The organism is Bifidobacterium pseudolongum subsp. globosum, from assembly GCF_000741295.1.
Classification (GTDB): Bacteria; Actinomycetota; Actinomycetes; order Actinomycetales; family Bifidobacteriaceae; genus Bifidobacterium; species Bifidobacterium globosum.
The window spans coordinates 516,743-574,214 of the sequence record NZ_JGZG01000005.1 but is presented as its reverse complement, the minus strand read 5'-3'; the positions used below and the strand labels follow the sequence as shown (position 1 = coordinate 574,214).

Sequence of the window (57,472 nt, the reverse complement as noted above, 5' to 3'; positions counted from 1 at the left end):
CGACACGGTGAGCGGGGAGGAGGCCGAGCGTGACCTGGGGCGCCTCGCATACAACGGGCAGCTCGTCACGATCGTCGATGTGCCGCCGGTGTCTGCCGCCCAGATGTTCGGTGGTGCGATGAGCATCGACGTCGTCAATCTCGGCGGCGCGCACGCCTCAGGAAACCCGATGGAGCAGCACAATCTGGGCACGATGGCCTCTGACGTCCTGTCGATGGTCTCGCAAGGCCAGCTCGACCCGCTCATCACCGGCGTGCTGCCGTTCTCGAATCTCGTCGAAGGGCTGCGTTCGCTCGCCGAGCACAAGGTCACCGGCAAGCTCGTCGTCGACTTTGACGCCTGAAACGGCTGACTGACTGCGTACACGTGGTCCCCGGCGCCTCAGCGGTGCCGGGGACCACATGCATAGTGTGGGCGGTGTGCTGCTCCCGTCAGTCGATGTCGGTTCCTTCGTCGCGGTCCGGTTCCTTCGACGGGTCGAATCCGGAGACGATGAAGACCACACGGCGCGCGGCGGAGACGGCATGGTCGCCGAGGCGCTCCATGAAGCGGCCGATCAGCACCACGTTGATGAGCTGCTGGTTCGTGCCCGGGAAGTCTTCGGACTGGGCGAACTCGAGCGTCTTCTTGTGCAGGTCGTCGAGCACGTCGTCGTCATGGATGATCTGGTCGGCCACCTTCGTGTCGCGGTCGGCGAGCATCGTGACGAGGCGGTCGGCGGTCACATCGAGGAACTGCTGCATCTGTGCGAAGGTGTCCACAATCTCCTGCGGCAACGGCGAATCGGGGTAGGTGCGGCGCGCGGATTCGGCGATGTGGCGTGCCAGGTCGCCCATGCGTTCAAACGTGATCGCCAAGCGCATTGTGGAGACCACGACGCGCAGGTCGGTGGCCACCGGGTTCTGGCGTGCGAGCAGTTCCACGCACTGGTTGACGATGCTCGTCGAAAGCTCGTCGGTTTCGGCATCGTTGTCGATCACCGTCTGCGCGGCGTCGAGATCGGCGTTGAGCAGCGCCTGCCCCGCGCCGTGGATGGCGTCGCGCACATTGCGTGCCATGTGGTCAAGGTCGTCGGCTACGGCTTTGAGGCCTTCGTTGAAAATTACGCGCATTTGATTCCCTTCCATTGGGTCCATCGGACGTGGCGGTTGGCGGTCCATGCCGCGCATTCTTGTCCCAGTGTAGAGGAAGCGCGCCGTCATGCCAATCGCCTACGGTTCACGTGTTGTTCACTTTGCGCGCGTGTTGAGGCGTTCGCCGCCGCGTACATCGCTCATCTATGCCACAATGGGCGGTATGCCGCACATCACCACCACGACCATCATCGCCGTCGCGTTCGTGCTGTTGGCCTTGGGCGCCGTGATCGGCGTCGGCCTGCTCATCGCAGACATGGTCATGCCGCTCGTGCAGTCCGCCACGCACGGCGAATCGCTGCGCGACCGCTTCTCGGAGCGGTTCGCGCGTCTGCGCAAACACCATGACGACGATGACGATGACGACGAGGACGCCGACGACCTGGAGGAATCCACGGCCGCGCTGCTGTCGATGCTGCCCGGCGCGCCGATTGTCGTCGACGAATCCGACGAAGTGGTGCGCGCGAACCCGGACGCCTACCGGCTCGGCGTCGTCGACGACGACGTCATCGTGGAGCCGCGCATTGCGCAGGCGGTGCGCACCGTGCGCGAGCAGGGCGGCAAAACCACGTTCGAACTGACCACGATGACCCCGCAGCGATTCCTGCACATGGCAGGCGCAGAGGAGACCGACGACCGAGACGGCGCCGAATCTGGGGATGCGCACGCCGCGCCGGTCGCGGTGAGCAGGCCGAACTGGCTGCGCGTCACGGTGGGCCGCATCAGCGAACGCTTCGTGATCGTGCTGCTCGACGACGTCAGCGAGCGCGTGCGTTTCGCCCAAGTGCGCGACGATTTCATTACGAATGTCTCGGAACAGCTCGTCAAACCGAGCGCCGAACTGCAGCATCTCGCCGCTTCGCTCGAGCAGGCGGGGCTCAAGGACGAGCATATCGCGCAGGACGCACGCAAGGTGCGCCGGACGATTGCGTACATCGACCACATGGTCAAGGATCTGCTGTTGCTGATCAAAGCGCAGGAGCAGGTCACGCCGACCGACGAGAACCGGCTCAATGTGCTCAGCGAGGCGCGCGCGGCGGCCGAGGTGGCGCAGCCGCTCGCGCAGGCGCACGCCCAGCGGATCGCGGTGAGTGGCAGCGATGGGCTTGTGGTGCATGGCGAGTCGGAGCAGATCCGCGCGGCGATCGACAAGCTGATTGAGAACGCGCTCGAGTATTCGCCCGATGGCGCAGTGGTGAGCGTGGATGTGAAGCCGGACCGCGCGGGACGGCACGCGGTGGTGCGGGTGATCGACCGCGGCACGGGCATTCCCCTTGACGAGCAGCAGCGCATCTTCGAGCGGTTCTACCGTGGCGCGCAGCAGAATGAGCGCACGTTGGAAGGCGTTGGCTTGGGGTTGGCGATCGTCAAGCATGTGGCGTTGACGCACCAAGGCAGTGTGCATGTGTGGAGCCGGCCGGGGCAGGGCAGCACGTTCACGCTCGTGTTGCCGCTCGACCCCGCGCAGGCGGATTGAGCATTATTTGCCCAAACGGCGGTAGTCGGAGCGGTCGAAGAACTCCCAGACGAGCAAGAGCAGGCCGATCACCACGCCGAACGCGCAGATGACCGTGGAAGTGCGGAACCACAGGTTGTGCCCGAACTGCCAGAAGCAGATGCAGACGATCAGTGCAATCGTCCACAGCACCGTGCCCAGGATGAACGCCTTGCGCAGGTCCACCTGCATGGGTTTGGGGGAGGGACGGCGTGCATGGGGATCGACGATCGGGGCAATTTTCATGCCCTCCACCCTAACGCGAAGGGGCGGCAAACGCCGGTCATCGCGTACAATGGGGAGGTCCATGGCCCCATTGACGGCCTTCGCGAAAGGATTGACCGTGTTCACGATTCGCCCTGTGCCCAAGCGCTACGCGTGGGGTTCCGGCGAACGCCTGCAATCCATGTTCCATCTGACGGGCGAGCAGTGGCGTTCGCCGCTTGCCGAAATGTGGTTCAGCGGGCACCCGCAGTCCCCGTCGCTGATCGAACAGCCTGGGGGCACGCCGGTCGCGTTGATCGACGCGATCGCCGCGCGCCCCGAATACATGGTGGGCGCGCGCGGGTCCAGTGAATTCGGCCCGGTGCTGCCGTTCCTGTTCAAAGTGATCTCGGCGCGCGTGCCGCTGTCGTTGCAGGTGCACCCAGTCGATTTCCAGGCGCGCGCGGGATTCAATATGGAAAACCGTGAGGCGATCGCATTGGACGCGCCGGAACGCTCGTTCCGCGACATGAACGCGAAAAGCGAAATGGTCGTGGCGCTCGAACCGTTCCACGCGTCGGTCGGCTTTGCGCCGAAGTCGTTCGCGCTGCACAATCTCAGCCTGCTAGAATCGCCCGTCGCACAGATGATGGTGCGCGCGTTCTCGCGCTCGGCCGGCGCGGGCGAGTTCGCGCAGGCCGACGCGCGCATGCCGATCGCGGCGAGCGTGTGGCCCGAGTCACGCCGGCGCATGTTCCGCGCGTTCCACGCGGCGATCACCGCGCCACCGCTCGACGCGCAGGAACTGGAGCGCGACCTGTTGCAGGCGCGCGCACGCTGCACCGCGGAACGCAACCGCATGGCCTTCGACCACGCGGTGCGCGCCACGCGCGCGTTCCCCGGGGACCCGAGCGTGCTGGCGCTGCTGATGATGAACCCAGTGCGGCTCGAGGAGGGCGAATCGGTGTTCCTGCCCACCGGCTGCCCGCACGCCTATATATATGGCACCGGCGCGGAAATCATGACCAATTCAGACAACGTGCTGCGCGCCGGCATGACCGTCAAACACAAAGACATCGGCAATCTGCTGCAGTGCCTGGATTGCCGCACATCCAGCCCGGTCGACCCGTCCGACGCGCGGTTGGGCACGCTGCTCATGCGCGACGTGGTGTTCTACAAACCGCCCGTCAACGAGTTCATGCTCTGCTATGGGCATGTGGACGCGGCCCATGAGCCGTGGTCAGTGATGAACCGGCTCGCCATGCGCTACGATGCGCTTGTGCAGCAGATGGTCGGCAAGGCAGTGGTGCCGCATCTGGGTCCACGCGTGGTGTTGTGCACGCAGGGCGCCGTGCGTTGCGTCACCGACCATGACGAGCGCGTGCTGCGGCAGGGTGAGGCGGTGTTCGTGCCGGCGGCGGATGGCTGGGTCCGCATCGATCCGGTGGTGACGGGCGAAGCCGCGCCGCAGGGCCAATACTTGATGGCCTCCACGCCGTTCTGAGCGTGGAGGCCATCACGAGGTGAAACGCGTGGGTCACATATGTTCGACCACGTAATCGATGCACCCGAGCAGCGCCTCCACATCGGAAGGCTCCACCGAGGGGAATACGCCGATGCGCAGCTGGTTGCGGCCCAGCTTGCGGTAGCCATTGACGTCGACGATGCCATTGTCACGCAACACCGCCGTCACATACGCCTGCGGCACCGAGTCGTCGAGATCGATCGTGACGACCGACCTCGATCGCGCGTCCACATCGGTCACGAACGGGCGCGCATATGCGCTGCGTTCGGCCCACGCGTACACGATGTCCGAGGAACGCTTGCAGCGGGCGGCCGACCACGCCATGCCGCCGTTTTCGTTGAGCCACTTCACCTGCTCGGCGAGCAGCACGAGCGTGCTGATCGACGGTGTGTTGAGCGTTTGGTTCTTCAATGAATTGTCAATCGCCGAGGTCAGCGACAGGAACGGCGGGATCCACCGGCGTGCGCCCTCAAGCGCACAGCTGCGCTTGATGCCTTCCGCGCGCTGGATCGCGGCGGGGGAGAGGATCGCGATCCACAGGCCGCCTTCGGAACCAAAGGCCTTCTGCGGAGAGAAGTAATAGACGTCGGTCTGCGAGATGTCCACGGGGATCGCACCGGCGGCGCTCGTCGCGTCGATCGCGATGAGCGCGCCCTGCTCGCGGCTGCCGTCGATGCGGTAGACCGGCGCCTGCACGCCGGTCGACGTCTCGTTCTGCGCCCAGCAATACGTGTCAACGTATTCGGTGCGCTCAGGCACGCAATACGTGCCTGGTTCGCTTTCGAAGACGATCGGGTCTTCGAGGAACGGCGCCGACGCCACCGAGGACGCGACCTTCTTGCTGAACGACCCATACACACCGCAGGCGGCCTGGCGCGTGATGAGCGATGCGCACATCACATCCCAGAACGCGCTCGCGCCGCCGTTGCCGAGCACCACCTCGTAGCCGTCGGGCAGTGAGAAGAACCGTGCGATGCCCGTGCGGATGGATTCGACGAGCTCCTTGACCGGGGCCTGGCGGTGCGACGTGCCGAGGAGCGTGCGCGCGGCACGGTCGAGGGCCTCGACCTGTTCGGGGCGAATCTTGCTGGGGCCGGAGCCGAAGCGGGCGTCTTCAGGCAGCATTGACTGCGGAATCGTAATAGTGTCCATGGTGTCCAAGAGTAGCCAGCGTTGAGGAACAACAACGGGCGCGTTTCGGATAGGGAGCCACAACGCGTGCCATGCACGTCGGGAGCTGTGTGCGAAGTGTGTGCCAGACGGTGCGGCGTTGTGCAAATAGCACGAGTTTGTGAAGATTTGTAGTTTTTTGCTCAGCGACTCAAAGCTCCTATAGAGGCCGCAAAACGGTGCTATCGTGCACATTGTTAGCTTCTTCCACGGCCGGCGCTGCGCAAGCGTGCGGTTTTGCTTGGCCCTGACTTGATGTAATCTGTTGAACCAGCGAGTACGAGCGCGGGATACCTATGGCATGCCCATGGGCGCCTGTGCGTGATTTTTCTTCATGTGCACAAGGAGTGTTGTAGGTATGAGGCATGCTGCCCCCAAAGCCCATAAGGCGGCTGGCACCAAGTCACTGACCAACCTGTTCACAACCCATCACGGATCCCATTCCCCTCAGGCCGTCTATGCCGAGAAGGCCGCGGCCGGCAATGCCGAGGCCCTCGGCATCGATGAGGATTTAGCGGCGAAACTCAACGAAGTGGCGCCTCTGACGCGCCGGTCGATCCGTGAATCAGCCAAGGCGGCGCAACGCCGCAATACGGTGCTCACGTCGGCGTCACTTGCCGCGTTGGTGGGCACGGCGGCCACCTCAATGGCCTTCATGAAGTTGCAGGACGACACGACGACGATGTTCCCCGCTGCAGGTGCCGAAACCACGCAGACCATGAACATCACGCGCGTCAACGACGGCGCCGCTTCGCGTTCCGACACGCGTGAGGCGCTGACCGACGGGCTGCAGGGCGCACAGAATCAGGGCGCCGTGGGGGCTACGACCACCTCCACGACGAACGAAGGCGGCTGGGGCCTCGGTGATTCCAACGCCATCGCCGATGTCAACGCGCTCACCAAGGCGAAGGCGAACAACAGCAAGGTCGCCGAGCGCGTGGACAAGGACGAGGCGAACCTGCCCGATGGCTTCAATCCGAACCATCCCACCGGTGACACGGGCAACCAGTACCCGTGGGGCCAGTGCACATGGTGGTCGTATGAGCGCCGCCACCAGCTGGGACTGAACACCGGCTCGTTCTTCGGCGACGCACGCAGCTGGGGCGCTTCCGCGCAGGCGCTCGGCTACTGGGTCGACAACACGCCGCGCGCCGTGGGCGACGTGCTCGTGTTCGCACCGGGCCAGGAAGGCGCCGACGGCTATTACGGCCATGTGGCCATCGTCGAGGCGATCAACCCCGATGGCTCCATCAAGATCTCGGAATCCAACGTGCAGGGCGCCGGCGTCATCTCCGAGCGTGAGTTCTCGGCGGACAAGGTCTCCGGCTTCACATTCGTGCACTACTGATCTGTTTTTCCATACGCGGCTACCCGCGCCCGATGCGCCTGTTTGGCGTGGTGTTCACCGGGCGCGTATTGCCAATACCCGCGATCCATAGCCGTTGCGCCATGGGCGTGCTACTCTAAAGGGTGATGAAAAAGATGAAACGTTCTATATCGATTACTGCCGCTGCAGCGCTCGCCATCCCCATGTTGTTCATGGGTGTGCCCGCCGCTGTCGCAGATGATGCAGCGTCGAGTTCGGACTATATCGTCTCGACCCGCTCATTCCCCAAGGTGAACACCGCAAAGACCGATTTTTTTGCGGAGGCCACTTCCACCGACGTCGAAGATGACTCCAACTGGGGTGGGCTGGGAAGCATGGATGTTCCTCAGACCAAGTCTCAGGCGGAGAAGGACGCCGAGAAGAAAGCCCAAGAAGAAGAACAGACCCGCAAGGACGCCGAGGCGGCGGCAGCCGCCGAAGCTGCTGCGCGCCTCGAACGCGAACAGGCTGAGGCCGCAAGCCGCAGCCAGGAACGCGAACCGATTCAGCAGCAGGAAGCGGCACCCGCCGAGCAGCAGCAGACCGCCGCCGCTCCGGAAGTGCCCGCCAGCAAGAATGGTGCATCAATCGCTGCGTACGCGCAGAAGTTCATCGGCGCGCCGTACGTCGCCGGTGGCACCACGCCGGCCGGCTGGGATTGCTCTGGCTTCGTCCAGTATGTGTTCGCCCAGTTCGGCATCAACCTGCCCCGCACCTCCGGTGCGCAGGCGGGCGTCGGCGTGGCCGTGCCGAGCCTCGCGCAGGCACAGCCCGGCGATATCCTTGCCAACGGCATGCACGCCGCCATCTACATTGGCAACGGCATGGTCATCAACGCACTGAATCCGGCACAGGGCACGCAGATCACGGATACGTCCGTCTTCTACGGCGGCTATTCGATCCGCCGCGTGTTGTAGTTCCCTTCGCCTTTTCACCTTTTCTCAGGGTGCAGGCTCCACATGGAGTCTGCACCCTGCTTTTGCATGCGGTATTGTAGGGGTTGGAAGACATGCGTTGTGTTGGGCAAGGAGGTCCCTCATGGTGAATGACATGGTGAACGACAAGACCATTCTGGTTGGCGTCGACGGCTCGCATGCGAGCTACAAGGCCACATGGTGGGCCGCGAACTACGCCAAGCACGTCGGGCTGTCGCTGCAGATTGTCTGCGCGTATTCGCTGCCGAGCTACGCCGCCGTCTCGTTCGACGCCACGTACACCGCGATGGGTGATGACAACGCGGCGCACGCCGATGCTCAGGAGATCCTGTCGAAGGCCAAGGCGATCGCGGACGAGCAGGGCGTGGACGCGCAGACGCTGATCGTGACCGGCGACCCCTCGTCGGTGTTCGTGGAACTGTCACGCAACTACAACCTCATCGTCATCGGCAACCGCGGCAAGGGCGGCCTCGCCGAACGCCTGCTGGGCACCACCAGCTCGAGCCTGCCGGCGTACGCATACTGCCCGATTGTGGTCGTGCCGTACACTGATGACAAGGGCAACCTGATGCATCTCAACAACGTGATCACCCGCGTGGCCGTCGGCTCCGACGACACGAAGTGGGGCATCCGCGCGCTGCAGCTCGCCGCCGACTTCACCAACAGCTGGGGCGCCGAACTCGACGTGATTACCGTGGTGCCGTCGAACACGAACCTCGAAGACGCCGATGTGCGCCACCAGTTCGAGGAGGCGCTCGACGAGCGTCTCGCCCCGATCACCGCGAAGTACCTGGATCTGAAGATCCGCAAGACGATTGTGGCGGGCAATGCGGTGGAGACGCTGACGCGCGCGAGCCGCGACCATGACATGGTCGTTGTCGGCTCGTGCGGTCGGGGCGGCTTCACCGGCCTGCTGTTCAACTCCACGAGCCAGGGGCTGTTGCAGCATTCCGTTTCACCGGTGTATGTGGTACCGCGCAAGTTCGTGGAAACCGAGGCCTCACGCGCCGCAGCCGAGCCGGACCAGGACGTGCAGACCGCGTCGATCGACGAACTGGTCAAGGAAGTGCCGGTCGACCGCGCTGGTGAAGATGTGGAGCGTGAGATCGAGAGCAACATCGATCCGCAGGCCGCCGCCTACCGTGACCGCCGCAACGACTGACGCAACCGATGCGCCTATGCGCATCTAATCGAGGGCCTGGGCGAATCGCCAATATGACGATTCGCCCAGGCCCTCGATTACGTAGGGGAAGTGCGCTCAGCGGCGCACTTCGATGTCCATGCGCACCGGCGTCTCCTGCTCGTAGGTGTGCATCACGGTGCATCCTTTTTCGATGTGCGCCTTGGCGCGCTTCTTGAGCTTCTCCACCTCTTCGTCGCTCAGGTTGGCGTCCGAGGCATCGATGACCACCTGCTCGTTGAAGTTGATGTAGGAGTCGGTGTCCGCATCGTAGGTGCCGTCCACGATGATCTTGGCGCCCTTGCCTTCTCCCACGGTGTTTTCCACGGCCATGCGGCTCGAGAGCGCCGCGCATGCCGCGAGGGCGATTTTCATCAGGTCGCCGGGAGTGAACTGGCCCTTGCCCTTGCCGAACTTGAGGTGGGCGCCGTCATCGCTGAAAGCGTCCCAAGAACCGTCTTTGTTGCGCTCGACCCACAGTCGTTTGTCCATTGATCATGCTCCTTTGTGCTTGGTCTGGATGATATTCCCCTATCAATCGTACTCAAGGCGCCTGCGCTTGGCTAGGGACGCACCCACGCGCAGAGCGATACGCAGTCCAAAAGCGCCCTTAGTATGGACTGTTATGCCTTTGACTCAAGCAGATCTGGAATCCATCCGCGCCCAAGTGCCGGCGCGCCCGAAGACGACCATCCCCATGCCGTATGAGGACCTGCTGCGCAAGATCCTCATGGAAGGCAACCCCAAATCCGACCGCACCGGCACCGGCACGATCTCGTTGTTCGGCCAGCAGATGCGCTTCGACTTGAGCGAGGGGTTCCCATTGCTGACGACCAAGCGCGTGTTCTTCAAGGGCATCGCATACGAGCTGCTGTGGTTCCTGAAGGGGTCGGGCAATGTGCGCTGGCTGCAGGAGCACAACGTGCACATCTGGGATGAGTGGGCCGACGAAAATGGCGACCTGGGCCCCGTCTACGGAGTGCAGTGGCGCAGCTGGCCCGCTCCCACGCCCAGCGACCCGAACCGCACGATCGATCAGATCTCGAACGTGCTCGAGCTGATCCGCACGCAACCGGATTCGCGCCGCATGGTTGTCACTGCCTGGAACCCCGCGGAGGTCGAGCAGATGGCGCTGCCTCCATGCCACGCGCTGTTCCAGTTCTATGTGGCCAATGGCAAACTCAGCTGCCAGCTGTACCAGCGGTCCTGCGACATGTTCCTGGGCGTGCCGTTCAACATCGCCTCGTATTCGCTGCTCACGATGATGATGGCGCAGCAGGCCGGTCTGGAGCCGGGCGAGTTCGTGTGGACCGGCGGCGACTGCCACATCTACGACAACCATGTGGACCAAGTGCTCGAACAGCTCTCGCGCGAGCCCTACCCGTACCCGACGATGAAGCTCCACAAGGCTGATTCGCTCTTCGAATACGACTACGGTGATTTCGAGATCGTGGATTACCGCTACCATCCCACCATCAAGGCGCCGATCGCGGTCTGAGCCCCGGCCGTCTCCGCGAACGCCACGGTCTGCGGCTTTGCATAAACTGTGACCCGATTACCTCGTTCAAGGAGAGATGAAATGGAGCACGATAGTAGCCGCACCGGCTATCACGAACCCGAGCCCGGAATCGCCGGGCCTGAGAATCTGCTGGAAGACGACTGGGGCGACGACTACGCCAAGACATTCTCCATCAATCTGATCTGGGCGCAAGCGAACGACAACGAAGGTCGTCCGGGCGCGATCGGCTTCGATGGGGGCATGCCGTGGCATCTGTCCGAAGACCTGCGGCGGTTCAAGGAACTCACGGTCTCACACCCGGTGATCATGGGGCGCAAGACGTGGGAGTCGCTGAACCCGAAGTTCCGCCCACTCGCGAACCGAGACAACATCGTGATCTCGCACGACCGTTCGTTCCGTGCGCCGGGGGCCACTGTGGCCTGTGACGTGGAGGAGGCGCTCGATTTGGCCCGTCAGGAGGCGATTCCGGACGACGGCCTCGACCGCAGCGAGATCTGGGTGATCGGCGGCGCGCAGCTGTTCAACCAGATGCTGCCATTGGCGTCCAAGGTGTTCATCACGCAGATCGACGCGAATGTGGACGCGGACACGTATGCGCCGGACTTGAGCGATGCGATAGACAAAGGCGCATGGAAGGTCGATGAGCGCACCGGCTGGATGGTGCCGAACAAGGCGGAAGGCATTGCGCGCTACCGTTACGTGACGCTGAGTCACCGGCACGACAGCGAGCAGGAGTAGACATGCGCGGGGCGGCGCCCCGCATACCGAAGGGAAGTGGAAGAGCATTGAAGAAGCATGAGGCTCACCCATACACCGTGATGACCGTGTGCACCGGCAACATCTGCCGGTCGCCGATGGGGGAGATCATTCTGCGCCATGAGTTCGAACAGCGGGGGCTGGGCGGCGTGGTGCGCGTGGAGTCGAGCGGCGTCAGTGACGAGGAGTACGGCAATCCGATCGACCCGCGCGCGGTGAAGGTGCTCAAGGAGCGCGGCTACGCGGTTCCGGCCAAGCATTTCGCCCACCGTATCACGCGCAACGAGATAACCGACACCGACCTGTTCCTGCCGATGACCGCTTCGCATATGAACGCGTTGCTGCACATGCTGCCGTTGAGCAAGCGCGGCGAAGTGCATATGTACCGCAGTTTCGACCCCAGTCTGCCCGACCCGCAGCCGGGGTATGAAGGCGAGATCGACCTCGTCGACCCGTGGTATGGCGGCCCGCGCGAGTTCGAGACGGCGATTGACCAGATCGAGGCGGTGGCCCCGTATATCGCCGATTATGTAGAGCAACAGCTCGAAGCGCGTGGTTGATCCAGTGTCGTTTCGCCGTACTGGGCGGTGTTTGCATGCAAACACCGCCCAGTACATATAGGTGTCCATATCCCGGACAATGGGGTCCGGGGATGGGGCAGCTTGTTCATGGGCCCCGTATAGGATGGGTGCCATCAAGCACGGGAGCTCAGTCGAGCTGAGAAGGATGTGAATCCTGACCGTTGAACGTGATTTTCCAGATAATGCTGGCGAACGAAGTTTTGATATCGGTACCCCTGCTTGACCGACGAACGAGCAAGCAGGGAGAACCCATGAATCAATCAGTCATGCCGTCGCGCCATCGTTTCCGCTGGTCTGTGGCCGACATCACCGTCACCGCCGTTATCGCCGTCGCCTCGGGCATTGTGTTCTGGGCGATCGGGTTCATCTATGCGCCTATCGGCAGTGTGCTCGACATCGTGCCGGGCGCTTCGGATTTGCTCAATGGCTTCTACTACATCGCCGGCCCTCTCGCGATGGTCATTGTGCGTAAACCCGGTGCCGCGCTGTTCGCGGAGATGGTTGCGTCCGTGCTTGAAGCACTGCTTGGAAGCCAGTGGGGTGGTGCAGGAACCGTGCTGCCTGGCCTGTTGCAGGGGTTGGGTGCCGAACTCGCGTTCGCGCTGTGTGCCTACGGCGTGTGGAACATGGCCGTCACCGCGCTGTCCGGCGCACTGTCAGCCCTCGGCGGTTTCACGGCCTCCTGGATGCTGTACGGAATGGGCAAAAGCGGACTTGTGCTCACCGTGGGCGTCGTGTGCAATGTGCTGTCGGGGGCCGTGGTCGCCGGCGTGCTCATGTGGGTGCTGTATCGAGGGCTTGCCGGTACTGGCGCGTTGGAGCGCCTTGCGGGCGGACGGGCTGCGGTCAAGGCCGCCGCGCCGGTCGTTGCCGATCCGGAAGCCTGATTGGCGCAAGCCGATCTCATGTGGAGCATGTGCCATGGATAACCCTGAGAATAATGCGCAGCTGGATATTGTGCAGCAACGCTGGCGCGATATCACATTGCCCGAAGCGAGAAGGGTGCTTTTGGCGCTTGCCGAACCGCTGAGCGCGTCTGCCATGATTTCGCGTAGCGCACGGCCGACCGCCGCGGGCGCAATGGTGGCCACCGACTGCGGCAACGTGTACATCAAGCGGTACCATGCATCCGTGCGCGATGCGTGCGCCATCCACCCATACCAGCGCTACGTGGCATGGCTTGCGGGGCATGGGATGAACGTGATGCCGTTCCTCCCATTCGATGCGGCGCGCCATCGTGGGGCCGATGGCTGTACGTTCACGGTGGGCTCATACGTCTACGAAGTCTGCATGCAGGCGCCGGGGGAAGACCGCTATGCCCATGCACTGACGTGGGATCCGCCCGCCACACTCGATGAAGCACGCGGGTTGGGTGAGACGGTGGCGCGTATCGCGCTGGCGTCCCGCGGTTTCGACGAGCCCCGTGCCGCACGCCCCGATCCGTACCAGAACCGTTTCGGTCTGTTTGCCGCTGGTGATTTCGAGGAGGAATTCGAAGGCTGGCTGGATGCCCGGCCGTCCGTGCGCCGTTATCTCGAGCGCACAGGGCGCGACTGGCATCGCGATCTGGATCCATACCGCGCCTATATGCGCCATGTAGCGCCCCGTTATGGTGAGCTCCCAGAATCATGGACGCATGGCGACCCACACGTCTCGAACATGCTATGGAAGGGGCGTGCACCGAGCGCCGTCATCGATTTTGGGCTGGCCGACCGCAATACGGCGTTGTTCGATCTAGTCGAGGCCATCGAACGCAACGCCATCCAGTTCGTTCAGATCATGGATGGGCAGACGGACGCCTGCCGCTCTGACGTCGCCCGCGCCATCATCGAGGGCTATGAGCGCCTGCGTCCGCTGTCTGATGTCGAGCGCGATGTGTTGCCGTGGATGCTACCGCTCGCGCAGGCCGAGGCGTCGCTCAACTGGATCGCTTATTTCGTGGACGGACCGATGCGGGATGAGGATGCCGACTGGTGCTATGACACCGCGTTCAACGCCCATGCCGCATGGTTTGGCACACCGGACGGGCGTCGGTTCCTCGACGACGTGCGTCGCGCACTGTAGCGCAACGGAGCAACGAAGGAAGAACAAGATAACCAAGATAAGAAGGAGAATTGGGAACCATGCTGAAAGTTCGGCTCGAATATGTCCATCCATGGACGAACCACGCTGGATTCTACCTGGCCCGCGCACGTGGCCTGTACGCGGAGCGTGGCCTGGATGTGGACTTCATCAGCGGCGACTTCTACCGTGGCGATCCAGCTTGTCTGGTGGAGCGCGGCGAAGTGGACATCGCCCTGGTGCGGCTCAACCAGCTGCTGTTCCACCAGCAGGGCGAATCGTCGCTCACGTCGTGTGCGGTGATGAACCAATGTCAGATCGGCGGCATCATCACGAACAAAGCCAGCGGTATCCGTCGATTCCGCGATCTGGAGGGCAAACGCGTGTGCATTCCGATGGGCGTCGCCCGGCTGTACACGGAGCTGCAGCAGGCGGTGGAGAAAGATGGCGGCGACTTCTCTACGTTGATCACCATCGATCCAGGGCAGTGGGAGCCCGATATCCGCAGTGTCGAACGCGGCAAATGCGACGCGTTCATCAATGTGGCATGGTGGGAGCCGTATCAGGGATCAGGTGATTTCAACGACCTCGTCGTGCTGCCGTTCGACGACGTTGAGGTGGCACCGCACCACTCCTATTACGTTTCCGCACGCCATGACCTGATTGAGCGCAATCCGCAGATGGTGCGTGATTTTCTCGCGGCCACTGCGCAGGGGTACCGTATGGCGATTGATGATCCGCAAGCCGCCGTCGAAGCGCTGCAACCGGCGCTGTGCCACATCGACCCCGATGTGCTCGCCGCGTCACTTGCCGCCGTGGCCCCATCGTGGCTTGACGCCGACGGTGACTGGGGCACCGCTGATATGGGCATGGTGCGTGGGTATACGGAGTGGATGGCGGCCAACGGCCACCTGAGCGTGCCACTTGAGCGGGCGTTGGCGTCGATCGACGGCGGATGCGTCACCAACGCGTTGTTGCCTCAGGGCGACGGCGTGGTACCGGCTCGTCTGAACAATCGAGTCGTAGGGTAGCGTCCGCGGCTGCCATGGGGAAGCTTGAAGGGGAAGGAAACGGCGAGGGTCCGTGGAACGTTCCACGGACCCTCGCCGTTGGTGAGCGCTGATTGAGCGAATCAGTCGGCCTGCTTCCAGGTCTCCACGTCAATGTGGTGGTCCGGATTGGCCTGCCACGCGTTCCACGCGGACTCGACGATGTCTTCGACGTCGTACTTGGCGTGCCAGCCCATCTCCTCATTGATGCGCTTCGGCGAGCCGATCAGGTGCGGCGGGTCACCTGCGCGGCGTGGCATGACGGTCTCGGTGAACGGCAGGCCGGTCACCTTCTTGACCTCGTCCACGATCTGGCGCACCGAGGTGCCTTCGCCGGTGCCGACATTGAAGACGTCGTACTTGCGCTCGTCGCGGTCCAGGTACTTGAGCGCGGCCAGATGGGCGTCCGCCAGGTCAGAGACGTGGATGTAGTCGCGCACGCATGTGCCGTCGGGCGTCGGGTAGTCGTCGCCGAAGATCGCCGGCGCCTTGCCTTGCTTGAGGCGGTCGAACAGCATGGGGATCAGGTTCAGGATTGCCGGGTCCTCGAGCTCCACCGGGCCACAACCGGCCACGTTGAAGTAGCGAAGGCCGCAGAAGCGGATGCCGTACGGCTCCTCGCACGCGCGTGCCATCCACTCGCCGAACAGCTTGGTCTGGCCGTACGGGTTGATCGGCACCATCGGCTGCACGTCTTCGGGCACCACATCGACCGGCGGCACGCCGTAGGTGGCGGCGCTCGACGAGAAGACGAGCTTCTTCACGCCGGCCTCGCGCATGCCTTCGAGCACGTTGAGCATGCCGTTGATGTTCTGCTGGTAGTACCACAGCGGTTTTTCGACCGATTCGCCGACCTGCTTGCGCGCGGCGAAGTGGATGACGGAGTCGACGTTCTCCGCCTTCATGATCTCGGCAAGGCGCTCGCCGGCGCCCGGAGCGGAGATGTCCATGCCGTACAGACGTGCATTTCCAATGCGATCGGGCTTGCCATAGCTCAGATCGTCCACAACCACCACGTCCTGCCCGGCTTCGTGCAGGGCATGCACCACATGGGCGCCAATGTAGCCACAGCCGCCTGTTACAAGAACGGTCATGTTGGTCCTTTCCACCAAAGCAACAGAGAGTATGTTCTCTTTTGCTGTTTTATGTTACCTTTTGTAACAATTTCAGTATACTACAGGTTCGCGCGGGGCGCTCGTAGTATCGTGTCTCAACATACGCCGCGAGGAAAACAACAGGCGCCACCACCCACGCCCACGGGTAGAGGCCCGGATATAAAGGAGGCTATGACAGCCGAGAACAGCACAGCAGCCCCCACCGCAGCATCAGACGCAACCGCGGACTCATCCGCAGGCGAACCCACGCGCCCGCCGCTCTATGGGCGCAAGGTGCTCTCGTTCGTCCGCCGCTCGCCGCGCCTTGATGACCGGCTGCAGCGTGCGCGGGATACCTATGCGCATGACTATCTGCTCAATGGGATCAATGCGGGGGAGGGATCGCTCGACCCGCGTGCCGACTTCACGCTCGACATGGCGTATGTGCAGCGTGTGTGGGGCAACGTGAACCCGCTCGTCATCGAAATCGGCAGCGGGCAGGGCGAAAACATGGCCGCCGCGGCCGAGACTCACCCCGAACTCAACTTCCTGGCGCTCGAGGTCTACGACCCGGGCGTGGCGCACACCCTGCTGCTCGCGGGCAAGCGCGGCCTGCACAATCTGCGTATCGCGCAGGTCAACGCGCCCGAGCTCATGAAGGCGGTGGCGCCAGGTGTGGTGAGCGAAGTGTGGACGTTCTTCCCGGACCCCTGGCCCAAGATGAAGCACCACAAGCGCCGCATCGTGCAGCCGGAGCTCGCCGCGGATGTGCGGCGTGCGCTTGCGGACGGCGGCGTGTGGCGCATCGCCACCGACATTGAGGATTACGCGCTCCATGTGCATGAGGTGATGGACGGCCGTGACGACTTCGCCAACGCCGGCGCGCTCACGGTGAGCCTGCCGACCGAACACGTGGGCAAAGGCAATGCGGCGGACGCGGCCGGGCTGCCGCACGCCGACTTCACCGAATCCGAACGTTTCGAGGGGCGCGTGCTGACGAACTTCGAGAAAAAGGGCCTCGCCGCAGGTCGTGTGATCCACGATTTCACCTACCGCACGCGGTGATTGTGTGCGACACGCCGTGATTTGCGTGCATTGACGTCTCGTGTATTATTAATCGAGTTGTCAGGCCCCCTTCGTCTAACGGTTAGGACACCAGACTTTCAATCTGACAACGAGAGTTCGACTCTCTCAGGGGGTACGACCTAAAACCCTTGGAATCACAACGATTCCAAGGGTTTTCTTCTACCCGGTAACGACACAGTAACAACCCACGAAACACAGCGGGAATTAAGCGACAACAAGTGCCCCGCCAGTCGATACTGGTGTCATGCGGCAGCTGTTGGTGTCTAGGGTTAGCCACGCATTGCCGTCGGTGCTGCTTTGGATGGCTGTTGATGTCTAGGGTCAGTCATGGGATACCGTTTGAGGCAACCCAGACGGCTGTTGGTGTCTAAGGTCAGTCACGCACTGCCGCAGGTGGCCGCCAACGTGAGGCGCCACATGGCGGGTCTTTTGCTTTCCGGCCTTCGGCAGCATGGTACGATGCCAACATGAAGCAATTGACGGTCAATGGGATGCCCTTCGATGTACTTCGCCTGCTGGGCAAAGGCAAGGGGGGCTATTCCTTCCTTGTCCGTTCCCAGAGCATGCCACACACCCAATACGTACTCAAGCAGATCCACCACGAGCCCTGCTCGTACTATCAGTTCGGCGACAAGATCCAATCCGAGATCCGCGACTACCGTCGGCTGCGCGAACTGGGCGTGCGCCTGCCCGTGATGCTCGACGTGGACATCGACAAAGAGCGCATCCTCAAGGAGTACGTGGACGGCCCCACCATCTACGAGCTCGTGTTGCAGGACGAGATGCGCCCTGAATACCTCGAACAGGTGCGGTTCATGGCCGACCAGCTGGCCCGCCACCGCATCAACATCGACTATTTCCCCACGAATTTCGTGGTGCAGGACGGTCTGATCCACTACATCGACTTCGAATGCAACGACTACATGGACGAGTGGAACTTCGAGAACTGGGGCGTCAAATACTGGTCGAAGACGAACGAGTTCCTGCAGTACGTGGCCGACCACCCATCCAGCCAGCTGTGAGACTCACTTCAGTCGCGATCCGCAACCACACCCGTGTGGCCGACCTGTACATTGAGGTACGCCGGCATCTCGTGCTCGTGGGCACCAACGACTCGGGCAAGACCTCGATCCTGCGCTGCCTCGACCTGCTGCTCGGCGCCAACCAAGGCGCGCTCTACACGTCGATCACCGCCGACGACGTGCGCGACCGCACCCAGCCGTTCGTCGTCGAAGCGCAACTCGAATGCGGCGCCAATGATCCGCATTTCGGCGACGCCGTGCGCCAATCCGGCGGCGCGTCCACGCTGACACTGCGGCTCGAGACGCGCGTCGAAGCAGACGGCAAATCGCTCGTCATCCGCCGGTATGCGGCCGGCGCATGGCACGAAACCGACCTATTGCAATCCCAGATCGACGCAATCGGCTGGACGTACATCGCCGACGACCAGTCGTTGGGTGACGCGCATGGATCGTTCATCGACGGCCTGCTCGCCACCCAGGACCTGCAGCAGGAGCGCAAGGCGCTCGCCGAAGTCGACCGCGCCTATGCGCGCGTGCTCGAAGACTCGCAGCCGTTGCTCGAACTGCGCCAGCGCATCGCCGCGCAACTGACCGCCGCGCTACCGGGTGACTACCAGCAGAACAACCTCGTCTTCGTGCCCGCCGCGCGCGACTGTGCCGCGCCGCTCAACGGACTGCGCCTGCAACTGCGCAAGAACGGCGAACAGCGTGACTTGGGTGACCAGTCGGGTGGACTGCGTGCGGTGTATGCGCTCGCGCTCGTCGACGGTCTCGACGACCGCACGCGCATCATCGGAGTGGACGAGCCGGAAACGCACCTGCACCCCACGAGCCAGCGCAATCTCGCGCGCCTGCTTGCGCGCGGCGACAGCCAGAAGATCATCGCCACGCATTCGCCGGACATCATCGGCGAGTTCGAGCCCGACCAGATCGTGGTGATGCACTCCGGCGGACAAGTGGTGCAGCCGCAGCGGGATTTTCTGAGCGAAGACGACAAACTGCTGCTGCACATGTGGGTGCGCGACCGGCTCGAGCCATTGACCGCCGACCGCGTGATCGTCGTCGAGGGCATCACCGACCGCGTGCTTGTGGAGCATTGCGCAGATGTGACGAAACGCAATCTGGACGCCTACGGCATTGTGCTGCTTGAAGCTGGAGGCTGCGGCAACATGCCCGCATGGCGCCGCATGTTCGGCGAGCACGGGTTCCAGGTGCCGCTCGCGCAGCTCATCGACGCCGACGCCGCGCAGGAGATAGCCGGGCAATACCATGTGCGCGCCGACCAGCTAGCCGCCGAGCATGTGTGGGTCTCGCAGCCCGATTTGGAGGGCGAGTATGTGCGTGCGCTGGGCGCCGAGCGCACGCTGCAGGCGCTCGAACACAGCGGCGCATTCCGTGCCGGCGAACTGAAACCGCTGTGTGCGGCTCGCGCGAACGGCGCACTCGACTGCGAGTCGGTGGCCGCGTTTTGCCGTGTGCGCACGAACAAGACGCGCGCGGTCATTGCGCTCCTGCCGCACATCACCGCCAAGGTGGCGCGGCGCATCGAAAGCGTGGAGCTCATGCTCAGCGCCGTCACGTGCGCACGCTGAACTCCACGGCGCGCGCATGCCCACGCGTTAGCACAACGGGTGCGGTGGCGGTATTCTGGACGCACATGGCAACGTCTGAAACAGCACATGTGCGGTTCGTCGGCGTGTTCCGGCGGCCGTGGGAGAGACGGAGACGGACATGGACATCGGCGACGAGACAATGCTGCGGCTGCTGCAAAGCGCCATGTACGGCGAGGCGATCGGCGACGCGCTCGGCGTGCCATACGAGGGGCGTATGAGGGACACATTCACCTGCATCACGATGACCTGCAGCGAGGCGGCCGGCATACCCGCTGGCACTTTTCCGACGACACCTCAATGGCACTGGCCACACTGGATTCCCTGATGCATCGCGATGGCGTGGTGGATCCCGACGACCTGCGCGAACGCTACCGCGATTGGCTTTTCGACGGCAAATACACGGCCGACGGCGCGGCGTTCGGCGTGGGGCGCACCACATACCAGGCCCTGCACACCGACCACGGTCTGGGCGGCGAGCGCGACAACGGCAACGGCGCGCTGATGCGCAGCATCCCGCTCGCGTTCTTCGGCGTGGCGGACGATGATGTACGCGCGATGAGCGCCGTCACCCATGTTGATTTTGCATATGAATTTTACGCAGTCTGGAGGTGCCTGCGTACAATTCGCACGCTTTGCAGGGGTTTTGCGTAGTAATTTTACGCAGAGTGTTTGCTGGAGCGTACAATTCGCACGCTCGGTCGCCGCACACTAAGATGGCTTATGGAACGCACACGCACGGAAAGGCGCCGCCGCACCATGGACACCACGAACATCACCCCCGAAGACGAACACGCGGTCATGGCCACCATGGTCCTCATGCAGACCATCATCTACGGCGAGGCGATCGGAGACGCGCTCGGTGTGCCCTACGAGTTCCGCGAGCGCGGCACATTCACCTGCACCGGCATGGTGGGCGGCGGCGCGCACCGGCAACCCGCCGGCACGTATTCCGACGACACCGCGCTCATGCTCGCCACACTCGACTCGCTGCTCTCGTGCGACGGCACCGTGAACGAAGACGACATGCGCGTGCGCTTCCTGGCGTGGCTCGACGACGGCAAATACAGCGCCGACGGCACGGTCTTCGACGTCGGCGGTGCCACCCAACGCGCCTTGCGCGCCGGTCACGGCATGAGCGGCGAGCGCGACAACGGCAACGGTTCGCTCATGCGCATCGTGCCGTGCGCGCTGTTTGACCTGTCTGACAGCGACATCCGCCGGGCGAGCGCCGTCACGCACGCGCACCCGATCAGCATGGACGCGTGCGTGACCTTGGTGCACGTCGCCCGCGAACTGATCGACATGGTGGATGTGCGCGAGGCGCTCGCCCACAACGGATTCGACGGCCTGTGGCACAAGAGTCGGAACGAGATCGAATCCGACGGGTTCGTGCTGCACACGCTCGAAGCTGCGCTATGGTGCCTGTGCACCACGCATTCGTACGCCGATTGTGTGGTGGAGGCGGTCAATCTGGGCTCCGACACCGACACGACCGCAGCGGTCGCCGGCGCGCTCGCCGCCCTTGTCTACGGATTCGAGGATGAGGGCGAGCCCAGTGGCATCCCCGAGGAATGGATGGACGCGCTGCGCGGGCAAGAGCAGTTCCTCGACGTGATCCTAGGCGGTCCGGAAGATGTGGAGACCGACCCGAACGGAGCATACGGCGATGACCCGCTGGTCACGTCCATCTCGAGCAAGGGCCTTGATTTGTTCGACCAGGCGCGCGACCTGTGCTCGCGGGCCGCCATGACCGCCGATGCGGGCACGCGCGCGCAGTTGTTTGCACAGGGTGCTGACCTGCTCACCGAAGCGTATGGGGCGGGCATGTTCGAAGCCGCACAGGTACTCGGCATACTGTATTACGAACGCCATGTGCAGGTCGCAGACGCCGACGCGCAGGCGTTCCTGTGGTTCGGGCGCGGCTGCGAGCATGGCCTGGCTGACTGCGCGTGCTATCTGGGTGATATGCTGCGCGACGGCCGCGGGCCCGACCACGAGCCGGATGCGCAAGCCGCCTTGGACTATTACAATCTGGCGTTCGACCTTGCGCAAGAGCGTTTCGACTTGGACGATCTTGACGATTTGGCGTCATTCGCCATCATCGCGCTGCGCTTGGGCGAAAGCTACGAGCGCCGTGTGCAGGATGGGCTGGACAGTGCACAGGCAGGGGATTTCGCATTCATGCATTACGCCATGGCCGCCACCATCGCCGAGCGCGTGGTGCGCTTGGGCGCGTGTGCCCTGGGCAAGGAGCTGCGCCTCGCCCAAGACGGCGTGGAGCGCATGCGACCGTATGCCAGCCCGGAATCACTCGAACACGAACGCATGTGAGCCATGGCGCGTGCAATTGTCTACACCGATTTCGACGGTGTGCTCAACGCGTTTCCGGAGGCCGAACCCACGCCCAGCGACCTCTATTCGCCCGAACGCGCATTCCGGTTGGACGGGGAAGCGACCGTGCATGTGGGCAGTGGCGCGGCCTACCGCATACGCTGGTCGAGCGAACTCACCGACGCCTTGCATGAGCTCGCATGCACAGGCGCGATTGAGCTGCAGTGGTTGTCCACATGGCAGCCGTACACGGCGCTGCTCAATGAACGGCTCGGTTGGAACGCGCAGATCATCGGCACGGTGCAATGGTACGACCCGATCACCTATACCGGGTTGCGCGACGGCAAATACCGCGCCGTCGCACGCCGTGTGGAAGTGGAAGCGGACGGAGGCGACCCCGCGCCGATCGTCTGGATTGACGATGAGGAATGCACACGCACGCGGTGTGACGAGCTGCGTGCGTCGGCGCCGGTCGCACCCGTGCTCATGGTGCGGCCGGACAGCCGCATCGGCATCTCCCGGCGGCAGTGGGCGCTCATCTGCGCGTTCATCGCGAATCCGCGCGCGTTCGACGACGTGACGCTCGACGTCGAGCCGACACTGCGCGAGCACGAAGGCCACATGGGCTACTGATGCGCGTTTGCGCGGAAGGGCATGGATTTGCAAAACCATTGCGCATATTTGCGGTCCAGATGGCGGTGGTGCGGCGGATCGCATCTATAATGCATGGGCAAGGCAACGGCAGAGAGAAGGAGCGCACACCGTGAGCACACACCGCACTTGGGCCGTCAGGGCAGCCGCCGCCGTAGTGGCGTTCCTGCTGACCGGGGCGTTGGCGGCATGTGGATCGGCTTCTGCACAAGACGATGAACCCCACGCCCAGGAAGCCGCATCGTCCCAGTCCCCGGTGGCGGGTGATTCGGGCGATGCGCCCGCCGAAACGCAGGGAGAGGAGCAGTCGCTTGCTGCGACGCTGCTGTTCAACGGGCCAAGCCACACGGATACGGCCGCACCCGGCGCATGGGGCGAATCGGGGTGTGATGCGCAGAAGCAGGCGCGCATCATCGTGGTACGCGGCACCGAGGAGCCGGCGGGGCAGTCGTTGATGAGCCCATTGGCGAGCCGCATCGCCGCCGAACTCGGCGATCATGCGCAGGTCAGCGATCTGGACTACCCGGCGTCGTGGGAATCGGGCAGTGAGGCGGCCGGCGTCAACCGGCTCATCGCCGTGCTCAACGCGCAGAGCGCGCAGTGCCCGGCCATGCGCACCGTGCTCCTCGGGTATTCGCAAGGCGCGATGGTTGTCGGGGACGCGCTCAGCGCGCCGGACACGCGGTTCAACGAAGACAACGGGTATGAGCTCTCCCCAGTGGCGCGCGGGCACATCGTGGCGGTGGAATTGTATGGCGACCCGCGGTTCAGCGCCGCCGCCTCATACAATTCCGGGGATTTCGACCGCGCGGTCGACGGCATCCTCGGGGCAAGGGGAGCGGAGGATTTCGGTGAGATCGCCGACCGCACCGTCAGCTTCTGCATGGCGCGTGACTTCGCGTGCCAAGTGGGCGGCGACACCGAACCGCACGGCAGCTATGCCACGAACGGCATGCTCGACGAAGGCATGAAATACGCAGTGGACCGCGTGAAGGCCACATTCTAGAATCGGCCCGCGGCGCCGCCCTATACTGGACGGAGCCAGCCGCGCGCCCAAGTGTACACAGGAGGGGACCATGCAGCACAACATCACATGTCCGCATTGCGGGGAGGCGTTCACCATCGACGAAGCGGGATATGCGGATATTGTGCAGCAGGTGCGCAACGCGGAGTTCGAGCGCGAACTCAAGGACCGCGAAAAGCTCATCGAAGAAGACAAGCGCAAAGCGGTCGAACTCGCCGAGGCCAAGGCCGCGGGCGAACTGCAGCAGGCGGTCGCGCAGAAAGAGGCGCAGATCGCGCAGCTGCAGGCACAGCTCGACACGATCGACTTGCGACAGCAGATGGCGGTGGAGCAGGCGCGCGCCAGTGCGGGCAAAGAGCAGGAGTCGCTGCGCGCGCAACTCGAACAGGCCAAGCGCGACCGCGAGCATGACGCCGAGCTCGCCGAGGCGCGGCTCGCGGCGCAATTGCAGCAGTCTGTGGCGGAAAAAGACGCGCAGATCACGCAATTGCAGACCAAACTCGACCGCGCGCAGCTCGAAAAGGACCTGGAGAGCAAATCGCTCAAGGAACGCTACGAGATGCAGTTGCGCGACCGCGACGACGAGATCGAACGCATGAAGGACTTCAAGGCGCGCCTTTCCACGAAGATGGTGGGCGAATCGCTTGAGCAGCACTGCCAGAACGAGTTCAACTCGATGCGCATGGGCGCCTTCCCCAATGCGTATTTCGAGAAGGACAACGACGCGCGCACCGGCAGCAAAGGCGACTTCATCTTCCGTGACTACGACCGGCCGGAAGGTGAGGAGGAGCGCACCGAAGTCATCTCGATCATGTTCGAGATGAAGAACGAGAACGAGACGACCGCCACCAAACACAAGAACGAGGACTTCTTCAAGGAGCTCGACAAGGACAGGCGTGAAAAAGGCTGCGAATACGCGGTGCTCGTCTCGATGCTCGAAGCGGACAGCGACCTGTACAACCAAGGCATTGTGGACGTCTCGTACCGCTACCCGAAGATGTATGTGATCCGCCCGCAGTTTTTCATCCAGATGATCACGCTGCTGCGCAACGCGGCGCTGAACTCGCTGCAATACAAGCTGCAGCTCGAGGAGATGCGCATGCAGAACATCGACATCACGCATTTCGAAGACAGGCTCAACGAGTTCAAGAGCGGGTTCGAACGCAATTTCAATCTGGCCTCCCGCAAATTCCAGACCGTGATCGACGAGATCGACAAGTCGATCGACCACCTGCAGAAGACCAAGCAGGCGTTGATCGGCTCGGAGAACAACCTGCGGATCGCCAACAACAAGGTGCAGGACATCACCGTGCGCAAACTGACGTACAAGAACCCCACGATGCAGCAGAAATTCAAGGAGGCGCGCGAGGCGAAGGCACTGGAGGGCGGCGAGGTGAGCGGCGACTGACCGGGGCTGAGCACATGCCGGCGTGTCGCATGGGCGCCGGCGTGCCGGGCTGGCTAGACTGGGCAGCAGTCGTTCCAGTGAAGCAACGACCCGGTTCCCAAAAGGAGTGCAGACATGGTCTACCGCATGATTTTCAACCAAACCGCGTATTTTGGCAGGGGTGCGATCAAGGAGATTCCGACCGAGGCGAAGGCGCGCGGATTCACGAAGGCGTTCATTGTCACCGATCCCGTGCTCGTGGAGAACGGCACGGTGAAGAAAGTGACCGATGTGCTCGACGAGGCGCAGATCCCCTACGAGATCTTCGACGATGTGCAGCCGAACCCACCGGTCGAGAACATCCAGCACGGTGTTGAGGAGTTCAAGAAGTCGGGCGCCGACTTCCTCATCGGCCTCGGCGGCGGCAGCCCGCAAGACACATGCAAGGGCATTGGCATTGTGGTGACGAACCCTGAGTTCTCCGACGTGCTCTCGCTTGAAGGCGTGGCCGCCACCAAGAACCCGAGCGTGCCGATCTTCGGCGTGCCGACGACCGCCGGCACTGCTTCGGAGACCACGATCAACTACGTGATCACCGACACGAAGAACAAGCGCAAGTTCGTGGCCGTCGACCCGCACGACATCCCGGTCGTGGCGTTCGTGGACCCGGACCTGACCGACGGCATGCCGCGAGGCCTCAAGGTGGCCACGGGTCTCGACGCCCTGACGCACGCCATCGAAAGCGTGATCACGCCGGGCGCATGGAACCTCTCCGATGCGCTGTCGATGCAGACGATCCGCATGATCGCCCAGAACCTAGCGAAGAGCGTGGAGGGTGACAAAGACGCGGGTGAACAGATGGCCTATGCCTCCTACATCACCGGCATGTCGTATTCGAATGTGGGCTTGGGCCTTGTGCACGGCATGGCGCATCCGCTCGGTGGCCGCCTCGGTGTGGCGCATGGCGTGGCCAACGGCATCCTGCTTGCGCCGGTCATGGAGTACAACAAGGACTATTCGGGCGAGAAGTACCGCGACATCGCCGATGCGTTCGGTGTCGAGGACGCCTACACCGGAGACCTGGAGCATGTGCGCGACGAGGCCGTGCAGGCCGTCGCCCAGCTCACCCGGGATTTGGGCAACCCGACGACGATCAGCGAAGTGGGCGCCACCGAAGAGGACCTTGAGCCGCTTGCCGCGGACGCGTTCGCCGACGTGTGCACGCCGGGCAATCCCCGCAAGGCCACGCAGGAGGATATCCTGGAGATCTACCGCAGCCTGATGTAAGGCGTTGCATTGGCGCTGTGATTGGTGCCGCCGCTGTGGGTGCAGACCTGCAGCGGCGGCACCGTTTTTGTATGTGGCATCAAGCGCATGCCGGCATGGCGGTGTTCCGCGCGCAGGGGGCAGCGTAACACGCCATTAATCTGCATGCCGGTTTTCTTTACGGCCTTGTAACCGTGGGCGGGCGAGTGGAAACGCCGCAACGCGCAGAATCGAGATAACCCGCACGGCAGAGGCGGCGGCATCGAGGAAACGAGGTCATCATGCAAGCGATCGTGAGTCTGCTCGACAATCCTGTGGACGTGGTCTCGCTGAGCACGTTCAGCGACCTGACGAAAGGCGCCCCGGCCCCGCACTGGTTGTTTCGCGGGGTGTGCGGCGCGTGGGGCATCGAACCCGAGCGCGCCGAACTCAATCTGATCACCGTCTCGGAAAACGCGACATTCGTGCTGCTGCTCGACGGGCGGCCCGAAGGCGTCGTGCGCGTCTCGCAGCCAGGGTATGTGGGCGGCCCGGAAGCGGTCGCCTCCGAAATCGCATGGCTCGCCGCCCTGCACGAAATCGACGGTGTGCGTCTCATCGACCCCGTGCCGACCGTGCGTGGCACATTCGTCACGAAGATCCGCGACCTGAACGGCGTGGGCTGGATGGTCGTCTCCACGAAATTCGTGGAGGGCACTGTGCTCGAAGACCTCGACGACCCCTCGCAGTACTACCGCACAATCGGCGAATGGTCGGCCAAGTTCCACGAGCAGTCGCGCCACTGGCACCAGCCGTTTGGTTTCAAACGGTTCAACTGGGGCATCAGCGACATGGTGGGGGCGTCCCCGCGCTGGGGCCGCTGGGAGACCGCAGACCTGAGCGACGCCGACCGCCACCTGTGTGAACGCGCGCTCGACGCCGCGCTCGCCGTGATGAACACCTACCCGCGCAACAGCCACACATGGGGTCTGATCCACGCCGACCTGCGCCCCAGCAACATCATCCGCGCAGACAACGGCGACCTGACCGTCATCGACTTCGACGACGCCGGCTACAGCTGGTACCTCTACGACTACGCCTCGTCGCTCAGCTTCGTCGAACACAAGCTCTACGCCCCGCAGCTCGCCAAAGCCTGGCTCGACGGGTACGTGAGCGTGGCTGGGCCGATGTCTTCCGAGGAACTGCACGTCATGTCGGCGCTCTCGATGATCCGCCGCCTGCAGATGCTCGGCTGGACCACGAACCACCGCGAAGACGCGCTGCCCGAAGGATTGGCCGCCGAACAGGCCGCCGGCACCGTGCAATGCGCGCGCAACTACCTCGCGGACGCCCAGTGGCTGCTGCGGTAGCCGCACCCAAGACTCACCATCCAATCCATCCAACAACCCAACCAAACAACCAATAACCCAACCAACACAGTAGGAATCCATGCAATAACGCATACCGACAATCGAGAGGCAGGCGATCACCATGTCATCGTCCAGTATTTCAGGAACCGGCCTTGGGTCGGTCACCTATGTGGCCACCGACAAGGATTACTTCAAGAAGCGCCAACTCAAGCGCACCGCGGGGGCCTTCGGCCTGTGGGCCATCGGCGTCTCCGCCGTCATCTCCGGAGATTTCTCCGGATGGAACGGCGGCATCGCCCAAGCCGGATGGGGCGGCTTCCTCATCGCCGCCATCGTGGTCTACGTCATGTACGTGCTCATGCTCAACTCGATCAGCGAAATGGCGTCCGCCATGCCGCACACGGGCGGCGCCTACTCGTTCGCGCGAGCCGCGATGGGCCCGTGGGGCGGCTTCTTCACCGGGCTGGCGGAAACCGTGGAATATGTGATGACCGCGGCCACCATCGTCTACTTCTCGTCCGCCTACGCAGACGCGATCCTCTCCGATCTCACCGGCTTCTCACTCACTGGCGCCGGGTACCAGTGGGTGTGGTGGCTCGTCATCTACACCATCTTCGTGACCCTCAACTGGGTCGGCGCCGAAACATCATTCCGCTTCGCGCAGGTCGTGTCGATCGCCGCGCTCGCTATCGTCGCGTTCTTCGGTGTGAGCGCCGTGTTCAGCGGCTCGGTTGACTTCGCCTCGCTGTTCGACATCGCGCCCACCGCCGGCAACAACGCGTTCCTTCCCTTTGGCGTAGGCGCCATCTTCTTCGCGATGCCGTTCGCCATGTGGCTCTTCCTGGGCATCGAACAGCTGCCGCTCGCCGCCGAAGAGGTGCGCGATCCCGAACGCAACATCCCCAAGTCGTCGCGCCTGTGCATCTTCACCCTCGGCATCAGCGCGCTCGTCGTCGTCTTCCTCAACCCCTCGGTCATGGGCGCCGCCGCGCTGAGCGGGTCGGACGAACCACTGCTTGACGGGTTCCGCGCAGTGCTGCCGAGCAATCTTGCGGCGGTGCTCTCCGCGTTCGCGCTCATCGGACTGCTCGCCTCGGTGCAGGGCATCACGTTCGCGTACGGCCGCAACTTGTATTCGCTGAGCCGCGCCGGCTACTACCCGGCATTCCTTTCGCTCACCGGCAAGAAGAAGACGCCGTACTGGGGCCTCGTCGTCGGCGCGGTGATCGGATTCGCCGCCCTGTTCATCATCGCGTACGGCGGTGAGGGCGCCGGTTCCGTGGTGCTCAACATCGCCGTGTGGGGCGCGGTGCTCGCGTACCTGCTGCAGATGGTCTCGTACGTGCTGCTTCGTCGCAACATGCCGAACATCAAGCGCCCATTCGTCAGCCGCTTCGGTGTGCCGGGTGCGGTCGTGGCCGGTTTGCTCTCGTTTGCGATCTTCGTGGCCGTGCTGCTCAACCCCGACTACCGGCTCGCCGTGTATGTGATGGTGGGCATCTACGTGGCCGCCACCGTGTTCTTCGCGCTCTATGGACGCAAGCACCTTGTGCTCTCACCCGAAGAGGAGTTCGCGGCTTCCGGCGGCACCGCGGCATACAAGACGCACGACTGACGCCGCACACCACCAACACCACTTGTGAACCAATAAAGGAGACATGGCCATGGCAACTCGCTCCACCATCATGGACACCAACAGCTTCCGCCCCGAGATGGCGGCGGCTCTCGACCCCGAAACACGCCGCCTGACCGAGGAACGCGATGTGCTCGGCCCCGCATACCGCCTGTTCTACCGCACGCCTGTGCACTTGGTGAAAGGCGAGGGGGCGCATGTGTGGGACGCCGACGGCACGGAGTATCTGGACGTCTACAACAACGTCGCCTCCGTCGGCCACGCCCACCCGCGCGTGGTGGAAGCGATTGCCCGCCAAGCCTCACTGCTCAACACGCATACGCGCTACCTGCACGAGAACATCCTCAACTACGCCGACGATATCCTCTCCACGATGCCTGACGAGCTCAACCGCATCATGTTTCAGTGCACCGGCTCCGAAGCGAACGATCTGGCCGTGCGCGTGGCGCAGGCCTACACCGGTGGCGAGGGTGTGATCGTGACGGCCGAGGCCTACCACGGCAATTCCGCGCTCACCTCCAAACTCTCGCCGGCCCTCGGCACCGCGCAGGATCTGGGGCTGACCATGCGCATGATCCCGACGCCCGACACATACCGCCTGTCCATCGACGGCAAGCCGGCCAGCGTCTGCACAGCGGAGGAATTCGGTGGCTGGATGGCGGCCGAGGTGCGAAAAGCCGTGGCCGACATGAACCGCCACGGCATCAGGTTCGCGGCGTTGCTCGCCGATTCGATCTTCTCGTCGGATGGCGTCTATCCCGATTCGGTCGGCTATCTGCAGCCGGTCATCGACACCGTGCACGAACTGGGCGGCGTATGGATCGCCGACGAAGTGCAGCCGGGGTTCACCCGCACCGGCGACGCGTTCTGGGGGTTCGAACGGCAGGGGATCGTGCCCGACCTGGTCACGAGCGGCAAGCCGATGGCCAACGGCCTGCCCACGTCGCTCATGGCCGCACGACAGGAAGTGCTCGAGCCATTCGCCGGCTCCATCCCGTACTTCAACACCTTCGGCGGCAACCCCGTGTGCATGGCCGCAGCGCAGGCCACGCTCGACGTGATGCGCAGCGAAGACACGATGGGCAACGCCAAGCGCGTGGGCGCGGTGTTCAAGCAGGCGGTCACCGACCTCATGCCCGCCCACCCGTGCATCGGCGACGTGCGTGGGGCCGGCCTGTACATCGGCTGCGAAATCGTCAAGCCGGGCACCAAGGACCCCGATCAGGCCGCCGCGCTCGACATTCTCGAGACACTGCGCGCGCACCATGTGCTCACGTCGGTGTGCGGCCGGTTCGGCAACATCCTCAAACTGCGCCCGCCGCTCGTGTTCAGCGAGCAGGACGTGGACTGGTTCATGAGTGCCTTCACCGACACACTGCAGGAACTCGGTCTGTAATATGGAGCAACCCAACTCCACCACCGCCACGCGCACGAACGTCGAAGACGTCGTGCGCGTTGTGCGGCAGATCATTGCGCAACGCGAACTCATGCCGGGTGAAAAACTCGGCACCGAGCGCGCGCTCGCCGAACTGCTTGGCGTCTCGCGTTCGAATCTGCGCGTGGCGCTCGCCGAACTCGAATCGAATCACGAGATTGTGCGCAAAATCGGCCGTGCCGGTGGCATCGTCGTCTCCGACGGCCGGTTGGAACGCAATCTCAATACTGTGGAATCACTCACGCAGATCGCCAAGAGGCAGGGATGGGCGCTCCAGTCCATTGTGCTCAGCGCCGTCGTGGCGCCGGCATCGGCGTCCGATATGCGGTTGCTGCGGCTGCCCGCGGACCGGCCGACGGTGTATGCGGTCACACGCCTGCGCATGCTTGGCGATGCCCCGCTCTCTGTGGAGACGAACCATCTGCCCGCATATCTGTTCCCGGGGTTCCTCAACCGTGACCTGAGCATGTCGTTCTACGGGCTGTTCCAACAGGAATACAAGATCCGACCGCAGCGCGTGGATGAGACGCTCGACTATGCGCCGGCTTGCGAGGCGGCGGCGCGCCGCCTGCATGTGCCGGCTGGCGCACCGACACTGCGGATCAACCGTGTGGCCTATGACCAGCAGGGCCGGCCGTGCGAGCGCGCCACCGATGTGTATGACGCTGCCCGCATCCGATTCACGATGCACCATTCGGGGTGTGTGCGGCTGTCCGCATCACAGCGGTGAGTCGCACAAACCCCGAATGGTTGTGCGATCGCATATGGATTGGGCTGTGCCGGTCAGTCGGTGATCGCGTCACGCACGCGCGAGGCGGCGTCCTCGACATGTCCCGGGATGTCGTGCACATAATCGGAGATGGTGTTCATCGCGTGGCGCACTTCGGCGTTGCGTGCCAGACGCTTTGGGTCAGCTTCCTTGGTGATGTGCTTCACGTCGCCCTTGAACTGCTTGATCTGGCGCGAGAGCGTGCACTCGTTGTGCTTGTCGCGCAGATAGCAGTAGAGCCAGATGCCGGCGCCGATGAACAGGATGCCGGCCGCGATGCCGCAGATGATCGCGGCGATGTTCACGTTGTGCTCGGAATCCTCCACATCGGCTTCGTCCGGATTGTCATCAGGGCTCGTCAGTTCGTCGAGCTCTTCGTCGGTGAGCCTGTCGATGGTCTCGTCGTCGTTTGCCATGGTTGCCTCTTTTCGTTGATGGACCGCTACGTTCCACCGTACGGGGTTTTGCGTGCCGTGGGGCGGGTATCCTCTTACGGCAATAAAGCGCGCATATGGGGGAGGAGGTGCTTACCGATTACGGTTCCGGCATATGAGATGCGCGTGATGCGCGGTATGGTCGATTGTATGGAACCACCCAGAGTGCACTGTTACACTGTGGTTTTTATGGCAGAACAGTACCCTTACGGTCAAGAACCGATGAACGAATCCCCACAGGGCTCCGCGCAGGAACCCTACAACACCGAACCCACGCCTGTGCCGACCTACGCCGAACCGCAGTACGGTCAGCCGAGTGCACAGCCATATGGCCAGACGTACGACGCGCCACAGTATGGTGGACAGCAGACGCCGCAGTACACGCAGACGCAGATTCCCCCGGCGGTGCCGCAGCCGCCGTACGGCCAGATGCCGCCGCAGGGCATGTATGGCATGGCGGAACCGCAGCACAAGTGGAACGTCATGTGCATCGTAGGCTTCATCCTGTCGTTCCTCATCGCCCCGGCCGGCCTGATCATCTCGATCATCGCGCTTGTGCAGATCAACAAATCACACGAGAAGAGCAAGGGCATGGCCATTGCGGGCATTGTGATCGGCGCGGTGATGACCGTGCTGTCCGTGCTGAGCATCTGGCTGGTGTTCTGGGCGGTCAACGCGGTCTCCGACCACCCCGAATGGAGCAATGTGAACGGCACGGTGTGTAAGAACGGCAAGTGCACGGTCTGTCACAACGGCGATTGCCTGGTCTGCGACGAAGACGAATGCGACATGCTCGACTTCGATTCCGACTATGACTCCGATTATTCGGCATACCGCGAAGGTGTCGAATCGCCCGATGCCGCAACGTTGCCGTTCCAGGTTTCGCCGGCGTCGGTCGTCACGTATCAGGTGGATCTGGCGCACTGAGTGCGGCCACGGTGTAGGCGACACGCCGTGAGTTGCGCTTAAGGGGCGTTTGAGTATTATATACATCTGTTGTCCCGGTGAGGTTCTCACTAGGAAGCAACGGCCGCGTAGCTCAGTTGGTTAGAGCGCCGCCCTGTCACGGCGGAGGTCGCCGGTTCAAGTCCGGTCGTGGTCGCTTTGGTCACGGAGATTCGTTCTCCAGTGGTCCAAGGCCGCGTAGCTCAGTTGGTTAGAGCGCCGCCCTGTCACGGCGGAGGTCGCCGGTTCAAGTCCGGTCGTGGTCGCGAAGTCCACTCACAGTTGTTGATGTGGATTGTTCTGGCTCTGTAGCTCAGTTGGTAGAGCGAACGACTGAAAATCGTTAGGTCAGCGGATCGATGCCGCTCGGAGCCACCATCGGCCTCCCGCCTCATGTAGGCGGGAGGTTTTTTGTTTCCGCCGGCGGAACATCCTAGCTTTTCGGCGTGTCGATTTGCTTGTGACGCGGCGTCATATGCCATATTCGGGGCCATGCGGGCCGGTGGGGTGGTCGAATCGGCACCTCCGTCCGCTCGTCAACCCGAATCAACACAGCATGGATGGAGCAACACCATGACCGAATCGACAACCGAATACACCCCAACCCAATACACCACCGGCGAATTGGCGAAACGGTGCGGCGTCTCGGTGCGCACCGTACAGTATTACGACAACCGCGGCGTGCTCGTGCCGAGCGAGGTGAGCAGCGGTGGGCGGCGTCTGTACGACGAGCAGGACGTGCGCCGCCTTTCCGTGATCACGTTCCTGCGTGGACTGGGATTCTCGATCAGCCAGATCGCTGATTTGCTAGCCGATGACCAATCCTCCGCATACATCGATTCGCTCATTGCCGCCCAGCGCATGCAGCTGAGCAAGCAGATCGAGCTGGACCAGTCACGTCTACGCACGCTCGATGCGTTGCGCAAGACCCTCGGGCGGGTCGATGATTGCGACCGCACCGACCTGCATGCGTTCTCCGATGCGGCATTCGTGACGCGTAGGAAAACCGGACTCAAGCGGATTCATGGCACGATGCTGGTAGTCGGCGGCGTCATGGATGTCCTCGAGATCGCACTGCTTGCCATCTGGATCATGACCGGCAATTGGGTCCCATTCGTGATTGGTCTGGTGCCCATCGTGCTGTTGGGCGTGGGGATATCGGTGTATTACTTCCGTTCGGTGGCGTACCTGTGCCCGAATTGCCATACGGTGTTCCGGCCCAAGTTCTCCCGGATGTTCTGGTCTGCGCATACGCCGTATTCGCGCAAGCTCGTCTGCCTGAATTGCCGATATGATGGCTGGTGCCTCGAGGTGCCAGCCGCGCACACTGGAACGGACATGGAGACCGGTGAGCCGATGATCATCGTGTGAGGGAGCATACAACGGTGCCCGCGCAATCATGCTGACCACGCGGGCACCGGCACGGGAAATCCCCGTCAGTTGGACATCTTGGAAACAGGCTCCGGTTGTGGGGCTTCGGACTCGGCATCGGTCGGGATGTCCTCGTTGACCTCGCTGATGCCGTCGATGTCGGTGGGGACTTCGCTGATGAACTCCTCGATGCCCGGCAGGTCATCCAGATTGTCGCCTTCACGGCGGGCCAGATTCACCTGCTCACGGAACCACATGCGCACGGCCGGATTGATGTCCTTCGCCTTCAGGTACTGCTGGTAGACGGGGAACAGCGCGTGCAGCCACGGGTACATCAAATACAGCGTGCGCTCGGACTTGTGGCTGCGCCAATGCTGCGGGTGGGCCTCGAAGGTGTTCTTGAACCGCTTCATGTAGTTGCGGAACGACTTGAACGACGTGTCCATGCGGCGCGCCGAGATGCCGCAGATCATGCGCTCCGAATACACCGTCTTGAGACCGCGGCCAAGCAGGTGCAGCGAGACGTCGATGTCCTCGTGCATCACATCCTCTTTGTCGAGGCACACCTCGTTCGCAATGAGCTTCCACGCGGAGACGCGCAACGCCATGTTGGAGCCGAACAGCAGCACTTCGCCGCCGTCCGCGCGGTAGGTGTGTCGGCGCACGGAATCATCGCCGCGCAGCGCCATGCGGCGTGCGGGCATATCATAATACGTCACAGGGCCGGTGGCTCCCATCGCCTCGGAATCCTCGGTGAAGATGCCCGACACCACTTCGACCCAGTCGGGTTTGAGCATGCAGTCCGCATCCACACGGCCCAGCACGTCGCCGGTCGCATGGTTCAGCCCGTAGTTGCGCGTAGGAATCAGTCCCTGCTCCTCGTCCTGATGGAGCAGGCGGATCGGCGCCTCGGGGTGCTCCTGCATGTACTGCTGCACAATCGCCACGGTGTTGTCGGTGGATCGGTTGTCTACCACGATGACCTCGTGCGGCATGACCGTCTGCCTGAGTGCGTTGTCGAGGCAATCGGTGATGCGGTCCTGCTCATTCCACGTGGGGATGATAATCGATACATTCAACATATGCTCTAGAATATGTGTGCGCCCGTACACGGCGTTCATATATATAGTCTCGCGATGTGCTTGTTCACTGTGCGCGTGCAATACGGACCACAGGCCGCCCAACTGGCTCAATGCCGGATTTCCCAGTGACGGTTTGTGGTTAAATAAGGGGCATGACCGAACAGAGCGCGAACAATCAGAAGAAACTGGACGTCAATTCGCTGTTCCCGTCGAAGGGCGATCCGCGCAGGCCACCCGAATGGTATGGGCGGGCGCTGTTCTATGCCGTGATCGCCGTGTATCTGGGGTGGTTCGCCTTCACCTCGTGGGGCAAGATCACCTACATTGTCTTCGACATCATCATCGCGCTCTTCCTTGCTCTTGCGGTCGAACCGCTCGTCATACGCCTGATCAAGCACGGGTGGAAGCGCGCGGTGGCGTCGGTCACCTGTCTCGTGGGACTCCTCGTCATCGTGGTTGTGTTGCTCGGCCTGTTCGGCAACATGTTCGTGCAACAGCTCATCTCGATGGTCAAGGGACTGCCGGACCTGTACAACCAGTTCGCCGCGCTCATCGCCGAGAAAACACAGTTCAAACTGCCTGAGATGAACGATCTGGGCGGCGAGATCATGAAGAACGTGAAAGGGTCGTGGGTCACCGATTTCGCCGGCCAGGCCGTGAGCACCACCATGGGCGTGCTGGGGCAGATCCTCAACTTCACCACGGCGATCATGGTCGCATTCTACATCTCGATCGCCGGCCCCAAGTTGCGCCGCAGCCTGTGCCAGTGGATTGCCCCGCATTCGCAACGCCGGTTCCTGATGGTGTGGACCGTGGTCCAGGACCAGATTTCCGGCTTCCTGTTCTCCCGCTCGATCCTCGCCGCGATCAATGCCGCGTGCACGGCGGTGTTCCTCATGATCATCAAAGTGCCGTATTGGCTGCCACTCGCGCTGTTCTGTGGCGTCGTCTCCCAGTTCGTGCCGACACTCGGCACCTACATCGGCGGCGCGCTGCCCGTCATGTTCGCATGGGGCGAGCGCGGCTTGGGCTATGGCATTGGCGTCGTCGTGTTCATCACCGTCTACCAGCAGATTGAGAACCTGCTGCTTTCTCCGAAGATCTCCGAACGCACCATGGATCTCAACCCGTGCATCGCGTTCCTCACCGTACTGCTCTTTGGCTCGCTGTTCGGCGCGTTGGGCGCGTTCCTGGCGTTGCCGATCACCGCGAGCATCCAAGTGCTGCTCAAGGTCTCGATGAAGCGTTACCCGCTTGTGGATATGCCGTTGATGAACGATCCCAAGCCGAAGAAGAAGTCGAAGATGGTCGAGGCGGCGGATGCGATCAACGAACATGTGATCAAGCCGGTGAGCGACCGCATCCCGCGCCAGGCCAAGGGGTCGAGCGGGCATGTGACCTTCGACGACCAGATCAAGGAACTGCAGCACCAGGTCTACGATTACCCCGACGACGCCACACAGCCGGTGAGCGAGGATTTGCCGACTGTGGCGATTCCGAAGAACGTGTTCGACGCGCAGCACACACCGCACGGCAGCGGTTTGGACGCCCTGCGCGCGCAGTCCGCAGACGCAGCAGGCGCCGCCCATGACGAAGACGGGCACCCCGGCGCGTCGGGTGAGGATTCCGCCGACGCAGGCAAAGACAGTGCGACGGACAACCCAAGGAGCCGCTGGCGCTGATGCTGTTACTGACGATTCTTGACATCCTGCTCATCGTCGTGGGCGGCGTGGGCATGGGCTATCAGGCCCTGTGCATCCTCATCTCGCTGTTCGCCAAACCGGTCGTCTTCCCGGCGGCCCCAATGGACAAACGCTACGCCGTGCTGATCTCGGCGCGCAACGAGGAGGCGGTGATCGGCAATCTGATCCGCGACATCCAGCTGCAGTCCTACCCGACCGACCTCATCGACATCTGGGTCGTGGCGGACAACTGCACCGATTCCACCGCGCAAGTGGTGCGCGACCTGGGCGGCAACGTGGTCGAGCGGTTTGACACGACGCAGATCGGCAAAGGTTACGCGCTCACCTACCTGCTCAACACGATGATTGCATCGCGCGCGGCCGACGCCTATGACGCGTTCTTTGTGTTCGACGCCGACAACCGGCTCGACGAGCATTACTTTGAAGAGATGAACAAGGGCTTCCAGTCCGGCTTCCGCATCCTCACAAGCTACCGCAATTCGGTGAACCTTTCCGAAAACTGGGTGTCGTCGGGTTCCGCGCTGTGGTTCATCCGCGAATCGCGCTTCCTGAGCGCCTCGCGCATGTGGCTCGGCAACAGCTGCCATGTGGGTGGCACGGGCTTCATGTTCTCGCAGAGTGTGATGCGCCGCAACAAGGGCTGGAAGTTCCACCTGCTCACCGAAGACCTCGAGTTCACGATGGATTCGCTGCTGCACGGCGACCGCATTGGGTATGTGGGCACGGCGATCCTCTACGACGAGCAGCCGGTCACCTTCGCGCAGAGCTGGCGCCAGCGCCTGCGCTGGAGCAAAGGGTTCCTGCAGGTGTTCCGCTACTATGGCCCCGCCTTGGTGCGCCGCGCGATCAAGGAACGCGATTTCGCGGCCATCGACTTCACGTTGCTGCTGTGCCCGTTCACGTTGCTGACGATGATCCGCATCGCGCTGGGCGCCATCTACGCCGCGTTCGGATTCGTGACGTGGCAGAGCCAGCTCGGTTCGCTGTTCAACTGGGTCAATGGCATTGTCTATTCGATCATCTTCATGATGGCGCTGGCGGCGCTCACAATCGTGGTGGAACGCAAGCAGATCGGCGCCACCAACAAGGAGCTGTTCGCCTATGTGCTGAGCTTCCCGATCTACATGCTCAGCTATGTGCCGATTTCGTTCCAGGCGGTGTTCGCCAAGGCGGAATGGAAGCCGATCGAGCACAAGGGTGGTTCTGCGGAGCCGGCGGTGGAATCGTCGGCGGAGCACGCGGTGGAATCCGCTGCGCAGTAAATCGCCCGTACGCCGTTCCATCTCGTGAACCCAAACGGGTGGGCCCATGGGTGCTTTGCTAAGGTGCCATATGACCTTGAAGCCGGACGAACCGGAAGAAACGGACAGTATGAGCACTCCAACCCCTACCGCAGCACCCACTCCAGCACCCATGGCGCCGGTCCAGGCGCCGATGCCCCCGGCCATGCAGCCCAACCCCGCCATGGCCGTTTCAATCCGAGGCCTGTTCAAACGCTTCGGCAACAAAGTGGCCGTGAACGGCCTGTCGCTTGACATCCCCACCGGCTCGTTCTACGGCCTGGTCGGCCCCAACGGCGCCGGCAAGACCACCACGATCAACATGCTCACCGGTCTGCTGGTGCCGGACGGCGGTGTGGCGATGATCCTGGGGCACAACGTATGGCAGGACGTGAACGCCGCCAAACGCCTGATCGGCCTCATGCCGCAGCCCGAACAGATCTTCCCCACACTCACCGGCATGCAGCTGGTGGTCTACGCAGGCATGCTGCGTGGCATGCCGCGCGCCGAGGCCGCGGCCCGCGCGAAGGACCTGATCGCCGCGTTCGACCTGACGGCCGCCGCGAACATCATGGTGCGCGACTATTCCGCCGGCATGACCAAGAAGATCTGCCTGGCCACGGCGATGATCCACAGCCCGCGCATCCTTGTGCTCGACGAGCCTTTCGAATCGGTCGACCCGGTGTCGAGCGCGAACATCAAAGACATCCTCGTCGATTACGTGCACACCGGCGGCACCGTGGTCATCTCCTCGCATGTGATGGCGCTCGTGGAACGCATGTGCACCCATGTGGCCGTGGTCAACCAAGGCCAGGTCGTGGCTGCGGGCACCGTGGCGCAGGTCGCCGCCGGCGAGGACCTCGAAGAGCGCTTCCTGCAGCTTGTGGGCGGCCGCCATGGCGCCGCGCACATCGCCTGGCTCGACGGCGGCGCAGACGGCCAACCGGCGCCTGCCGTGCCGCAGACGCCGGCGGGGGAGGTGCGGCGATGAGCGCACCGGCAACGCAACCGGCCACCACCTCCGCCACGCCGTGGACGCTCGTGCGTCTGCGCTGGGCCCTCACGAACGCCGCGCTCAAGACATCACCGTGGCAGATCGTGGCCTATGTGCTGGCCTATCTGCTCGCTGCCGGCACCGTGGTGGGCACAGGTGTACTCGCCTTCGCCGTGGGCCACGGCATGGCGCACGACGTATGGCCGTACCTGCCGGTGATCATGCCGCTCGCGGGCACCGCCGGCATCCTGTTCGTGGCGCTGCTGCAGGCCATGTTCATCGGCGAGAACTCCACGATGAGCATGGACAAGTTCGCCCCCTACGGCATTCCGGACCGCACGCTGCAACTTGGCCTGCTGCTCGCAGGGCTCACCGGCATCCCGGCCATCACCGCGCTCGTGAGCTTCATGCTGTGGGCGATGGCGTACCGCGGGTTCGGTGCCGCGGCTGTGGCCAGCCAGCTGGTGGCCGCCCCGCTGATCGTGCTCACCGCGATGTGCGTGTCGAAGGCGCTGCTGGCGGTGGCCGACATCATCACCGATTCGCAGGCCGGCAAGAACATCTTCTACGTCGTGGTCATTGTGCTGTTCGTGGCGTTGGCGCAGATGCCGAACATCCTCATGATCAACGAGGTGTCGGTCGAGGCGGCCTCGCTCATCCCCGTCGCCCGCGTGTTCGGGTGGCTGCCGTTGGGCGCGCCGTTCATGCTGCCGTTCGACGCCGCCAACGGCCAGTGGCTCTTCTGGGTGCTGCATGTGCTGTGCGCGTTGGCGCTGTGCGCCGTGTGCTTCCTCGTGTCGCAGTGGTGCCTGCACTGGCAGCGCACGCACAGCAGCGACGCGGTGCGCAGCAAGGTGGCCAAGGGTCTCGGCCTGTTCTCGCGCATGCCCGACAGCCCGTCCGGCGCCATCTCCGCGCGCTTGGGCAGCCTGCTGCGCCGTGACGCGCGCCAGTCGATGATGTACATCATGCCGCTGTTCTTCGTGGTGATCTTCGCGCTCGAAAACAAGGACATAGGATCCTGGTTCGTGTGGATGGGCGTGCTGCTCGGCGGCATGTTCATGTCGCTCACCGAATCGAACGGCCTCGCGTATGACGGCCAGGGGTTCGTCATGGAGGTCATCGCCGGCACGCGCGCGATCGACGACCGCACGGGGCGTGTGCGCATCTACCTGATCATCGACACGGTGTACATCGCGCTGCTTTCCGTGATCACCTTCATCATCACGGGCGACTGGTCGAGCCCAAGCGGACTGGCGGGCGCCTTCACGTTCATCGCCGCCAGCTGGGGCTGGGCCGTGGCGTCGCTCGGCGTGGCCGAGATGTTCAACTGCTCGGTCCTCTACCCGGTGCCGTCGATGGCCAAGCCGTTCACCAATCCGCAGGGGCGCGGCGCCGCGCAGGCGTTCCTGCCGTTCCTGTACATGCTCGCGTCGCTCGCGAGCATCCTGCCCACGGCCGTCGTCGCGATCGTCATCTTCGCGACCGGCAATGGCGCGGCCTACCCGTGGATCATCCCCGTGGCGCTCGCCAATGGCGTAGTATTCCTGTGCCTTGGTACATGGCTGGGCGCTAAGCTGTTGCGTACCCGCATGCTCAAAGTGGTCCAGACGCTGGACTCCTTTGCGGCATTGCAGCAATAAACAGGCCTTGGGGCGCACGCCCGGGCCCGGCAGGCGGACGTGTGGAAGGAAGGGCGCGCGGTGGAGCAGTTGACGGACGACGAGCGGCGCCAGTGGAAGCGCGCACGCGCACGCCGAGCCCTCACCGTGGCGCTCGCCGCGCTCGTCTCGCTCGCCTTGGCCGCCGGTGCCGTGGCCGGCGACCTGACCGATATGATCCCGGGCCCGCTTACCTTGCGGGAAGTCGCACAATCCGAAGTTCACACAAGCGCCACAGTGCTCGAAGGCGGCACGATCACCCAACCACGAGACGATGCTGCAATGCTTCGAATGGTATCTGCCCGACGACCACGGGTTGTGGAATTGGATTGCGGCGCAGGCGCAGGACCTCGCCGCCGCCGGATTCACGATGGCATGGCTGCCTCCGGCATACAAAGGACAGGCGGGTGACGCGGACGTCGGCTACGGCGTCTATGACATGTACGATCTCGGCGAATTCGACGCGAAAGGCTCGGTGCCGACGAAATACGGGTCACGCGGCGACTACCTGGGCGCGATCCGCACATTGCACGGCCACGGCCTGCGCGTCCTCGCCGACATCGTCTTCAACCACAGGATGGGCGCCGACGGTGAGGAACGCGTCACCGCGCACGTCGTCGACGTCGACGACCGTACCGTGAACGACAGGACGGCGATCGAACGCACACTCGACACCGTCTACGATTTCCCAGAACGTGACGGTACGTATTCGACGTTCCGTTGGAACTGGCGTGACTTCACCGGGACCGACTACACCGCCAACGACGGCAGCACCGGCATCATGCGCTTCGCAGGCAAGCAGTGGAGTGACAACGTGAGCCACGAACGCGGCAATTTCGACTACATCATGGGCGACGATGTCGATGTCAACGAACCCGAAGTCGTCAAGGAACTGACCGATTGGGGGATTTGGTACACCGAGACGACCGGCGTGGACGGCTTTAGGCTCGACGCCGTCAAAAGCATCGACGCGAAATTCTTCAAGCCATGGCTCAAGACGATGCGCGAGCATGGCAACCATCCCGATTTCGCTGTGGGGGAGTATTGGTCCGGCGATGTCGATGAGCTGACCGGCTACCTCGACGATTGCGGGCATTGCATGACGCTGTTCGACGTCGCGCTGCACTTCGCGTTCGAACACATCTCGCACAATCCGGCATCATATGACCTGCGCTCGCTCGCCGCGCATACGCTCACTGACATTGAACCCGCGTACGCGTGCGCATTCGTGGACAACCACGACACACAGCCGGGGCAGGCGCTCGAATCGTGGGTGCAGCCGTGGTTCAAACCGCTCGCGTACGCCTATATCCTGTTGCGCGATAGTCCCTACCCATGTGTGTTCTTCGGCGACTGGTACGGCATGCCGCACGAGGGCACCGCACCGACGCCGTTCCTGCATGAACTGGTGTGGACACGCGCGCATCTGCTCGGGGACGTGATTGTGCCGCAGCAGGGGGACGATGCGCGCACCCTGTGCTGGAAGGTGGACGGACCGCATCCGCTGTACGTCGTGCTCAACACGGCGGATGATCAGGTCGTGCGTAACGTGCGTGACGAACATCTCGCCTCGCGCACGTTCGTCGACATGTGTCACCCGGATGCGACCGTCGTCGTCGCGGACGATGGTCGCGCGTCGTTGCCATGCCCACAGCGCGCATGCGCGGTCTACATGGACGCGGACGATTACGCTGTACTACAGGAGGCCATGCGGCGCCGCGTGTGAGCGCAAGCAGACCGACAGGCCGGAACGGAGGGGGAGACCAATGGACACGAAGAAGGACGGTTCGGCCGTCGCGACACCGACAGCACAGGAATCGACACTGCAGCAAATCGCCGCGCACGGTGACTACTTCGGCTACGACGTGCACATGCGACGGCGCGCGCTCAGGCTCGCGACAGGTGTCGCCGTCATCATCCTCGGATTCGCGGCTGGCGGGTTCTTCGCGTTGCTGCCCGAGCGCAACACCGCGGATGTTGAGGAGATCGTCAAAGGCATCAACAAGCTCATCGGATTGATGACGCATGAGATTGTCGAGTTGCCGGAAGTGCAGAAGCATCCGGAGACGTTCATCATCGAAATCATCGGCATCCTCATCGGATACACGATCCTCAAGCACACGTCGGAGGACCACGACGACTACTGCCGCGCGTTCAGGCGCATCGAGCAGTTCTACACTCCACGCGCACGCCGGCAGGGGTGGGAACTCAACACGCTGTGCGTAATCCTCGCGACGGCCATCATCATCAGCGTGCACGCTGTGATCATGCGCTGGGGCATGACCTGGTCCGCACCCCTCGTCGGCGGCCTGTCTCGACTGAGCATCGCGGCCGGGTGCTGGCTCTACATCTACGGATTCGTCATGGGGGCGCGCACAAATCTCTTCCTCTACAATTTCAAGGCGTTGCGCCTCATCAACATCTATGAGCTCGGCGCGAGCGAATCCGACGAACGCCGCGAAATCCAGCTCGCCGAGAAGAAACTATGCGACTTCTCCTCGTCGCTCACGAGTTTCGCGACGTTTTTCGGCATCCTCGGTGCGCTCGCGCTGTACTTCCTGCCGACGTTGCGCACGACGTACTTCTGGATGCCGCTTGCGGGCGCGCTTGTGGTGACGATTGTCATCAAATGGATTGTGATCCATTACGCCAAGACCAAGTACGAGCCGGATTTCGACTAAGGGTTCCCTCAATCCTTCTGCGGTGGTGTAGTGAGGAATCGTTCCTCACCGGGCAGCAGCAGATTGAGCACCACCGCCACCACGAACGCCACCGCGATGCAATTGTGCGCGAAAATCGACTGGAACAGCGGCGGGAAGTGCACGAAGATCGCCGAGACCTGCGTGAAGCCGATGCCGATGGTCAGGGAAAGCGCGGCGATCGTGATGTTGCGCTGCGTATAGCCGGCGTCAGAGATCATCTGGAAGCCCGAGAGGATGATGTTGCCGAACATCATGATCGTGCAACCGCCGAGCACCGCCTGCGGCATGGAATTGAAGACCTCGGACACAGCCGGCACGAAGCTCGCGAGCACGAGCAGCAGGCCACCCGAGAGGATCACCTTGCGGTTGACGACCTTGGTCATGGCCACCAGACCGATGTTCTGGGCGAACGAGGTCAGCGGCAGGCAACCGAACAGGCCGGATACCGACGAGATCAGGCCGTCGCCTGCGATGGCGCCAGCCGTCTCCTTCTCGGTGGGCGCGCGGTCGAGGCCAACCTTGGTCAGCGCCGCGGTATCGCCCAGCACTTCGACGGACGAGACGACGTAAAGCAAACCGATCGAGATGATGGCACCCCAATCGAATTCCGGCTTAAAAGGCATGAACGTGGGCAGGCTCACCACTTGCAGGTGTGCGAATCCGCTGAAATCCACCTTGCCGAAGCACAGTGCCAGCACGTAGCCCACCACTAGGCCGAACAGCACGGAAAGCTGCTTGGCCACACCTTTCATGAGCAGCTGGAACGCAAGGCATGCGACCAATGAGACCGTGCCGAGCGTGAGATTCTGCCAACTGCCGAAATCCGGTGCACCCGAGCCGCCGCCGAAGCTTTCGGCGCCCACGGAAAGCAGTGAGAAGCCAATCGACGTGACCACCACGGCGGACACCACTGGAGGTACGAACCGCGCCCAATACTGGGCCGTGAGCCCCAAGGCGACTTCGAGCAGGCCGCCGACGAGCACCGCACCCACTACGGCCCCATAGCCTTGTTGGCCCACGATGGCGATCGCCGCGGCCACATAGGTGAACGAGATGCCAGTGACCATCGGCAGTCGCGATCCGATGCGCCATATGCCGTAGAGCTGCAGGCAGGTGCCCAAGCCCGCCACAAGCAGACCGGACTGGATGATGCGTGCGGAATCGGTGGCGCTCATGTGGCCTGCTGCAGCCACGAGGAAGATGGGGGCGAGATTGGCCACGAACATGGCGAGCACATGCTGCACCCCGAACGGGATGCCACGCCAGAACGAGACGGGTGCGTCGAGTGACGAAAGCGTGGCGAACGAGACTTCACTGCGGTGCTGCTTCACCTTGGACTCCTCCTGTGCGGTCAGTGGCGGAAGGTCACGGTGCCGTTGTCGGCATCCATCGACTCGACAATGGCCAGCGAATCAAGGTCGAATCCCGCCTCGCGCAGACGGTCGCCGCCACCTTGGAAGCCCTTTTCGATGGCGATGCCGATGCCTTCCACCGTGGCGCCGGCATCCTCGCACAGCTCGATGAGCCCCTGAAGCGCCTTGCCGTTGGCAAGGAAGTCATCGATGATGAGCACATGGTCGTCCGCCGACAGGAATTTCTTGGCCACGATCACGGGGAACTCACGCTGCTTGGTGAACGAATACACCTGCGTCACGTACTGTTCACCGTCGAGGTTGATCGATTGTGCCTTCTTGGCGAACACGACCGGAACATTGTCGAAATGGCGTGCGGCCACGCATGCGATGCCGATGCCGGAAGCTTCGATGGTCAGGATTTTGGTGATCGGCTTGCCTTGGAAATGTTCGGCCCACGCCGCGCCCATGGCGTCAAACAGCGCCACGTCGCACTGATGGTTGAGGAAGGCGTCCACCTTGAGCACATTGCCCGGTTTGACCGTTCCCTGCTGCCTAATCCGTTCCTCAAGTTCCAGCATCTGCGTCCTTCCGTTTGGGAATGCGGCACCGATGGCGGCACAGGGTCTCCAGTGTGGTGCGCGTGTTGTTGGGTGATATGTCGCATCACTGTACGCCGTGCAACTGACCGCGGTGTGCAGCGCCGACGCGTGCCGCCGGGGCGTGACCAATCGGTGTGCTAGATATGGTAGCCGGCCTGTTCCCGGGGCCCATGGCTACGAAAGGAAGCGACGTGCAGCAAGATCCCGACGTCATCGCCCGACCACCAGAGGCGCTGATTGGCGATTTGAACCCACAGCAGGCCGAAGCGGTCCAATACCGCGGACCGGCCCTGCTCATCGGCGCGGGCGCGGGCTCCGGCAAGACGCGCGTGCTCACCCGTCGCATCGCCTGGATCCTCACACAGTTCGGCGCATGGCCGAGCCAAGTGCTTGCGATCACTTTCACCAACAAGGCGGCCGCGGAGATGCGCGAACGTCTCGAATCACTCATCGGGCCGGTCGCTTCCCGCATGTGGGTCTCCACGTTCCATTCCGCGTGCGTGCGCATCCTGCGGCGCGACGGCGAGCGCATCGGCCTGAAATCCGGCTTCACCATCTACGACACCGCCGACTGCGATCGCCTCATCAAGCTCATCGCCAATGATTTCAACTTCGATGTGAAGCGTTATACGCCCCGCTCGATCCTTGCGCGGATCTCGGATTACAAGAACAACCTGACGGGTACGCGCGAGATGCTCGCCCAGTATGCGCCCGACTTCAAACCCGGGCAGCGCGGATACCGTGTGGGGCGCATCGGCAATCCGGAGGAGCTGTATGCGGTCGTCTATGCGGAATACCAGCATCGGCTCGCCGCCGCGAACGCCGTGGATTTCGACGACCTGATCGTGCGCACGGTGGAGCTGCTGCGCGCCTGCCCAGACGTCGCGGAGTACTACCACCGCAAATTCCGCTACATCCTCGTGGACGAATACCAGGACACGAATCATGCGCAGTATGTGCTCATCCGTGAGCTCGCAGGCGTGGACGCCGGCGAACACGCGGACATGGGCGCCGTCGGCGCGGGGCGCGTGGGGCCGGCGTGGATCACCGTGGTGGGTGATTCCGACCAGTCCATCTACGCGTTCCGCGGAGCCGACATCCGCAACATCCAGGATTTCGAACAGGATTTTCCCAACGCGAAGACGATCATGCTCGAACAGAACTACCGTTCGACGCAGACGATCCTCGACGCGGCGAACGCGGTCATCGCGCACAACGAGGGGCGCAAGCCGAAGCGCCTGTGGACCGCGGCGGGCGCGGGGGAGCAGATCACCGCATACGCCGCGGACACCGCGCAGCTCGAAGCACATTGGATCGCCGCGCAGATCAAACGCCTGCACACGGACGACGGCGTGCGCTACAGCGACATCGCCGTCATGTACCGTGCGAACGCGCAGTCGAGGTCGCTCGAAGAGGGGCTGATCCAGGCGCGCGTGCCGTACCAGCTCATCGGCGGTACGAAGTTCTACGAGCGGCGTGAGGTGAAAGACGCGCTCGCCTATCTGCAGGCGATCGTGAACCCGGCCGACGACATCAATATGCGGCGCATCCTCAACGTGCCCAAGCGCGGCCTTGGCGCGCGCGCGGAGTCGCAGGTCACCCTGCATGCCCAGCAGATCGGGGGCACGTTCTGGGACGGCGTCGCGCACGCGGACCAGATCGAAGGCATGACGGCGCGCACGCTCAACCCGCTCATGCGCTTTGCCCAGATGATGCAGGAACTGCGTGAGTTCGCCCAAGAGCATGATGCGAAGCCTTCGCAGATCGTGGCCGAGGTGCTCGAACGCAGCGGGCTGCTCGAGGAACTCAAGAAGTCGCAGGACCCGCAGGACCAGTCGCGTGTGGAGAACCTGTCGCAGCTGCAGTCCGTTGCCGCCGAATACGAGCAGAACACGCCTGACGCGACGCTCGCCGGGTTCCTTGAGACGACGGCGCTTGTGGCCGACTCCGACCAGCTGCCCGATGAATCGCAGGATTCCGGCAAGGTGACGCTGATGACGCTGCACACCGCCAAGGGCCTCGAATACCCGATTGTGTTCCTGACGGGCATGGAGCAGGGCACCTTCCCGCATGCGCGCGCCATGGAAGACACCAGTGAGCTGTCCGAGGAACGCCGTCTGGCGTATGTGGGCATCACGCGCGCCAAGCGGCACTTGTTCGTCACGCGCGCCGCCGTACGTGCGCAGTGGGGGCGTTCGGCCGAAATGATGCCGAGTCAGTTCCTCGACGAGATCCCGGCCAACCTGATCGACTGGAAGCGCAAGGAGGCTGGCATGGAGCGCATGCGCTCCGGCTGGCGTGCGAACGCCTCGCATGACTTCGGCGCGCACGGCGGGTGGAACGACGACGAGTTCGACGCCCCGAGCTCATTCGGCGGGTCGTCATATGGCTCACGCTCGTCGTACGGGTCCGGGTCGTCGTACGGGTCGCGTTCGACCTACGGGTCCGGTGTACGTGGCTCCGCGGCGCATGCCGGCAAGGTCACCACGCGCCGGGCCCCGGTGCGCCAGCCGGCGCAGCCCGCGTCGTCGTTGAAGGCCGACAACCACTTGCGCATCGAGGACTTCGCCGTCGGCGACAAGGTGACCCACGATAAATTCGGTTTGGGCACCGTGGTGGACGCGCAGGACAAGGGGCGCAACTCGGTGCTCACCGTGGACTTCGGGTCGAGCGGCGTCAAGCGGCTCATGCTGCGTGTGGCGCCGATCGAAAAGCTCTGACTGGCCCACGTCCATAGGGCCGGTGTAGAATACTTCGCTGGTGCCGATTCGCACAGGACCGGCATCGTCTGGAGCCTTAGCCCGTCGATGGGTCGGCGGCGTGATGAGCGCCGTTCGTGCATGGCACGACGAAGCATCGGAGAGGCTGGCTCAACACAGCGCCGCAGGCGTTGTGTTCCGTTCAGACAACGACAGAACAACCAAAGGAACAAACACATGACGAACGTTCAGCGTTCCCGCCGTCAGGTGCGTCTTTCGCGCGCCCTCGGCATTGCACTGACCCCCAAGGCTCAGCGCCTTTTCGAAAAGCGCCCGTATGCTCCCGGTGAGCATGGCCGCACCCGCCGCCGCGCCGAATCCGATTACGCGGTCCGTCTGCGCGAAAAGCAGCGTCTGCGCGCCCAGTACGGCGTGTCGGAGAAGCAGCTGCGCGCTGTGTACGAGAAGGGCACCCACACCGCCGGCCAGACCGGCAACGCGATGCTCACTGACCTCGAGACCCGCCTCGACGCCCTCGTGCTGCGTGCCGGCATCGCCCGCACCACCGCGCAGGCCCGTCAGTTCGTGGTGCACCGCCACATCCTCGTGGACGGCAACATCGTCGACCGCCCGTCCTACCGCGTGAAGCCGGGCCAGACCATTCAGGTCAAGCCGAAGAGCCAGACCATGGTGCCGTTCCAGATCGCAGCCGAAGGCACGCACCGCGATGTGCTGCCGCCGGTCCCGGGCTATCTCGACGTCAACCTGGCCTCCCTCAAGGCCACGCTGACCCGCCTTCCTGAAGCGGAGGAGATTCCGGTTCAGGTCAACATCCAGTACGTGGTCGAATTCTACGCCCGCTGATCTGGATCCACTTACTGTACTGATACAGTTCAAGGACATACACAACGAAGCCCCGCAATGTGCGGGGCTTCGTTGGTTGTGGGGAACCGTGCGGCAGCGGGGAGCGGCTCACGAGCCGATCGCGGCGCTGACGATCCCGGAGACGATCGACATGATGATCGAGCCGAGCACGGCCCACCAGAACCCGTCGATCGTCACGCCCACATCGAACAGGCTCAGTGAAAGCCACGATGCCAGTTCCATGAACAGCCAGTTGATCACGAGCGCGAGGAAGCCGAACGACAGGATGGTGAACGGCAGTGCCAGCGTCTGCACGACCGGCTTGATGGAGGCGTTGAGCAACGCCATGAACAACGAAAACGCCGCGATGCCCAGAATGGGCGGTTGCCCTACGGCATGCATGCCGGGCAACAGCAGCACCATGACGGCGGCCGCCACGGTGAGCACGAGCCACCGGATAAAAAATGAAGCCATGGTATTGATTATGCCGGTGCGGTGCGATAATCGTGAACCATGATCATTCATCTTCATCTTGTGCGCCACGGACAGACGTTCTTCAACCGGTACAACCGCCTGCAGGGGTGGTCCAATTCTCCGCTCACCGAAGCTGGCCTCGCCGACGCCGACCATGCGGGATCCCTGCTGGCGGGCATCGATTTTGCCGCGGCCTATTGCTCGGACACCACACGGGCGCAGACGACCGCCGAACGCATCCTCGACGCCAATGAGCAGGCGGGTCATAGGCGCCCTGCGCTTGTGTCTGACATGCATTTCAGGGAACAGTTCTACGGGTATTACGAAGGCCAGGACATGTCGATGGCATGGCTGGCGGCCGGTGGTCCACACGGCGCTCCGACCTATCAGGCGATTGTGTCACAGTACGGTCTGGCGGCCACACGCGACTTCCTCAAGGAGGCCGACCCGTTCCACGACGCCGAGTCGGATGACGAATACTGGCGCCGTATCGCCGGCGGGTATGCGCTCATCGCCGCGAACACCGGCCTGCACGACGGCGACCATGTGTTGCAGATATCGCACGGCAACACGTTGCTCAGTCTCATGCAACGCTTCGCGCCGGCCGGCTACGACCTGAGCGAACGGCCCGCGAACGGTTCGGTGACCGTCTTCGATTTCGATACAAGCGAACCATTTGATTCCGCGCTGCGGGTCGTCTCATACAATCAGCGTTGAGCTTGGCTGGTCTGGGTGATTGGTTACGCTAATGCGGGTAAGAGTCGTCGTGGCGTATGCCGTGACCAAGAAAGAGGTGCACATCCATGGGTGCTGGTGAAATTGCAGGACTAATCGCGGCGATCGCCTTCGCCATCCTTGCCGGATTCCTGATCTACCCGTTGATCCGTCTTGGCAAGCTGTTCGACCAGATCGCCGACACCGTCAAGGAGACCGGCGACCATGCGCTGCCGGCGCTCGATGAGGGCGTGACCACAGTGCAGCAGGTCAACAAGTCGCTCACCGACGTGAACAAGATCTCGGCAGCTGCGTCGAGCACAGCCAACAACGTCGGCGCATTGACCAACCTCTACGGCTCGTTCCTGGGCAAGCCGGTCATCAAGCTGGCCTCCACGTTCTATGCGATGAAGGTCACCGCGCAATCGTTCCTGCATAAGAACCAGGCCAACAAGGCCTCCGTCGTCGTCGTCGAAGAAGCCAAGGGGGAGTGATGTTCAAACGTCTGTTCTGGGTGGGGCTCGGTGTGGTCGCCGGAGTCGTCGCCGTCAGCAAGGCCCAAGCGTATGTGAAAGCCAACACGCCCGACAAGGCGCGTCAGTTCCTGCTGGGTCCCGATCAGGAGAACGTGGGCATGCGCACGCTCGAAGGCCTCGTCAATGAGTTCACGCAGGTGCGCCGCACGCGCGAAGCGGAGCTCAACAACCGTTACATCGACAAGCTGCAGTGACCCCAACCGCAGCCAACCCACAACCACATAGGACATACCAAGGAGCGTCCCCCTACATGCGTACCGCGCAGATCGCACAGACCTATCTCAATTATTTCAAGAAGCACGACCATCTGGTGGTGCCGTCGGCTTCGCTCATCTCGCCGAACCCCACCACGCTGTTCACAATCGCCGGCATGGTGCCGTTCATCCCGTACCTGATGGGGGAGCAGACCCCGCCGAGCCACCGCATGGCGAGCAACCAGAAGTGCGTGCGCACGCTCGACATCGAAGAGGTGGGCAAGACCACCCGCCACGGCACCTTCTTCCAGATGCTGGGCAATTTCTCGTTCGGCGACTACTTCAAGGAAGAGGCCATCCACTACGCCTACGAGCTGCTCACCCTGCCGGTGGAGCAGGGCGGCTACGGCTTCGACCCCGAAAAGCTGTGGATGACCACCTACACCGACGACGAGGAAGCCCGCGCCATCTGGCGCAACGAGGGCGTCGACCCCGAGCACATCCAGATCCTGGGCATGGAAGACAACTTCTGGACGACCGGCGGCCCCGGCCCCGGCGGCCCCTGCTCGGAGATCTACGTGGACCGCGGCCCCGAGTACGGCAAGGAAGGCGGCCCGATCGCCGACGAGAACCGTTACATCGAAATCTGGGACCTCGTGTTCGAGAACTACATGGTCGACAACGTCAAGTCGAAGACCGACCTGCACATCGCCGGCGAGCTCAAGCACAAGAACATCGACACTGGTGCTGGCCTTGAGCGTCTGGCATACCTGCTGCAGGGCAAGCAGAACATCTACGAGACCGACGAGGTCTTCCCGGTCATCGAGGCCGCGGAAAAGCTCGCGGGCGTCAAGTACGGCGAGAACGCCGACGCCGACGTCAAGCTGCGTGTCGTCGCCGACCATGTGCGTTCGGCGCTGATGATCATGAGCGATGGTGTGCGCCCGAGCAATGCCGGCCGCGGCTATGTGTTGCGCCGACTGCTGCGCCGCACCATCGAGGCGATGCGTGTGCTCGGCGTGATGACGCCGGTGATGCCGGAACTGCTGCCGGTTTCCGAAGCCGCGATGGAGCCGAACTACCCCGAGCTTGCCGCCACGTTCCACGATGTCTCCGAAGCCGCGTACGGCGAGGAGGACGCGTTCCGCCGCACGCTGACGAACGGCATCGAGATCTTCGACGTCGCGGTGAAGCAGGCCAGAGAGCAGGCGGCCGGCAAGCAGGACGCGCAGCCCGTGGTCTCCGGCGACGCAGCGTTCACGCTGCACGACACTTATGGCTTCCCGATCGAGCTGACCCTCGAAATGGCGCAGGACCAAGGTGTCAAGGTCGATGAGGCCAAGTTCCGTGAACTGATGAACGAACAGAAGTCGCGCGCCCGTCAGGATGCACTGAAGAAGCGCCACAACGTGGACCTGAGCGAATACGACGACTTCAAGAACAAGATGCAGGCGCCGATCGAGTTCCTCGGCTACACCGACATGACGTCGCGCAGCCGTGTCATCGGCATCATGCAGGAAGGCGTCGGCTCGGTGCCGGCGGTGTCGGCCCCCGCCACCGTCGAGGTGATCCTGGACCGTACGCCGTTCTACGCGGAGGCCGGCGGCCAGCTCGCCGATCAGGGCGACATCGTCTCTGATGATGGCGCCGTGCTTGAGGTGGACGACGTGCAGAAGCCGATCAAGGACCTCATCGTGCACCAGTGCCGCCTCATCGAAGGCACACTCGTCGTCGGTGCCGAAGTGACCGCGGAGATCGACGTCGAACGCCGTGGCGCGATCGCGCGTTCGCACACCGCGACGCACATCGTGCACAAGGCTCTGCGTGAGGAGCTCGGCCCACAGGCCACCCAGCGCGGTTCCGAAGACGCGCCGAACCGCCTGCGCTTCGACTTCCAGTGGCCCAAGGCCCCGACCAAGTCGCTCATGAGCGCTGTGGAAGCGCGCGTGAACGACCGTCTGCGCGACAATCTGCGTGTGTCTACGCAGGAGATGAAGTTCGACGACGCCATTGCGCTCGGCGCCATGCACCTGTTCGGTGAGAAGTACGGCGATGTGGTGCGTGTCGTGACGATTGGTGACGACGGCTGGAGCCGTGAGCTGTGCGGGGGCACGCACGTCGACTACGCCGGCAAGATCGGCATGGTCAACATCCTGTCCGAAGCCTCGGTGGGTTCCGGTGTGCGCCGTGTGGACGCGCTCGTGGGCCAAAGCGCCTACGATTACAACGCACGTGAGCATGCACTCGTCTCGCAGCTGTCCGACACGCTCAACGCGCGCCCCGATGAGCTCGCCGAGCGTGTGAACACGCTGCTCGCCAAGCTCAAGGATTCCGACCGCAAGCTCGCGTCGATGTATGAGGCGCAACTGGCCGCCTCGGTACCGCAGATCATCCAGACCGCCAAGGAATCGAACGCGCCGGTTGTGGTGGCCGCGAAGAACGTGGGCCATTTCGGTTCCTTCGACGTGCTGCGCAAGACCGTCATGGACATCCGCAACCGTCTGGGCGACGACAAGCCCGTGGTGGTGGCCCTCGCCGGCATGAACGAGGACGACCGCCCGATGGTGGCCGTGGCCACGAATGAGGCTGCGCGCAAGGACGGCATCAAGGCCGGTGACCTGGTGCGTGGCGCATCCAAGATGCTCGGCGGTGGCGGCGGCGGCAAGCCCGACTTCGCCCAGGGCGGCGGCTCTGACGCGACGCAGATCGACGCCGCGCTCGAAGCGCTGCAGCGTGAGGCCGTGAAGGCCTGAGCGCGTATGGTGTGGCTTGGCGTTGATCTGGGGAACGCACGGGTCGGACTGGCATTGTCCGACCCGGAGCTCACGCTGGCGCATCCCGCCGGCAACATCACAGTCCGGCGGGACTATTTCGAGGCGTTCGATGACGTGCTCAACGTCATCGAAGACAACCGGGTGGATCGTGTTGTCATCGGCCTGCCACTGGATATGGATGGGACCGAAGGGCGTAGCGCGAAAAAGGCGCGCCGCTGGTCCACCAATCTGGTCACACGGCTTGAACATGAGCGGAATGATCCACAATCTGGCATCACATGGACGCCAGATGTTATGCTCATAGATGAACGGCTGACGACGGTCGACGCCCATCGGCGGCTATTCGATGCCCAAATCGACAGTCGCCACCACAGGGCGGTCGTCGATCAGCAGTCCGCGGTGACCATCCTCCAGATGGCGCTCGACCGACCATGAGCATAGATGAAGTTATGAGGAGCAAGCGTGTCAGACGACATCCATGATTTTTTCAATGACGATGATTCATGGGGGAATGCGCAACAGGACGATGCGGGGGCACCCCCTGCACCACTCCGGTCGCGTCGCGACATGCGCATGAAGCGCAAAAGCAAGCAACGTCATAGGATGGTGAAACTCATCATCGCGATTGCGGTGGTCATCGCGCTGATCGTCGGTGGCATCTACGCCTACCGTGCCGTCAAACAATGGCGGCACAACACCCTTGCGGATTCCTCGGTCGTCGAGGATTACCCGGGACCGGGCTCCGGCAGTGTCGCGTTCACGGTCACCGCCGGGGAAGGCGTGACGCAGATCGCCGAGCATCTGGTGCGGGAGGGCGTGATCAAGTCCGTGGACGCGTTCACCGGCGTGGTCTCCGCAAACGACATGACGTTGTATCCGGGCACCTATGAGCTCAAACACCAGATGAAGGCGTCGCAGGCCGCGCAGATCCTCTCCGACCAAGGCAATGCCAAGGGCTTCGTGGAAGTGCGGCAGGGCGAACGTCTGCAGGCGGTGCTCGAACGTGCATCTGAGGCGTCCGGCATCGAACTGAAGGACTTCGAGGCCGTCACCACCAACGCCGAAGAGGCGTCGAAAATCCTGCCGGCGGAAGCCAACGGCAATTTCGAAGGCTGGCTTGAGCCGGGCGTGTACAACGTCTCGGCGGACCCCAGCGCTACGCAGATTCTTACCGATATGGTCAAGGCGCGCATCAGCAAGCTCGACGAGCTGGGCGTGACGCAAGGCGCGGACCGTGAACGCACACTGATCATCGCTTCCATCGTGGAAGCGGAGGTCAATTCGCCCGAATACTACGGCATGGTCAGCCGCGTCATCCAAAACCGACTCAACGACGACATGTCGCTCGGCATGGACAGCACAGTGGCCTATGGATTCGGCATCAACGGCACCGAATTGACGAACGACCAGCTCAACGACGGCAGCAATCCATACAACACGCGCGTCAACAAGGGACTGCCTCCCACCCCAATCAGCAATCCGGGCGATGACGCCGTCGAGGCGGCGATGCACCCCAGCGACGGCAATTGGCTGTACTTCGTGACGACGAACCTCAAGACCGGTGAGACCAAGTTCACCGACAACTACGACCAGTTCGAACAGTACGTGCAGGAGTACAAGCAGAACAACGACGGCGCGAACTAACCCAGGAACGCAATGGTGGCGACTCCCGCCGCCACGATGACCGGTGCGAACGGCGCTTTGCCGTGTGCACCGGTCATCTGCATATGCCGCAGTGCCTGCCATGCCAGGATCCATCCCGCGCCGATGGCCGCCATGCACATCCACCACAGCACAAAGGCGGTGGGGGAGTGACCGCCGACAGCGCATCCCACGAGCGCGCAGAGTGTGACATCGCCCAGCCCGACCGCGCCGGGGCGAATCAACGCGAGCGCCAACTGGATGCCAGCGCCCGCCACCATGCCGGTGAGCGCTCCGGCGAGCGCTTCCCATCGTCCTGCATATGCCGCGGCCACGGTGAATGCCACCAGTTGGCATAACACACCGCACGCGATCCATGCGCGCGGAATGCGCCGCGTGCGCACATCGTGCGCGCTTACGGCGATTCCGAAGAGCAGACTCGGCAGGTAGCAAAAGTACGGCATACCGTTAAGATAGTCGCAGTATTCACCGAGATAAAGGAGCGGGCATGTTGCGTTGGCAGACGGCGGGCGAATCGCATGGCGAGGCGCTTGTGGCGATGATCGAAGGGATTCCGGCCGGGGTTGAGGTCACGAGCGACGACATTCGTGGGGCCCTCGCCCGCAGACGGCTGGGGTATGGCCGTGGCGCGCGCATGAAATTCGAACAGGACCAGGTGCGTCTGCTCACCGGCGTGCGCCACGGCAGCACGCTCGGCTCGCCGATCGCCATCGAGATCGGCAACACCGAATGGCCCAAGTGGACGGAAGTGATGAGCGCCGACCCACTCGATCACGAGATTGCGCGCGAGGGCCGCAATGCGCCGTTGAGCCGCCCACGCCCCGGGCACGCTGACCTGACCGGCATGCGCAAGTACGGTTTTGATGACGCCCGCCCGGTGCTTGAACGGTCAAGCGCACGCGAGACGGCTTCGCGCGTTGCCTTGGGTGAGGTGGCCGCACGGTTCCTCGAGCAGGTGGCGGGCATCCGCACCGTCTCCCACGTACTCTCCATCGGTGGTGCAGGTGTCGAGGGACAGTCGGTGGACCCGACCCCCGACGACGTGGAGCGATTGGACGCCTCGCCCGTGCGCACGCTCGACAGTGATGCCGAAGCGCGGATGATTGCGCGCATCGATGAGGCGAAAGCCAATGCGGACACCCTTGGCGGTGTCGTCGAGGTGATTGCCTATGGCATGCCGGCAGGCGTCGGCACCTATGTGGAATCCGACCGCAGGCTCGACGCCGCCTTGGCCGCCGCGGCCATGGGCGTGCAAGCCATCAAAGGCGTTGAGATCGGCGATGGGTTCCTTGAAGCGATGCGCCCGGGCTCGCAGGCGCACGACGAGATGGTGGTGGGCGATGACGGCCATATCGACCGTCTGACGAACCGTGCCGGCGGCATCGAAGGCGGCATGTCCAATGGGCAGCCGATCCGCGTGCGCGCGGCGATGAAGCCAATTCCGTCAATCCCCAAGGCGCTGCGCACCGTGGATGTGGCCACCGGTGAGGCGGCCCAGGCGATCAACCAACGTTCCGACAGCACCGCGGTGCCAGCGGCGGCCGTTGTGGTCGAGGCCATGGTGCGCCTCACCTTGGCCCGCGAACTGCTCGAGAAGTTCGGTGGCGACAGTGTGGACGAGACACGGCGCAACCTTGAAGGCTATCTGGCCTCGTGGCCAGAGCACATGCGGTGAGTGCCATGGCCACCACAGCACATGATGGGGCGGTGCGTCCCCTAGCCGTCATCATCGGCATGATGGGTGCGGGCAAGACCCGGCTCGGCAAGGAAATGGCGCAGATGATGGGCCTGCCGT

The 57,472-nt window shown here is 63.2% G+C and carries 55 protein-coding genes and 4 tRNA genes (2 of these 59 cut by a window edge); 48 read left to right on the top strand and 11 right to left on the bottom strand.

Going from position 1 to position 57,472, the window contains the following annotated elements; translation table 11 throughout:
- Positions 1-343: the 3' portion of an alcohol dehydrogenase catalytic domain-containing protein gene (locus BPSG_RS04730; RefSeq protein WP_026643575.1), read on the top strand. 653 nt of this gene lie to the left of the window's left edge; only the last 343 of its 996 coding nucleotides appear in the window; its start codon lies off the left edge, out of view; its stop codon occupies positions 341-343.
- 88 nt (positions 344-431) lie between these two features.
- On the opposite strand, the gene phoU is transcribed toward BPSG_RS04730, so the two are convergent.
- Positions 432-1,112 carry a phosphate signaling complex protein PhoU gene (phoU, locus tag BPSG_RS04725; protein ID WP_026643576.1) on the bottom strand — a complete coding sequence of 227 codons (681 nt, stop codon included), beginning with the start codon at positions 1,110-1,112 and terminating at the stop codon, positions 432-434.
- Positions 1,113-1,287: 175 nt separating this feature from the next.
- Between phoU and BPSG_RS04720 the strand changes: the two genes are divergently transcribed.
- Positions 1,288-2,610, top strand: a complete 1,323-nt coding sequence (locus BPSG_RS04720) for a sensor histidine kinase (RefSeq protein ID WP_051592001.1) — start codon at positions 1,288-1,290, stop codon at positions 2,608-2,610.
- Between the two features lie 3 nt (positions 2,611-2,613).
- Here BPSG_RS04720 and BPSG_RS04715 read toward each other — a convergent pair whose 3' ends face one another.
- A complete protein-coding gene (locus BPSG_RS04715) occupies positions 2,614-2,874 on the bottom strand; it encodes a DUF2530 domain-containing protein (RefSeq protein WP_026643578.1) in 261 nt (86 codons plus the stop codon).
- A 97-nt stretch (positions 2,875-2,971) separates the two neighbouring features.
- Here BPSG_RS04715 and manA point away from each other — a divergent pair, with 97 nt between their 5' ends.
- Positions 2,972-4,336 carry a mannose-6-phosphate isomerase, class I gene (gene manA / locus BPSG_RS04710; protein WP_026643579.1) on the top strand — a complete coding sequence of 455 codons (1,365 nt, stop codon included), beginning with the start codon at positions 2,972-2,974 and terminating at the stop codon, positions 4,334-4,336.
- A gap of 33 nt (positions 4,337-4,369) precedes the next feature.
- Here manA and serC read toward each other — a convergent pair whose 3' ends face one another.
- The gene (gene serC / locus BPSG_RS04705) at positions 4,370-5,509 is read right to left on the bottom strand and encodes a phosphoserine transaminase (protein ID WP_033502131.1); all 1,140 of its coding nucleotides are present in this window, start codon (positions 5,507-5,509) and stop codon (positions 4,370-4,372) included.
- A gap of 376 nt (positions 5,510-5,885) precedes the next feature.
- Here serC and BPSG_RS04700 point away from each other — a divergent pair, with 376 nt between their 5' ends.
- The 3 genes from BPSG_RS04700 (at position 5,886) to BPSG_RS04690 (ending at position 8,990) form a co-directional block, all read left to right on the top strand.
- Positions 5,886-6,875, top strand: coding sequence for a CHAP domain-containing protein (locus BPSG_RS04700; RefSeq protein ID WP_026643581.1), 990 nt, complete (start codon positions 5,886-5,888; stop codon positions 6,873-6,875).
- 134 nt (positions 6,876-7,009) lie between these two features.
- Positions 7,010-7,810, top strand: coding sequence for a C40 family peptidase (locus tag BPSG_RS04695; protein ID WP_026643582.1), 801 nt, complete (start codon positions 7,010-7,012; stop codon positions 7,808-7,810).
- Positions 7,811-7,943: 133 nt separating this feature from the next.
- The gene (locus BPSG_RS04690) at positions 7,944-8,990 is read left to right on the top strand and encodes a universal stress protein (protein WP_026643583.1); all 1,047 of its coding nucleotides are present in this window, start codon (positions 7,944-7,946) and stop codon (positions 8,988-8,990) included.
- A 96-nt stretch (positions 8,991-9,086) separates the two neighbouring features.
- On the opposite strand, the gene BPSG_RS04685 is transcribed toward BPSG_RS04690, so the two are convergent.
- Positions 9,087-9,500: an OsmC family protein gene (locus BPSG_RS04685; protein ID WP_026643584.1), complete on the bottom strand. Its 414-nt coding sequence runs from the start codon at positions 9,498-9,500 to the stop codon at positions 9,087-9,089.
- A gap of 133 nt (positions 9,501-9,633) precedes the next feature.
- On the opposite strand from BPSG_RS04685, the gene BPSG_RS04680 reads away from it, so the two are divergent.
- From BPSG_RS04680 to BPSG_RS04655, 6 genes are all read left to right on the top strand, one after another.
- Positions 9,634-10,506, top strand: coding sequence for a thymidylate synthase (locus BPSG_RS04680; RefSeq protein ID WP_026643585.1), 873 nt, complete (start codon positions 9,634-9,636; stop codon positions 10,504-10,506).
- Positions 10,507-10,587: 81 nt separating this feature from the next.
- Positions 10,588-11,265 (top strand): dihydrofolate reductase, encoded by a 678-nt coding sequence (locus BPSG_RS04675; RefSeq protein ID WP_026643586.1) that lies wholly within the window; start codon positions 10,588-10,590, stop codon positions 11,263-11,265.
- Positions 11,266-11,345: 80 nt separating this feature from the next.
- A complete protein-coding gene (locus BPSG_RS04670) occupies positions 11,346-11,843 on the top strand; it encodes a low molecular weight protein-tyrosine-phosphatase (RefSeq protein WP_033502156.1) in 498 nt (165 codons plus the stop codon).
- Between the two features lie 272 nt (positions 11,844-12,115).
- Positions 12,116-12,751: an ECF transporter S component gene (locus BPSG_RS04665; RefSeq protein ID WP_026643588.1), complete on the top strand. Its 636-nt coding sequence runs from the start codon at positions 12,116-12,118 to the stop codon at positions 12,749-12,751.
- A gap of 34 nt (positions 12,752-12,785) precedes the next feature.
- Complete coding sequence (locus BPSG_RS04660; protein WP_033502130.1) at positions 12,786-13,928, top strand: phosphotransferase enzyme family protein; 1,143 nt, start codon at positions 12,786-12,788, stop codon at positions 13,926-13,928.
- Positions 13,929-13,987: 59 nt separating this feature from the next.
- The gene (locus BPSG_RS04655; RefSeq protein ID WP_051591995.1) at positions 13,988-14,956 is read left to right on the top strand and encodes an ABC transporter substrate-binding protein; all 969 of its coding nucleotides are present in this window, start codon (positions 13,988-13,990) and stop codon (positions 14,954-14,956) included.
- A 101-nt stretch (positions 14,957-15,057) separates the two neighbouring features.
- Here BPSG_RS04655 and galE read toward each other — a convergent pair whose 3' ends face one another.
- Positions 15,058-16,068 (bottom strand): UDP-glucose 4-epimerase GalE, encoded by a 1,011-nt coding sequence (galE, locus tag BPSG_RS04650; protein ID WP_026643590.1) that lies wholly within the window; start codon positions 16,066-16,068, stop codon positions 15,058-15,060.
- 192 nt (positions 16,069-16,260) lie between these two features.
- On the opposite strand from galE, the gene trmB reads away from it, so the two are divergent.
- The 15 genes from trmB (at position 16,261) to BPSG_RS04580 (ending at position 31,595) form a co-directional block, all read left to right on the top strand.
- Positions 16,261-17,133, top strand: coding sequence for a tRNA (guanosine(46)-N7)-methyltransferase TrmB (gene trmB, locus BPSG_RS04645; protein ID WP_026643591.1), 873 nt, complete (start codon positions 16,261-16,263; stop codon positions 17,131-17,133).
- Positions 17,134-17,197: 64 nt separating this feature from the next.
- Positions 17,198-17,269, top strand: a tRNA-Glu gene (locus tag BPSG_RS04640).
- Between the two features lie 352 nt (positions 17,270-17,621).
- Positions 17,622-18,176: a BUD32 family EKC/KEOPS complex subunit gene (locus BPSG_RS04635; RefSeq protein WP_026643592.1), complete on the top strand. Its 555-nt coding sequence runs from the start codon at positions 17,622-17,624 to the stop codon at positions 18,174-18,176.
- Positions 18,173-19,768, top strand: a complete 1,596-nt coding sequence (locus BPSG_RS04630) for an ATP-dependent nuclease (RefSeq protein WP_026643593.1) — start codon at positions 18,173-18,175, stop codon at positions 19,766-19,768. Before BPSG_RS04635 ends, BPSG_RS04630 begins: the two co-directional genes overlap by 4 nt.
- 139 nt (positions 19,769-19,907) lie before the next feature.
- Positions 19,908-20,114: an ADP-ribosylglycohydrolase family protein gene (locus tag BPSG_RS08840; protein ID WP_026643594.1), complete on the top strand. Its 207-nt coding sequence runs from the start codon at positions 19,908-19,910 to the stop codon at positions 20,112-20,114.
- On the top strand, positions 20,087-20,440 hold the full coding sequence (locus tag BPSG_RS08835; protein ID WP_236822938.1) for an ADP-ribosylglycohydrolase family protein: 354 nt from the start codon (positions 20,087-20,089) through the stop codon (positions 20,438-20,440). The genes BPSG_RS08840 and BPSG_RS08835 overlap by 28 nt, the downstream gene beginning before the upstream one ends.
- 105 nt (positions 20,441-20,545) lie before the next feature.
- Complete coding sequence (locus tag BPSG_RS08420) at positions 20,546-22,120, top strand: ADP-ribosylglycohydrolase family protein (RefSeq protein ID WP_236822937.1); 1,575 nt, start codon at positions 20,546-20,548, stop codon at positions 22,118-22,120.
- A 3-nt stretch (positions 22,121-22,123) separates the two neighbouring features.
- On the top strand, positions 22,124-22,753 hold the full coding sequence (locus BPSG_RS04615; RefSeq protein WP_026643596.1) for an HAD domain-containing protein: 630 nt from the start codon (positions 22,124-22,126) through the stop codon (positions 22,751-22,753).
- 130 nt (positions 22,754-22,883) lie between these two features.
- A complete protein-coding gene (locus tag BPSG_RS04610) occupies positions 22,884-23,777 on the top strand; it encodes a cutinase family protein (protein ID WP_157928619.1) in 894 nt (297 codons plus the stop codon).
- 70 nt (positions 23,778-23,847) lie between these two features.
- On the top strand, positions 23,848-25,203 hold the full coding sequence (locus BPSG_RS04605; protein ID WP_026643597.1) for a DUF2130 domain-containing protein: 1,356 nt from the start codon (positions 23,848-23,850) through the stop codon (positions 25,201-25,203).
- Between the two features lie 114 nt (positions 25,204-25,317).
- A complete protein-coding gene (gene fucO / locus BPSG_RS04600) occupies positions 25,318-26,469 on the top strand; it encodes a lactaldehyde reductase (RefSeq protein ID WP_026643598.1) in 1,152 nt (383 codons plus the stop codon).
- A 260-nt stretch (positions 26,470-26,729) separates the two neighbouring features.
- A complete protein-coding gene (locus tag BPSG_RS04595) occupies positions 26,730-27,797 on the top strand; it encodes a phosphotransferase enzyme family protein (protein ID WP_236822936.1) in 1,068 nt (355 codons plus the stop codon).
- Positions 27,798-27,918: 121 nt separating this feature from the next.
- A complete protein-coding gene (locus BPSG_RS04590; protein ID WP_026643600.1) occupies positions 27,919-29,412 on the top strand; it encodes an amino acid permease in 1,494 nt (497 codons plus the stop codon).
- A gap of 49 nt (positions 29,413-29,461) precedes the next feature.
- On the top strand, positions 29,462-30,826 hold the full coding sequence (locus BPSG_RS04585) for an aspartate aminotransferase family protein (protein ID WP_026643601.1): 1,365 nt from the start codon (positions 29,462-29,464) through the stop codon (positions 30,824-30,826).
- Between the two features lies 1 nt (position 30,827).
- A complete protein-coding gene (locus BPSG_RS04580) occupies positions 30,828-31,595 on the top strand; it encodes a GntR family transcriptional regulator (RefSeq protein WP_034879015.1) in 768 nt (255 codons plus the stop codon).
- 53 nt (positions 31,596-31,648) lie between these two features.
- Here the strand turns inward: BPSG_RS04580 and BPSG_RS04575 are convergent, their stop codons facing one another.
- Positions 31,649-32,050, bottom strand: a complete 402-nt coding sequence (locus tag BPSG_RS04575; RefSeq protein ID WP_026643603.1) for a hypothetical protein — start codon at positions 32,048-32,050, stop codon at positions 31,649-31,651.
- A 207-nt stretch (positions 32,051-32,257) separates the two neighbouring features.
- Here BPSG_RS04575 and BPSG_RS08305 point away from each other — a divergent pair, with 207 nt between their 5' ends.
- From BPSG_RS08305 to BPSG_RS04550, 5 genes are all read left to right on the top strand, one after another.
- On the top strand, positions 32,258-32,995 hold the full coding sequence (locus tag BPSG_RS08305) for a DUF4190 domain-containing protein (RefSeq protein ID WP_051591997.1): 738 nt from the start codon (positions 32,258-32,260) through the stop codon (positions 32,993-32,995).
- 101 nt (positions 32,996-33,096) lie between these two features.
- Positions 33,097-33,170: transfer RNA gene (locus tag BPSG_RS04565), tRNA-Asp, on the top strand.
- Positions 33,171-33,205: 35 nt separating this feature from the next.
- Positions 33,206-33,279 (top strand) — tRNA-Asp (locus BPSG_RS04560).
- Positions 33,280-33,315: 36 nt separating this feature from the next.
- Positions 33,316-33,391, top strand: a tRNA-Phe gene (locus BPSG_RS04555).
- Between the two features lie 195 nt (positions 33,392-33,586).
- Positions 33,587-34,384: a MerR family transcriptional regulator gene (locus BPSG_RS04550; RefSeq protein ID WP_051592143.1), complete on the top strand. Its 798-nt coding sequence runs from the start codon at positions 33,587-33,589 to the stop codon at positions 34,382-34,384.
- 65 nt (positions 34,385-34,449) lie between these two features.
- Here the strand turns inward: BPSG_RS04550 and BPSG_RS04545 are convergent, their stop codons facing one another.
- On the bottom strand, positions 34,450-35,466 hold the full coding sequence (locus tag BPSG_RS04545) for a glycosyltransferase family 2 protein (protein WP_026644197.1): 1,017 nt from the start codon (positions 35,464-35,466) through the stop codon (positions 34,450-34,452).
- Between the two features lie 152 nt (positions 35,467-35,618).
- Between BPSG_RS04545 and BPSG_RS04540 the strand changes: the two genes are divergently transcribed.
- The 6 genes from BPSG_RS04540 (at position 35,619) to BPSG_RS04515 (ending at position 43,785) form a co-directional block, all read left to right on the top strand.
- Entirely contained in the window at positions 35,619-37,148 is a 1,530-nt protein-coding gene (locus tag BPSG_RS04540) for an AI-2E family transporter (RefSeq protein WP_080699298.1), read from the top strand.
- Positions 37,148-38,431, top strand: coding sequence for a glycosyltransferase family 2 protein (locus BPSG_RS04535; RefSeq protein ID WP_026644196.1), 1,284 nt, complete (start codon positions 37,148-37,150; stop codon positions 38,429-38,431). The genes BPSG_RS04540 and BPSG_RS04535 overlap by 1 nt, the downstream gene beginning before the upstream one ends.
- 109 nt (positions 38,432-38,540) lie before the next feature.
- Positions 38,541-39,440 (top strand): ABC transporter ATP-binding protein, encoded by a 900-nt coding sequence (locus BPSG_RS04530; protein WP_371836334.1) that lies wholly within the window; start codon positions 38,541-38,543, stop codon positions 39,438-39,440.
- Positions 39,437-41,086, top strand: coding sequence for a hypothetical protein (locus BPSG_RS04525; RefSeq protein WP_051592141.1), 1,650 nt, complete (start codon positions 39,437-39,439; stop codon positions 41,084-41,086). Before BPSG_RS04530 ends, BPSG_RS04525 begins: the two co-directional genes overlap by 4 nt.
- 292 nt (positions 41,087-41,378) lie before the next feature.
- Positions 41,379-42,830: an alpha-amylase gene (locus BPSG_RS04520; protein WP_034879012.1), complete on the top strand. Its 1,452-nt coding sequence runs from the start codon at positions 41,379-41,381 to the stop codon at positions 42,828-42,830.
- Between the two features lie 40 nt (positions 42,831-42,870).
- Positions 42,871-43,785, top strand: coding sequence for a transcriptional regulator (locus tag BPSG_RS04515; protein ID WP_236822918.1), 915 nt, complete (start codon positions 42,871-42,873; stop codon positions 43,783-43,785).
- 8 nt (positions 43,786-43,793) lie between these two features.
- Here the strand turns inward: BPSG_RS04515 and BPSG_RS04510 are convergent, their stop codons facing one another.
- Positions 43,794-45,137: a nucleobase:cation symporter-2 family protein gene (locus BPSG_RS04510; RefSeq protein ID WP_026643162.1), complete on the bottom strand. Its 1,344-nt coding sequence runs from the start codon at positions 45,135-45,137 to the stop codon at positions 43,794-43,796.
- 20 nt (positions 45,138-45,157) lie between these two features.
- A complete protein-coding gene (locus BPSG_RS04505; RefSeq protein ID WP_022857631.1) occupies positions 45,158-45,739 on the bottom strand; it encodes a xanthine phosphoribosyltransferase in 582 nt (193 codons plus the stop codon).
- 212 nt (positions 45,740-45,951) lie between these two features.
- Here BPSG_RS04505 and BPSG_RS04500 point away from each other — a divergent pair, with 212 nt between their 5' ends.
- Entirely contained in the window at positions 45,952-48,480 is a 2,529-nt protein-coding gene (locus tag BPSG_RS04500; protein ID WP_026643161.1) for a UvrD-helicase domain-containing protein, read from the top strand.
- 216 nt (positions 48,481-48,696) lie between these two features.
- Complete coding sequence (rpsD, locus tag BPSG_RS04495) at positions 48,697-49,323, top strand: 30S ribosomal protein S4 (protein WP_022857629.1); 627 nt, start codon at positions 48,697-48,699, stop codon at positions 49,321-49,323.
- 108 nt (positions 49,324-49,431) lie between these two features.
- On the opposite strand, the gene BPSG_RS04490 is transcribed toward rpsD, so the two are convergent.
- Entirely contained in the window at positions 49,432-49,797 is a 366-nt protein-coding gene (locus BPSG_RS04490; RefSeq protein ID WP_022857628.1) for a phage holin family protein, read from the bottom strand.
- 39 nt (positions 49,798-49,836) lie between these two features.
- Here BPSG_RS04490 and BPSG_RS04485 point away from each other — a divergent pair, with 39 nt between their 5' ends.
- The 6 genes from BPSG_RS04485 (at position 49,837) to mltG (ending at position 55,659) form a co-directional block, all read left to right on the top strand.
- Positions 49,837-50,514, top strand: coding sequence for a histidine phosphatase family protein (locus BPSG_RS04485; RefSeq protein ID WP_026643160.1), 678 nt, complete (start codon positions 49,837-49,839; stop codon positions 50,512-50,514).
- A gap of 86 nt (positions 50,515-50,600) precedes the next feature.
- Entirely contained in the window at positions 50,601-51,005 is a 405-nt protein-coding gene (locus BPSG_RS04480; RefSeq protein WP_026643159.1) for a DUF948 domain-containing protein, read from the top strand.
- Positions 51,005-51,241, top strand: a complete 237-nt coding sequence (locus BPSG_RS04475; protein WP_026643158.1) for a hypothetical protein — start codon at positions 51,005-51,007, stop codon at positions 51,239-51,241. Before BPSG_RS04480 ends, BPSG_RS04475 begins: the two co-directional genes overlap by 1 nt.
- 56 nt (positions 51,242-51,297) lie before the next feature.
- A complete protein-coding gene (gene alaS, locus BPSG_RS04470; protein ID WP_026643157.1) occupies positions 51,298-53,994 on the top strand; it encodes an alanine--tRNA ligase in 2,697 nt (898 codons plus the stop codon).
- A gap of 6 nt (positions 53,995-54,000) precedes the next feature.
- Complete coding sequence (gene ruvX, locus BPSG_RS04465) at positions 54,001-54,450, top strand: Holliday junction resolvase RuvX (protein WP_022857623.1); 450 nt, start codon at positions 54,001-54,003, stop codon at positions 54,448-54,450.
- Positions 54,451-54,477: 27 nt separating this feature from the next.
- Entirely contained in the window at positions 54,478-55,659 is a 1,182-nt protein-coding gene (mltG, locus tag BPSG_RS04460) for an endolytic transglycosylase MltG (protein WP_026643156.1), read from the top strand.
- Here the strand turns inward: mltG and BPSG_RS04455 are convergent.
- Complete coding sequence (locus BPSG_RS04455; RefSeq protein WP_026643155.1) at positions 55,656-56,120, bottom strand: prepilin peptidase; 465 nt, start codon at positions 56,118-56,120, stop codon at positions 55,656-55,658. The two genes, mltG and BPSG_RS04455, sit on opposite strands and share 4 nt — an antisense overlap.
- A 44-nt stretch (positions 56,121-56,164) precedes the next feature.
- Between BPSG_RS04455 and aroC the strand changes: the two genes are divergently transcribed.
- Both aroC and BPSG_RS04445 read left to right on the top strand, forming a co-directional pair.
- Positions 56,165-57,352 (top strand): chorismate synthase, encoded by a 1,188-nt coding sequence (aroC, locus tag BPSG_RS04450; RefSeq protein ID WP_026643154.1) that lies wholly within the window; start codon positions 56,165-56,167, stop codon positions 57,350-57,352.
- Positions 57,353-57,357: 5 nt separating this feature from the next.
- A protein-coding gene (locus BPSG_RS04445) for a bifunctional shikimate kinase/3-dehydroquinate synthase (protein WP_026643153.1) crosses the window boundary here: on the top strand, positions 57,358-57,472 show its 5' end (the start). Its footprint extends 1,535 nt past the window's final position; only the first 115 of its 1,650 coding nucleotides appear in the window; it begins with the start codon at positions 57,358-57,360; its stop codon lies off the right edge, out of view.

Coding starts and splice junctions, on each gene's coding strand:
- trmB (WP_026643591.1), top strand. CDS start 16,261: ATGACAGCCGAGAACAGCACAGCAGCCCCCACCGCAGCATCAGACGCA.
- phoU (WP_026643576.1), bottom strand. CDS start 1,112: ATGCGCGTAATTTTCAACGAAGGCCTCAAAGCCGTAGCCGACGACCTT.
- BPSG_RS04720 (WP_051592001.1), top strand. CDS start 1,288: ATGGGCGGTATGCCGCACATCACCACCACGACCATCATCGCCGTCGCG.
- BPSG_RS04660 (WP_033502130.1), top strand. CDS start 12,786: ATGGATAACCCTGAGAATAATGCGCAGCTGGATATTGTGCAGCAACGC.
- aroC (WP_026643154.1), top strand. CDS start 56,165: ATGTTGCGTTGGCAGACGGCGGGCGAATCGCATGGCGAGGCGCTTGTG.
- BPSG_RS04700 (WP_026643581.1), top strand. CDS start 5,886: ATGAGGCATGCTGCCCCCAAAGCCCATAAGGCGGCTGGCACCAAGTCA.
- BPSG_RS08305 (WP_051591997.1), top strand. CDS start 32,258: ATGGCAGAACAGTACCCTTACGGTCAAGAACCGATGAACGAATCCCCA.
- serC (WP_033502131.1), bottom strand. CDS start 5,509: ATGGACACTATTACGATTCCGCAGTCAATGCTGCCTGAAGACGCCCGC.
- BPSG_RS04575 (WP_026643603.1), bottom strand. CDS start 32,050: ATGGCAAACGACGACGAGACCATCGACAGGCTCACCGACGAAGAGCTC.
- BPSG_RS08835 (WP_236822938.1), top strand. CDS start 20,087: ATGGCACTGGCCACACTGGATTCCCTGATGCATCGCGATGGCGTGGTG.
- BPSG_RS04615 (WP_026643596.1), top strand. CDS start 22,124: ATGGCGCGTGCAATTGTCTACACCGATTTCGACGGTGTGCTCAACGCG.
- BPSG_RS08840 (WP_026643594.1), top strand. CDS start 19,908: ATGGACATCGGCGACGAGACAATGCTGCGGCTGCTGCAAAGCGCCATG.
- BPSG_RS04485 (WP_026643160.1), top strand. CDS start 49,837: ATGATCATTCATCTTCATCTTGTGCGCCACGGACAGACGTTCTTCAAC.
- BPSG_RS04670 (WP_033502156.1), top strand. CDS start 11,346: ATGACCGTGTGCACCGGCAACATCTGCCGGTCGCCGATGGGGGAGATC.
- BPSG_RS04525 (WP_051592141.1), top strand. CDS start 39,437: ATGAGCGCACCGGCAACGCAACCGGCCACCACCTCCGCCACGCCGTGG.
- BPSG_RS04505 (WP_022857631.1), bottom strand. CDS start 45,739: ATGCTGGAACTTGAGGAACGGATTAGGCAGCAGGGAACGGTCAAACCG.
- BPSG_RS04680 (WP_026643585.1), top strand. CDS start 9,634: ATGCCTTTGACTCAAGCAGATCTGGAATCCATCCGCGCCCAAGTGCCG.
- BPSG_RS04530 (WP_371836334.1), top strand. CDS start 38,541: ATGAGCACTCCAACCCCTACCGCAGCACCCACTCCAGCACCCATGGCG.
- BPSG_RS04545 (WP_026644197.1), bottom strand. CDS start 35,466: ATGTTGAATGTATCGATTATCATCCCCACGTGGAATGAGCAGGACCGC.
- BPSG_RS08420 (WP_236822937.1), top strand. CDS start 20,546: ATGGACACCACGAACATCACCCCCGAAGACGAACACGCGGTCATGGCC.
- alaS (WP_026643157.1), top strand. CDS start 51,298: ATGCGTACCGCGCAGATCGCACAGACCTATCTCAATTATTTCAAGAAG.
- BPSG_RS04595 (WP_236822936.1), top strand. CDS start 26,730: ATGCAAGCGATCGTGAGTCTGCTCGACAATCCTGTGGACGTGGTCTCG.
- BPSG_RS04580 (WP_034879015.1), top strand. CDS start 30,828: ATGGAGCAACCCAACTCCACCACCGCCACGCGCACGAACGTCGAAGAC.
- BPSG_RS04585 (WP_026643601.1), top strand. CDS start 29,462: ATGGCAACTCGCTCCACCATCATGGACACCAACAGCTTCCGCCCCGAG.
- BPSG_RS04590 (WP_026643600.1), top strand. CDS start 27,919: ATGTCATCGTCCAGTATTTCAGGAACCGGCCTTGGGTCGGTCACCTAT.
- BPSG_RS04480 (WP_026643159.1), top strand. CDS start 50,601: ATGGGTGCTGGTGAAATTGCAGGACTAATCGCGGCGATCGCCTTCGCC.
- ruvX (WP_022857623.1), top strand. CDS start 54,001: ATGGTGTGGCTTGGCGTTGATCTGGGGAACGCACGGGTCGGACTGGCA.
- BPSG_RS04535 (WP_026644196.1), top strand. CDS start 37,148: ATGCTGTTACTGACGATTCTTGACATCCTGCTCATCGTCGTGGGCGGC.
- BPSG_RS04635 (WP_026643592.1), top strand. CDS start 17,622: ATGAAGCAATTGACGGTCAATGGGATGCCCTTCGATGTACTTCGCCTG.
- galE (WP_026643590.1), bottom strand. CDS start 16,068: ATGACCGTTCTTGTAACAGGCGGCTGTGGCTACATTGGCGCCCATGTG.
- rpsD (WP_022857629.1), top strand. CDS start 48,697: ATGACGAACGTTCAGCGTTCCCGCCGTCAGGTGCGTCTTTCGCGCGCC.
- BPSG_RS04455 (WP_026643155.1), bottom strand. CDS start 56,120: ATGCCGTACTTTTGCTACCTGCCGAGTCTGCTCTTCGGAATCGCCGTA.
- BPSG_RS04540 (WP_080699298.1), top strand. CDS start 35,619: ATGACCGAACAGAGCGCGAACAATCAGAAGAAACTGGACGTCAATTCG.
- BPSG_RS04475 (WP_026643158.1), top strand. CDS start 51,005: ATGTTCAAACGTCTGTTCTGGGTGGGGCTCGGTGTGGTCGCCGGAGTC.
- BPSG_RS04605 (WP_026643597.1), top strand. CDS start 23,848: ATGCAGCACAACATCACATGTCCGCATTGCGGGGAGGCGTTCACCATC.
- BPSG_RS04685 (WP_026643584.1), bottom strand. CDS start 9,500: ATGGACAAACGACTGTGGGTCGAGCGCAACAAAGACGGTTCTTGGGAC.
- BPSG_RS04695 (WP_026643582.1), top strand. CDS start 7,010: ATGAAACGTTCTATATCGATTACTGCCGCTGCAGCGCTCGCCATCCCC.
- BPSG_RS04515 (WP_236822918.1), top strand. CDS start 42,871: ATGGACACGAAGAAGGACGGTTCGGCCGTCGCGACACCGACAGCACAG.
- BPSG_RS04520 (WP_034879012.1), top strand. CDS start 41,379: ATGCTGCAATGCTTCGAATGGTATCTGCCCGACGACCACGGGTTGTGG.
- BPSG_RS04550 (WP_051592143.1), top strand. CDS start 33,587: ATGACCGAATCGACAACCGAATACACCCCAACCCAATACACCACCGGC.
- fucO (WP_026643598.1), top strand. CDS start 25,318: ATGGTCTACCGCATGATTTTCAACCAAACCGCGTATTTTGGCAGGGGT.
- BPSG_RS04690 (WP_026643583.1), top strand. CDS start 7,944: ATGGTGAACGACAAGACCATTCTGGTTGGCGTCGACGGCTCGCATGCG.
- BPSG_RS04675 (WP_026643586.1), top strand. CDS start 10,588: ATGGAGCACGATAGTAGCCGCACCGGCTATCACGAACCCGAGCCCGGA.
- BPSG_RS04490 (WP_022857628.1), bottom strand. CDS start 49,797: ATGGCTTCATTTTTTATCCGGTGGCTCGTGCTCACCGTGGCGGCCGCC.
- BPSG_RS04655 (WP_051591995.1), top strand. CDS start 13,988: ATGCTGAAAGTTCGGCTCGAATATGTCCATCCATGGACGAACCACGCT.
- BPSG_RS04665 (WP_026643588.1), top strand. CDS start 12,116: ATGAATCAATCAGTCATGCCGTCGCGCCATCGTTTCCGCTGGTCTGTG.
- BPSG_RS04715 (WP_026643578.1), bottom strand. CDS start 2,874: ATGAAAATTGCCCCGATCGTCGATCCCCATGCACGCCGTCCCTCCCCC.